The organism is Streptomyces sp. NPDC048560 (genome assembly GCF_040650955.1).
GTDB lineage: Bacteria > Actinomycetota > Actinomycetes > Streptomycetales > Streptomycetaceae > Streptomyces.
Genome location: NZ_JBEZIJ010000007.1, coordinates 396133 through 446213, shown reverse-complemented (window position 1 = coordinate 446213; position 50081 = coordinate 396133). Strand labels below are relative to the sequence as shown.

At 70.9% G+C, this 50081-nt stretch carries 45 protein-coding genes (1 of these 45 running past the window's edge); 17 read left to right on the top strand and 28 right to left on the bottom strand.

The genetic code is table 11. From position 1 onward, the window contains the following. Window positions 1-440: 440 nt before the first annotated feature. Window positions 441-1448 carry a stage II sporulation protein M gene (locus tag AB0C82_RS21225; protein ID WP_362844180.1) on the bottom strand — a complete coding sequence of 336 codons (1008 nt, stop codon included), beginning with the start codon at window positions 1446-1448 and terminating at the stop codon, window positions 441-443. 119 nt (window positions 1449-1567) lie between these two features. Between AB0C82_RS21225 and AB0C82_RS21220 the strand changes: the two genes are divergently transcribed. Next, window positions 1568-2509, top strand: a complete 942-nt coding sequence (locus AB0C82_RS21220) for an RDD family protein (protein ID WP_362844177.1) — start codon at window positions 1568-1570, stop codon at window positions 2507-2509. Here the strand turns inward: AB0C82_RS21220 and AB0C82_RS21215 are convergent. From AB0C82_RS21215 to AB0C82_RS21180, 8 genes are all read right to left on the bottom strand, one after another. Continuing rightward, window positions 2506-3123, bottom strand: coding sequence for a hypothetical protein (locus AB0C82_RS21215; RefSeq protein ID WP_362844174.1), 618 nt, complete (start codon window positions 3121-3123; stop codon window positions 2506-2508). The two genes, AB0C82_RS21220 and AB0C82_RS21215, sit on opposite strands and share 4 nt — an antisense overlap. 148 nt (window positions 3124-3271) lie before the next feature. Then, window positions 3272-4729 carry an adenosylhomocysteinase gene (ahcY, locus tag AB0C82_RS21210; RefSeq protein ID WP_362844172.1) on the bottom strand — a complete coding sequence of 486 codons (1458 nt, stop codon included), beginning with the start codon at window positions 4727-4729 and terminating at the stop codon, window positions 3272-3274. A gap of 270 nt (window positions 4730-4999) precedes the next feature. Next, window positions 5000-5980, bottom strand: a complete 981-nt coding sequence (locus tag AB0C82_RS21205; RefSeq protein ID WP_362844169.1) for a cation diffusion facilitator family transporter — start codon at window positions 5978-5980, stop codon at window positions 5000-5002. 87 nt (window positions 5981-6067) lie between these two features. Further along, window positions 6068-7231 carry a mannose-6-phosphate isomerase, class I gene (gene manA / locus AB0C82_RS21200; protein WP_362844167.1) on the bottom strand — a complete coding sequence of 388 codons (1164 nt, stop codon included), beginning with the start codon at window positions 7229-7231 and terminating at the stop codon, window positions 6068-6070. An 85-nt stretch (window positions 7232-7316) separates the two neighbouring features. Beyond that, window positions 7317-8450, bottom strand: a complete 1134-nt coding sequence (locus tag AB0C82_RS21195) for an SIS domain-containing protein (protein ID WP_362844164.1) — start codon at window positions 8448-8450, stop codon at window positions 7317-7319. A 161-nt stretch (window positions 8451-8611) separates the two neighbouring features. Further along, complete coding sequence (locus AB0C82_RS21190; protein ID WP_362844161.1) at window positions 8612-8794, bottom strand: Trm112 family protein; 183 nt, start codon at window positions 8792-8794, stop codon at window positions 8612-8614. Between the two features lie 424 nt (window positions 8795-9218). After that, window positions 9219-10586 (bottom strand): phosphomannomutase/phosphoglucomutase, encoded by a 1368-nt coding sequence (locus tag AB0C82_RS21185; RefSeq protein WP_362844158.1) that lies wholly within the window; start codon window positions 10584-10586, stop codon window positions 9219-9221. Between the two features lie 181 nt (window positions 10587-10767). After that, on the bottom strand, window positions 10768-11145 hold the full coding sequence (locus tag AB0C82_RS21180; RefSeq protein WP_362844155.1) for a DUF3499 domain-containing protein: 378 nt from the start codon (window positions 11143-11145) through the stop codon (window positions 10768-10770). 320 nt (window positions 11146-11465) lie between these two features. On the opposite strand from AB0C82_RS21180, the gene AB0C82_RS21175 reads away from it, so the two are divergent. Next, window positions 11466-11894: a metallopeptidase family protein gene (locus AB0C82_RS21175; RefSeq protein WP_362844253.1), complete on the top strand. Its 429-nt coding sequence runs from the start codon at window positions 11466-11468 to the stop codon at window positions 11892-11894. Between the two features lie 43 nt (window positions 11895-11937). On the opposite strand, the gene AB0C82_RS21170 is transcribed toward AB0C82_RS21175, so the two are convergent. The 3 genes from AB0C82_RS21170 to AB0C82_RS21160 form a co-directional block, all read right to left on the bottom strand. Next, window positions 11938-13458 carry a DUF5719 family protein gene (locus tag AB0C82_RS21170; RefSeq protein ID WP_362844153.1) on the bottom strand — a complete coding sequence of 507 codons (1521 nt, stop codon included), beginning with the start codon at window positions 13456-13458 and terminating at the stop codon, window positions 11938-11940. Then, window positions 13455-17255 (bottom strand): glycosyltransferase, encoded by a 3801-nt coding sequence (locus AB0C82_RS21165; protein ID WP_362844151.1) that lies wholly within the window; start codon window positions 17253-17255, stop codon window positions 13455-13457. The genes AB0C82_RS21170 and AB0C82_RS21165 overlap by 4 nt, the downstream gene beginning before the upstream one ends. A 350-nt stretch (window positions 17256-17605) precedes the next feature. After that, a complete protein-coding gene (locus tag AB0C82_RS21160; protein WP_003968728.1) occupies window positions 17606-17869 on the bottom strand; it encodes a WhiB family transcriptional regulator in 264 nt (87 codons plus the stop codon). Window positions 17870-18570: 701 nt separating this feature from the next. Here AB0C82_RS21160 and AB0C82_RS21155 point away from each other — a divergent pair. Genes AB0C82_RS21155 through AB0C82_RS21145 form a run of 3 tightly spaced genes read left to right on the top strand, consistent with a single transcriptional unit; the run spans window position 18571 to window position 21360 of the window. Next, the gene (locus tag AB0C82_RS21155; RefSeq protein WP_362844148.1) at window positions 18571-19071 is read left to right on the top strand and encodes a cysteine dioxygenase family protein; all 501 of its coding nucleotides are present in this window, start codon (window positions 18571-18573) and stop codon (window positions 19069-19071) included. Between the two features lie 13 nt (window positions 19072-19084). Then, entirely contained in the window at window positions 19085-20041 is a 957-nt protein-coding gene (gene cofD / locus AB0C82_RS21150) for a 2-phospho-L-lactate transferase (RefSeq protein ID WP_362844146.1), read from the top strand. Beyond that, window positions 20038-21360: a coenzyme F420-0:L-glutamate ligase gene (locus AB0C82_RS21145; protein WP_362844143.1), complete on the top strand. Its 1323-nt coding sequence runs from the start codon at window positions 20038-20040 to the stop codon at window positions 21358-21360. Before cofD ends, AB0C82_RS21145 begins: the two co-directional genes overlap by 4 nt. Before the next feature lie 51 nt (window positions 21361-21411). On the opposite strand, the gene AB0C82_RS21140 is transcribed toward AB0C82_RS21145, so the two are convergent. The 3 genes from AB0C82_RS21140 to AB0C82_RS21130 all read right to left on the bottom strand — a co-directional run bounded on the left by AB0C82_RS21140 (window position 21412) and on the right by AB0C82_RS21130 (window position 25203). Further along, complete coding sequence (locus AB0C82_RS21140) at window positions 21412-22425, bottom strand: DNA-3-methyladenine glycosylase 2 family protein (RefSeq protein WP_362844140.1); 1014 nt, start codon at window positions 22423-22425, stop codon at window positions 21412-21414. A 102-nt stretch (window positions 22426-22527) separates the two neighbouring features. After that, window positions 22528-23619, bottom strand: coding sequence for an NDP-sugar synthase (locus AB0C82_RS21135; protein ID WP_362844138.1), 1092 nt, complete (start codon window positions 23617-23619; stop codon window positions 22528-22530). Between the two features lie 78 nt (window positions 23620-23697). After that, complete coding sequence (locus tag AB0C82_RS21130; protein ID WP_362844135.1) at window positions 23698-25203, bottom strand: N-acetylmuramoyl-L-alanine amidase; 1506 nt, start codon at window positions 25201-25203, stop codon at window positions 23698-23700. 138 nt (window positions 25204-25341) lie between these two features. Between AB0C82_RS21130 and AB0C82_RS21125 the strand changes: the two genes are divergently transcribed. The 4 genes from AB0C82_RS21125 (at window position 25342) to AB0C82_RS21110 (ending at window position 31754) form a co-directional block, all read left to right on the top strand. Beyond that, the gene (locus tag AB0C82_RS21125; RefSeq protein WP_362844132.1) at window positions 25342-26094 is read left to right on the top strand and encodes a TIGR03089 family protein; all 753 of its coding nucleotides are present in this window, start codon (window positions 25342-25344) and stop codon (window positions 26092-26094) included. Window positions 26095-26269: 175 nt separating this feature from the next. After that, window positions 26270-27976: an LCP family protein gene (locus tag AB0C82_RS21120; RefSeq protein ID WP_362844129.1), complete on the top strand. Its 1707-nt coding sequence runs from the start codon at window positions 26270-26272 to the stop codon at window positions 27974-27976. Between the two features lie 223 nt (window positions 27977-28199). Continuing rightward, window positions 28200-29957, top strand: coding sequence for an LCP family protein (locus AB0C82_RS21115; RefSeq protein ID WP_362844126.1), 1758 nt, complete (start codon window positions 28200-28202; stop codon window positions 29955-29957). Between the two features lie 45 nt (window positions 29958-30002). Continuing rightward, complete coding sequence (locus AB0C82_RS21110; RefSeq protein WP_362844124.1) at window positions 30003-31754, top strand: LCP family protein; 1752 nt, start codon at window positions 30003-30005, stop codon at window positions 31752-31754. Window positions 31755-31840: 86 nt separating this feature from the next. On the opposite strand, the gene AB0C82_RS21105 is transcribed toward AB0C82_RS21110, so the two are convergent. Beyond that, window positions 31841-32863 (bottom strand): glycosyltransferase family 2 protein, encoded by a 1023-nt coding sequence (locus AB0C82_RS21105; RefSeq protein WP_362844122.1) that lies wholly within the window; start codon window positions 32861-32863, stop codon window positions 31841-31843. Between the two features lie 316 nt (window positions 32864-33179). Here AB0C82_RS21105 and AB0C82_RS21100 point away from each other — a divergent pair, with 316 nt between their 5' ends. Next, the gene (locus tag AB0C82_RS21100) at window positions 33180-34544 is read left to right on the top strand and encodes an LCP family protein (protein WP_362844251.1); all 1365 of its coding nucleotides are present in this window, start codon (window positions 33180-33182) and stop codon (window positions 34542-34544) included. A gap of 49 nt (window positions 34545-34593) precedes the next feature. Here AB0C82_RS21100 and AB0C82_RS21095 read toward each other — a convergent pair whose 3' ends face one another. Next, window positions 34594-35142, bottom strand: a complete 549-nt coding sequence (locus AB0C82_RS21095) for an acyl-CoA thioesterase (RefSeq protein WP_362844119.1) — start codon at window positions 35140-35142, stop codon at window positions 34594-34596. 118 nt (window positions 35143-35260) lie between these two features. Here AB0C82_RS21095 and AB0C82_RS21090 point away from each other — a divergent pair, with 118 nt between their 5' ends. Continuing rightward, window positions 35261-36532, top strand: a complete 1272-nt coding sequence (locus AB0C82_RS21090; protein WP_362844116.1) for an LCP family protein — start codon at window positions 35261-35263, stop codon at window positions 36530-36532. 74 nt (window positions 36533-36606) lie between these two features. Here AB0C82_RS21090 and AB0C82_RS21085 read toward each other — a convergent pair whose 3' ends face one another. The 3 genes from AB0C82_RS21085 to AB0C82_RS21075 form a co-directional block, all read right to left on the bottom strand. Next, the gene (locus tag AB0C82_RS21085; RefSeq protein ID WP_362844113.1) at window positions 36607-36879 is read right to left on the bottom strand and encodes a hypothetical protein; all 273 of its coding nucleotides are present in this window, start codon (window positions 36877-36879) and stop codon (window positions 36607-36609) included. After that, window positions 36851-37429, bottom strand: a complete 579-nt coding sequence (locus tag AB0C82_RS21080; protein WP_362844111.1) for an RNA polymerase sigma factor — start codon at window positions 37427-37429, stop codon at window positions 36851-36853. The genes AB0C82_RS21085 and AB0C82_RS21080 overlap by 29 nt, the downstream gene beginning before the upstream one ends. Window positions 37430-37631: 202 nt before the next feature. Further along, the gene (locus AB0C82_RS21075; protein WP_362844109.1) at window positions 37632-38108 is read right to left on the bottom strand and encodes a hypothetical protein; all 477 of its coding nucleotides are present in this window, start codon (window positions 38106-38108) and stop codon (window positions 37632-37634) included. Window positions 38109-38213: 105 nt separating this feature from the next. Here AB0C82_RS21075 and AB0C82_RS21070 point away from each other — a divergent pair, with 105 nt between their 5' ends. Next, complete coding sequence (locus AB0C82_RS21070) at window positions 38214-38852, top strand: hypothetical protein (RefSeq protein WP_362844106.1); 639 nt, start codon at window positions 38214-38216, stop codon at window positions 38850-38852. A 65-nt stretch (window positions 38853-38917) separates the two neighbouring features. Here AB0C82_RS21070 and AB0C82_RS21065 read toward each other — a convergent pair whose 3' ends face one another. Then, window positions 38918-39127, bottom strand: coding sequence for a DUF397 domain-containing protein (locus AB0C82_RS21065; RefSeq protein WP_362844103.1), 210 nt, complete (start codon window positions 39125-39127; stop codon window positions 38918-38920). Further along, window positions 39124-40002: a helix-turn-helix transcriptional regulator gene (locus AB0C82_RS21060; protein ID WP_362844100.1), complete on the bottom strand. Its 879-nt coding sequence runs from the start codon at window positions 40000-40002 to the stop codon at window positions 39124-39126. The genes AB0C82_RS21065 and AB0C82_RS21060 overlap by 4 nt, the downstream gene beginning before the upstream one ends. Window positions 40003-40165: 163 nt before the next feature. Here AB0C82_RS21060 and AB0C82_RS21055 point away from each other — a divergent pair, with 163 nt between their 5' ends. The 3 genes from AB0C82_RS21055 (at window position 40166) to AB0C82_RS21045 (ending at window position 42816) form a co-directional block, all read left to right on the top strand. Beyond that, a complete protein-coding gene (locus tag AB0C82_RS21055; RefSeq protein WP_362844098.1) occupies window positions 40166-40603 on the top strand; it encodes an ATP-binding protein in 438 nt (145 codons plus the stop codon). Between the two features lie 295 nt (window positions 40604-40898). Beyond that, window positions 40899-41888 carry a hypothetical protein gene (locus tag AB0C82_RS21050; protein ID WP_362844095.1) on the top strand — a complete coding sequence of 330 codons (990 nt, stop codon included), beginning with the start codon at window positions 40899-40901 and terminating at the stop codon, window positions 41886-41888. Between the two features lie 169 nt (window positions 41889-42057). Beyond that, complete coding sequence (locus AB0C82_RS21045; protein WP_362844092.1) at window positions 42058-42816, top strand: MerR family transcriptional regulator; 759 nt, start codon at window positions 42058-42060, stop codon at window positions 42814-42816. An 80-nt stretch (window positions 42817-42896) separates the two neighbouring features. Here the strand turns inward: AB0C82_RS21045 and AB0C82_RS21040 are convergent, their stop codons facing one another. Both AB0C82_RS21040 and AB0C82_RS21035 read right to left on the bottom strand, forming a co-directional pair. Continuing rightward, window positions 42897-43379: a hypothetical protein gene (locus AB0C82_RS21040; RefSeq protein ID WP_362844090.1), complete on the bottom strand. Its 483-nt coding sequence runs from the start codon at window positions 43377-43379 to the stop codon at window positions 42897-42899. An 86-nt stretch (window positions 43380-43465) separates the two neighbouring features. Then, complete coding sequence (locus AB0C82_RS21035; RefSeq protein ID WP_362844088.1) at window positions 43466-44443, bottom strand: chlorophyllase; 978 nt, start codon at window positions 44441-44443, stop codon at window positions 43466-43468. Window positions 44444-44610: 167 nt separating this feature from the next. Here AB0C82_RS21035 and AB0C82_RS21030 point away from each other — a divergent pair, with 167 nt between their 5' ends. Beyond that, window positions 44611-45204, top strand: a complete 594-nt coding sequence (locus tag AB0C82_RS21030; protein ID WP_362844085.1) for a TetR/AcrR family transcriptional regulator — start codon at window positions 44611-44613, stop codon at window positions 45202-45204. Between the two features lie 167 nt (window positions 45205-45371). On the opposite strand, the gene AB0C82_RS21025 is transcribed toward AB0C82_RS21030, so the two are convergent. After that, a complete protein-coding gene (locus tag AB0C82_RS21025; RefSeq protein WP_362844248.1) occupies window positions 45372-46529 on the bottom strand; it encodes an acyl-CoA dehydrogenase family protein in 1158 nt (385 codons plus the stop codon). A gap of 230 nt (window positions 46530-46759) precedes the next feature. Between AB0C82_RS21025 and AB0C82_RS21020 the strand changes: the two genes are divergently transcribed. Continuing rightward, on the top strand, window positions 46760-48103 hold the full coding sequence (locus tag AB0C82_RS21020) for a UDP-glucose/GDP-mannose dehydrogenase family protein (protein ID WP_362844083.1): 1344 nt from the start codon (window positions 46760-46762) through the stop codon (window positions 48101-48103). Window positions 48104-48172: 69 nt separating this feature from the next. Here AB0C82_RS21020 and AB0C82_RS21015 read toward each other — a convergent pair whose 3' ends face one another. The 3 genes in view from AB0C82_RS21015 to AB0C82_RS21005 are tightly spaced (at most 6 nt apart) and all read right to left on the bottom strand, a layout consistent with a single transcriptional unit that may run on beyond the window. Beyond that, window positions 48173-49366 carry a dipeptidase gene (locus AB0C82_RS21015; protein ID WP_362844080.1) on the bottom strand — a complete coding sequence of 398 codons (1194 nt, stop codon included), beginning with the start codon at window positions 49364-49366 and terminating at the stop codon, window positions 48173-48175. A 6-nt stretch (window positions 49367-49372) separates the two neighbouring features. Further along, window positions 49373-49909: a 5-(carboxyamino)imidazole ribonucleotide mutase gene (gene purE, locus AB0C82_RS21010; protein ID WP_362844078.1), complete on the bottom strand. Its 537-nt coding sequence runs from the start codon at window positions 49907-49909 to the stop codon at window positions 49373-49375. Further along, a protein-coding gene (locus tag AB0C82_RS21005) for a 5-(carboxyamino)imidazole ribonucleotide synthase (RefSeq protein WP_362844075.1) crosses the window boundary here: on the bottom strand, window positions 49906-50081 show its 3' portion. It continues 964 nt past the right edge of the window; only the last 176 of its 1140 coding nucleotides appear in the window; its start codon lies beyond the right edge, outside the window; its stop codon occupies window positions 49906-49908. The genes purE and AB0C82_RS21005 overlap by 4 nt, the downstream gene beginning before the upstream one ends.

Genomic DNA, 50081 nt, shown 5'->3' with positions numbered 1-50081 from the left:
CTTCCCTTCGTTCTTGCGTTTCCGACTCTATCAGACTCTTTCGTGTCCGATTCCCGGTCGAAGCGGGTTTCGCTTTCCAGTTCTTCGCTTTCGCGCTTTCCCTTTCCGGCGGTTCCAACCTTACCAGACTCATTTCGTTCCGTTTCCGGTCCGAATTTGATTCCGACGGCCTGTTGGAGGGCCTTTGCCTTTCGGCTGATCCGACTTTATCAGAAATATTCCGACCGATTGAACGGCCTGATGATTTCAAATAAGAGAATCGATGGCTCTGCGGAAGCCTTGGGCTTCCGGTACGAGCTAGATGAACTTAACCGTCACACCCGTACATGTCCAGTCCGGGTGAACTGTTTAAATCTACCTCCCCACGCAGACTGTGTCAACAGTTTTTTGTGGGCGAGGAGGAGACTAGCAGGTCGCCGAGGGTCGTCGCACATCGGTCCTCAGGCGGCGGACGGAAGTTCGGCGCTGCGCTCGTCCGCCTCGAGGTCGCCGGTGTCGCCGGCGCGGGCCGCTCGGCCTCCGAGGATGTAGACGTACGCGAGAAAGGCCAGCTCAGCGGCTATGCCGATCGAGATGCGGGCCCAGGTCGGGAGGCCCGAGGGGGTTACGAAGCCCTCGATGAGACCCGAGATGAACAGGACCAGGGCCAGCCCGATAGCCATGCCGATCGCGGCGCGTCCCTGCTGGGCGAGGGCCGAGCGCCGGGTGAAGGGGCCGGGGTCGATGACGGTCCAGCCGAGCCGGAGGCCCGTGCCTGCGGCCACGAAGACCGCCGTCAGTTCCAGGAGACCGTGCGGAAGGACGAGCCCCAGGAAGACGTCCAGCCGGCCGGCCGAGGACATCAGGCCTATGCCGACGGCCAGGTTGAGGACGTTGACGAAGAGGATGTAGATCACCGGTATGCAGAGGAACGCACCGAGGACCAGGCACATGGCGGCGGCCTGCGCATTGTTCGTCCAGACCTGGGCCGCGAACGATGCCGCCGGGTGGCTGGAGTAATACGTCTCGTACTCCCCGCCCGGGCGGGTGAGCCGGCGGAGGTCGTCGGGAGCTGCGATGGCCGACTGGACCTCGGGGTGCGTGCCGATCCACCAGCCGATGAGGGCCGCCAGGAGCGTGGACAGTACGGCCGTGGGCACCCACCAGTGCCGGGAGCGGTAGACGGCGGCGGGGAACCCCGCGGACAGGAACCGGGCGGCGTCGCGCCAGGACGCCTTGCGGGTGCCGGTGACCACCGATCGCGCCCGGGCCACCAGTTGCGTGAGGCGGGCGGTCAGCAGGGGGTCCGGAGCGCTGGACTGGATCAGTGACAGATGGGTCGCCGTGCGCTGGTAGAGCGCGACGAGTTCATCTGCCTCCGCCCCGGTGAGCTGCCTTCCGCGGTGCAGGAGGTGGTCCAGGCGGTCCCACTCGGTGCGGTGGGCGGTGACGAAGACGTCGAGGTCCATGGTCGGCTGCTGCTCCAGGCATGGGTGCGTACGGGTCCGTACTACTGCGGCGCGCTGCGGGCCAGCTTGGCAGACTGAGGTTCCGAGGGGCAGGGAAGGTCGGCGAAGGGGTGGGCGCGATGAATGAGCTGGTGACCGGCGATGCGGTCGTACTGGGGTTGCGGCCGGCGAGACTGCCGAGCCGCGCGTTGGCGATAGCGATCGACCTCGCGGTGGTTCTGCTGATCTTCGTGGTGATTTCGATCGGCCTCGCCGTCGCGACGGTGTCGCTCGACGAGGCCGCGAAGGCGGCCATCGCGGTGGCGACCTTCCTCCTCATACTGGTGGGAGGTCCTATCGCGGTCGAGACGCTGAGCCACGGACGTTCGCTGGGGAAGCTGGCATGTGGGCTGCGCGTGGTGCGCGACGACGGAGGGCCGATCCGGTTCAGGCACGCGCTCGTCCGGGGCGCGATGGGGATCGTCGAGATCCTGCTGACGTTCGGCGTGGTGGCCTGTGTCGGGTCGCTGGTGTCGGCGCGGGGGCGGCGGCTCGGTGATGTCTTCGCGGGCACGCTCGTCGTACGTGAACGGCTGTCGGGCGGGCGTTCCGTCGCGGTTCCGCCGCCGCCTCCGTGGCTGGTCGGACGGTTCGCGCAACTGGATCTGTCGTCGGTTCCCGATGATCTGTGGCTGGCGATCCGGCAGTACCTGACGCGCATGCGCGAGCTCGACGCGGCTGTGGGGTGGTCCGTGGCGGAGCGGCTGGCCGGGGATGTCGCGGCGCGGACCGGGGTGCCGGTGCCTGCCGGGATTCCGGCGCCGGCGTTCTTGGCGGCTGTGGTGAACGAGCGGCAGGCAAGGGACGCGCGGCGGGCTTTCGCACCTTCGCCGGTCGGAGGCCGTGGCGCTTTCGGCACTGGTGGTGGCGGGGTTCCCGTGGTTCCGCCGGTGGGTCCGTCACGGGCGGCGACGGTGTCGGAGCCGGTGGCGCCCGCGCCGGTGCAGGCACCGGTTGTCGGGCCTGGCGGCGGCGCCGAGCCTGCGGGGGGCACTGCGACGGGGTTCGCTCCGCCTGCCTAGTGCGGGGTCGGCGAAGGCGGTGATTCCAGGTGCTCCAGCTCGATGCCGGGGGCCGAGAGGACCACGTCGCCGGCCAGGTGCACCGTGTGCCTGTCGCCAGTGGCCAGGTCGCTGACCTGGTACTCGTCCACGATCAGGGGGCCGCTGTCAGTGGCGTGGGCTTCACTGTTCACCAGGGCCCAGGACTGATCGACGGTTCGAGGGGCCAGCACCGGGTCGGTGAAGGTGACCAGCCGGATCCGGGTCTCGGCGGAATCGGGGGTGAGGCGCAGGAGTCGGGCGGTGGCGACGAGGAACGCGGGGGACGTGCCGAAGAAGGCGTGGGCGCGGACGTTGCCTTCGGTGGCATGAGTGCCGGTCGGGTCGTTCCGGACCCAGGTGACGCCTTCGAGGGCCGCACCGCGGACCTGCCAGCTCCTGGCATGGATTTCGAGGCGGATTGGTCGGCCGAGCTCGTCGAGGGTGAGGTCGAGGGAGCCGAGGTGGTCCCCGGACGGGGCCGTCGTCTGGGAGACGTAACGCCAGCCGGAGGGGCCGGGGGCGCAGTGGAAGTGCTCTTCGCCGAGGGGGGTGTGGTCGTGGAGATCGTGGAGCGAATATCGGCCGCGGGGCATGGGGTCCTTCACGTTCCTCGGGCTGTGCGGGTGCGATACGGGGCAGGCCCCCGGCACGGGGGTGCGGGGGCCTGCGCTCGTAGCCGCTGCTGAGGCTTTTACCTCCGTCGGCGCCGGGTGGTGACGACCGTGGCGCCGACGGGGCGGATCAGTAGCGGTAGAGGTCGGACTTGTACGGTCCGTCGACCTCGACGCCGATGTAGGCGGCCTGCTCGGGACGCAGGGTCGTGAGCTTCACGCCGAGTGCGTCGAGGTGGAGCCGGGCGACCTTCTCGTCGAGGTGCTTGGGCAGCACGTAGACGTCGGTCGGGTACTCCTGGGGCTTCGTGTACAGCTCGATCTGGGCCAGGGTCTGGTCCGCGAACGAGTTGGACATGACGAACGAGGGGTGGCCGGTGGCGTTGCCCAGGTTCAGCAGGCGGCCCTCGGACAGCACGATCAGGACCTTGCCGTCGGGGAACGTCCACGTGTGGACCTGCGGCTTGACCTCGTCCTTGACGATGCCGTCGATCTTCGCGAGGCCGGCCATGTCGATCTCGTTGTCGAAGTGGCCGATGTTCCCGACGATCGCCTGGTGCTTCATCTTGGCCATGTCCGTGGCCATGATGATGTCCTTGTTGCCCGTCGTGGTGATGAAGATGTCGGCCTGGCCGACCACGTCGTCGAGCGTGGCGACCTGGTAGCCGTCCATCGCCGCCTGCAGCGCGCAGATCGGGTCGATCTCGGTGATGATCACGCGGGCGCCCTGGCCGCGCAGGGACTCGGCGCAGCCCTTGCCCACGTCGCCGTAGCCGCAGACGACGGCGGTCTTGCCGCCGATCAGGACGTCGGTGGCACGGTTGATGCCGTCGATCAGCGAGTGGCGGCAGCCGTACTTGTTGTCGAACTTGGACTTGGTGACCGCGTCGTTGACGTTGATCGCCGGGAAGAGGAGGGTGCCGTCGCGGTGCATCTCGTACAGGCGGTGCACACCGGTCGTGGTCTCTTCGGTGACGCCGCGGATCTCGGACGCCAGCTGGGTCCACTTCTGCGGGGCCTCACCGAGGGTGCGGTTCAGCAGCGTGAGGATGTGCGCGTACTCCTCGCTGTCCGCCGTCGACGGGTCCGGGGCCGCGCCCGCCTTCTCGAACTCGACACCCTTGTGTACGAGGAGGGTGGCGTCGCCACCGTCGTCGAGAATCATGTTCGGGCCGCCGGTGGGGGTGTTCGGCCAGGTCAGGGCCTGCTCCGTGCACCACCAGTACTCCTCCAGCGTCTCGCCCTTCCAGGCGAAGACGGGGACGCCGGCGGGGGCGTCCGGGGTGCCGTTCGGGCCGACGGCGATGGCCGCTGCGGCGTGGTCCTGGGTGGAGAAGATGTTGCAGGACGCCCAGCGGACCTCGGCGCCGAGGGCGACCAGGGTCTCGATGAGCACGGCCGTCTGCACCGTCATGTGCAGCGAGCCGGTGATCCGGGCGCCGGCCAGCGGCTGCGTGGCGGCGTACTCCTTGCGGATCGACATCAGGCCGGGCATCTCGTGCTCGGCGAGGGTGATCTCCTTGCGCCCGAAGGTGGCAAGGGAAAGGTCGGCGACCTTGAAGTCCTGGCGATTGGCGGTCGTCGTCATGACGGGCTGCTCCTCGTGATGGGTCGAGGGTGGGCTGGGCTGGCTCTGCGGCGGCGGGCACACGAATGCCCGGGAGTTCGCAGTGCAGTCCGTCGGAGGCCCTCTCTCCCTCGGCCGGCCCGCGGTGCGGACCGATCGACCGCCATCAGCAGCGACGTCTGTTACTCCATAAGAATCTACACCGGTCGGCCCGGTGTGCCCCAGCCCGTCCAGGGGCTTGGGGCGGTCACCGGGCCGTCGGGGGTGGGCGTCAGTGCTCGTCGGCGCTGGTCAGTGGCCGGAATCCTTCGGGGCCGGAGCCCCGGAGGTCTTGGCCGGGTTGGTGCCCGCGGCGGCCGCTTCCTCGTTGTAGATGTCCGGCTCCAGGTAGATGACCCGGGCGATCGGCACGGCTTCGCGGATGCGGGTCTCGGCGGCGTTGATGGCGTGCGCGATCTCGGTGGCGGTGTCGTCGTGCTCGACCGCGATCTTGGCGGCCACCAGCAGCTCTTCCGGGCCGAGGTGGAGGGTGCGCATGTGGATGATCCGGGTGACGGTCTCGCCGTCGACGACCGCGGCCTTGATCTTCTCGACGTCATCGATGCCTGCGGACTCACCGAGGAGGAGGGACTTCGTCTCCGCGGCCAGCACGATCGCGATGACGATCAGCAGGATGCCGATGCAGAGGGTGCCGATGCCGTCCCAGACGCCGTCGCCGGTCACCAGGGCGAGGCTCACGCCGACGAGAGCCAGGATCAGGCCGACGAGTGCACCGAGGTCCTCCAGGAGGACGACGGGGAGCTCAGGGGCCTTCGCCCGGCGGACGAACTCGGTCCAGGAGCGGTCGCCACGGAGGGGGTTGGACTCCTTGATGGCCGTACGGAAGGAGAAGCTCTCGGCGATGATCGCGAAGACCAGCACGCCGACCGGCCAGTACCAGGCCTCGATCTCGTGCGGGTGCTTGATCTTCTCGTAGCCCTCGTAGACCGCGAACATGCCACCGACCGAGAACAGCACGATGGAGACGAGGAAGGCGTAGATGTAACGCTCGCGCCCGTAGCCGAAGGGGTGTTCGGGGGTGGCCTCACGCTTGGCCTTCTTGCCGCCGAGCAGGAGGAGACCCTGGTTGCCGGAGTCGGCGAGCGAGTGGACGCTCTCGGCGAGCATCGACGACGAGCCACTGAAGAGGAACGCCACGAATTTGGCGACTGCGATCGCGAGGTTGGCGGCTAGTGCCGCCACGATCGCCTTGGTTCCGCCTGACGCGCTCATGGGTGCCTGGTGTCCCTTCCTCGGTGCTGCGGCACGGGCGCCGCGGTACGGCCGGACATTGTTGCAGCCGCTGGTGCGGACGGTACGTCAAGCCACCACAGTCGCGCGGAAGAGCGTTCCCGTAAGGGATGCTTCGACCTTTTCGTCCGCCGGAACGAACACGGATTCGCCCGCGGCGAGTTGGAAATCGCCGACGCGAGGGGCACCGGAGGTGCAGAGGAGGATCTGCGGGGTGGCCGCCGTCAGGTCGACGGGGGCGGCACCGGGCGAGAGGTCGTAGCGCGAGAGGCGGAATTCGTCGACCGGGGTCTCGTACGGTTCCTCGCCGGACGGGGCGGCCTCGGGGCGCAGAACGCCGGGGTCGGTCGCCTCGAAGCGTACGACGCGCAGGAGTTCGGGTACGTCGATGTGCTTGGGGGTGAGGCCGCAGCGCAGCACGTTGTCCGAGTTGGCCATGATCTCGACGCCGAGTCCGCCGAGGTAGGCGTGCGGGACGCCGGCGCCGAGGAAGAGTGCCTCGCCGGGCTGGAGCTCCACGTAGTTGAGGAGCATCGCCGCGAGGACGCCCGGGTCGCCGGGGTAGTGGTGGGCGATCTGGGCGTACGGGGCGTGGGCGCCGCCGAGGCGTTCGGCGGCGGCAGCGGCCTCGGTGACGGCGACCGCCATCTCCGCCGGTTCCGCGGTCAGGATCGCTGTCAGGACCTCGCGAAGGGCCGCCTCTTCGGGCTTGGCGCGGAGGAGGTCCACGTACGGCTTGAGGGAATCGACGCCGAGCGCCTCTATCGCGTCGGCCGATTCGGTGGGCCTGCGGAATCCGCAGAGTCCCTCGAACGGCGTGAGCGCGCAGATCAGTTCGGGCTTGTGGTTGGAGTCCTTGTACGTCCGGTGGGGGGCGGCGATCGGAATGCCCCGGTTCTCCTCGTCCGCGAATCCCCGCTCGGCCTGGTCGAGGTCGGGGTGCACCTGCAGGGAGAGCGGCGCGCCGGCGGCGAGGAGCTTCAGGAGGAACGGGAGGCGGGGGCCGAACTTGGCTACGGCCGCCTCGCCCAGCTCGCGGACGGGGTCAGCGGCGATGACCTCGGTGAGGGGCTGCGCCCCGCCCGAGCGGATGACCATGGACGGCGCTCCTGGGTGGGCGCCCATCCACATCTCGGCCTGCGGCTCGCCGGTGGGGGCGATGCCGAGCAGCTCGGGAATGGCCGTGGTGGAGCCCCAGGCATAGGGGCGCACGGTGTTGGAGAGCCGGTCCATGGAGTTCGTCCTCGGGGAAGCGGGGTGAATTGGTTGTGTGTGGGGGGAGGGAGATGGGCGCCGGCCGTGGGTGGGCGGGGGCGCGTCAGTGGTTCCGGGAGGCCAGGGCCACGTAGACGGCGGCGAAGTCGGTGACCGCGAGGAGTTCGGCGAGGGTTTCCAGTTCGGTGCCCTCCTCCGGTTCGAGTTCGCTGATCGCCGTGTCGTGGCTGAGAGCCAGTTCTCGCGCCGCGGGTGCGGCGCTGAGGCCGCCGGTGGGGCGGCCCCTGAGCAGGACGACGCGGGCTCGCATCGCCTCCGGCTCGTCGACACGGTCCCTGAAGAAGTCGTCCGGGTCGGCTCCGGCGGCGAAGGCCCCGGTCAGCAGCCGGCCGTGCAGGGGCATGGCCTCGGGCAGTTCGGCGGCGAGTGCGGGGCGGCCCGCGAGATCGGTCAGCACCGCGGCGAACCGTCGTCCGACCGGGCCTGCGGCGCCGGCCTCCGTCCAGATGAGCGGCAGGCTGTCGGCGAGTTCGGCGGCGAGGGTCTTCGCCGGGTTGCTGTAGGTCGCGATGGCGGGGCCGCAGCGTTCGGCGGTGTGGTCGAGGCGGTCGGCGACGCTTTGCAGCACTTCGGCGGACGCCTCCACGAGGCCCAGCCGGTCGAGCAGGGAGAGCAACGGGGTGAGCAGCGCCCAGAGGGTGCCGGGGCCTGTCGCCTCGGTCTCGGCGTCGTACTCACCGTGCGGGGCGGTGGCCATCGGCACGACGAGGCCGTGGATGCCGTCGACGGCCTCGCGGAGCGGGGAGCGCGTGGGGGCGACGGCGACGACCGTGCAGCCTCGGCGGTACGCCTGTTCGGCGAGCTGGGCGAGGCCCGGTTCGGAACCGTCGGGCGTGGCGATGAGCAGCAGGTCCACGGAGCCGGCCCAGCCGGGGAGCGCCCAGCGCAGGGCGCCTGCGGCGGGGGCGACGCCGGTGGAGTGGATACGGACGACGGGGGCGGCGGCGCCCACGAGCGCGCCGATCAGGTCGGCCACTCCGGATGCGGCGGCGCCGGGGCCCGCGAGGAGGACGGCTCGCGGCCGGCCTTCGGGGGCCAGGTTGCCGATACCGGCCTCGGCGGCGTGCCGGGCGGCGGTACGGACGCGGGCGCCGGCCTCCGCGGCGCCGCGCAGCAGAGCGCGGCGGTCGGCGCGGGCGAGGGCTTCCGGGGCGTCGAGCAAAGACTCGTCGAGCATGGCGGTGGGCCTCCGATCACCGTACGGGGTGCGGGGTGCGGGTACGGGAGTGCGGGCGGTGGTCGTCGCCGACCTGGTCGCGCCGTGCCCCCGGGCTCGCGGTCGCGGGTCGCGCGTCGCGGGTGACGTGTCGCCTGTCGTGCGAGGCGCGGGTCGCGCTGTTACGCGGGGCGGCGGGCTTCGTCGACGAGGAGAACCGGGATGCCGTCGCGCACCGGGTAGGCAAGACCGCAGTCCTTGCCGGTGCAGACGAGCTCGGGGGTCTCGGCTGCCGAACGGTCGTCGAGCGGAGAGTGGCAGGCCGGGCAGGCGAGGATCTCCAGGAGGCCGGCTTCGAGCGGCATGGGGTGGGTCCCTTCGGGCGTTCGGACAAGCGGTTCGCTGGCGCGGTCGCGGGTGCGGTGCGGGTCGCGTGGATCAGGCGACGTCAGCCTACCGCCGGGGTGGCGGGGACGCGGCCGGGGCGGGGTGGGGCTCGTGGGGCGGAGTGGGGGAGCTCGGGGGGCGGGGCTGCGGTGATGTGGGGCGGGGGGGCGTCGGAGGGCTTGGGGTGGGGTCGCCGCCTGCGGCGGGCCTTGTCCCCTTACCAGCCCCTTCCCGGCAGGGGGGCTCCCCTTACCCGCCCCTTCCCGGAACGGGGGCTCCGCCCCGGACCTCGCTCCTCGAACGCCGGAGAGCCCGGAGGGAGTGGGTGAGGCGCCCACCGGACCGAGTGGCTCCCGGTCGAGCCACGGGGCCTCAGCCCTCACCCCCCCTAGGTCAGCCGGGTCAGCCCCGGATCAAGGTGAGGACCTCGTCGCGTACCGCCGCCAGTGTCGGCTCGTCGCGGGCCTCCACGTTCAGGCGCAGCAGCGGTTCCGTGTTGGAGGCACGTACGTTGAACCACCAGTCCTTCGACGTCGCCGTGAGGCCGTCGAGTTCGTCGAAGGTGATGTCGTCGCGGTTGCCGTATGCCGCCCTGATCGCGGTCAGCCGGTCGGCCTGGTCGGCCACCGTGGAGTTGATCTCGCCGGAGCCCGTGTACCGGTCGTACTGGGCGAGGAGAGCCGACAGCGGGGTCTCCTGGCCTCCCAGGGCTGCCAGGACGTGGAGGGCGGCCAGCATTCCCGTGTCCGCGTTCCAGAAATCCCGGAAGTAGTAGTGCGCCGAGTGTTCGCCGCCGAAGATCGCGCCGTGTTCGGCCATCTCCGCCTTGATGAAGGAGTGGCCGACGCGCGTACGGACCGGGGTTCCGCCGTTCTCGCGGATCACCTCGGGGACCGACCAGGAGGTGATCAGGTTGTGGATGACTGTGCCGCTGCCGCCGTTGCGGGCGAGTTCGCGGGCTGCGACCAGGGCCGTGATCGCGGACGGGGAGACGCCCGCGCCGCGCTCGTCGACGACGAAGCAGCGGTCCGCGTCGCCGTCGAAGGCGAGGCCCAGGTCGGCGCCCTCGGCCAGGACGCGGGCCTGGAGGTCGACGATGTTCTTCGGGTCGAGGGGGTTGGCCTCGTGGTTCGGGAAGGTGCCGTCGAGCTCGAAGTACATCGGGACGACATCCAGCGGGAGGTCGGCGAGGACGGTGGGGACCGTGTGGCCGCCCATGCCGTTGCCCGCGTCCACGACGACCTTCAGGGGACGGATCGTGGACAGGTCGACCAGGCCGAGGAGGTGGGCCGCGTAGTCGGTGAGGGTGTCGCGTTCGGTGACCGTGCCCGGGGTGGTGGGGGGCTGGGCGGGGGCGCCGTTCGTGGACCAGTCCTCCACCAGCGTGCGGATCTCCGTGAGTCCGGTGTCCTGGCCGACCGGGGCCGCGCCCGCCCGGCACATCTTGATCCCGTTGTACCGGGCCGGGTTGTGCGAAGCCGTGAACATCGCGCCCGGCAGGTCCATCGCCCCCGACGCGTAGTACAGCTGGTCCGTGGAACAGAGGCCGATCAGGGTGACGTCGGCGCCGCGCGCCGCCGCGCCCCGGGCGAAGGCGGCGGCCAGGCCGGGTGACGAGGGCCGCATGTCGTGGCCGATCACGATCGCGGTCGCGTCGGTGACCTGGACGAAGGCGGCGCCGAAGAGTTCGGACAGCGACTCGTCCCACTGGTCGGGCACGACTCCGCGCACGTCGTACGCCTTCACGAGCTGCGACAGATCAGCAACCACGGCCGGTCCTCCTGGGGTCTCTGCGGAGCGCCCAAACTACCCGGGGCGCCGGTCAGGACCGCATCCAGGCCGGTACGGGGTGCTTGTCGGGCGGCGCCGCGGCGGAGAGCAGGGGGAGGGAGTCGCGTCGGGTGGTCGTCCGTACGGGAGCGGGCGCGCGGTGGAGCGGGTCCTGCCCGGGTCAGGAATCGGGCGAGCGGAGCACCCGCAGGTGGCCGCGGCGCGCGACCTCCACGGGGTCGGCCGTGCGCGGTCCGCGGTTGCCGGTGCCCGGCCCGCGGTCATGTGGTCTCGCCGCTTCCCGGACCGCGTTGGCCAGCGCTTCGAGATCGTCACCGCTGGGGCGCGTGGGGGCCGAGGGGTCGGAGAGCCGGACCACTTCCCAGCCGCGTGGCGCGGTCAGCCGCTCGCTGTGCTCGGCGCACAGGTCGTAGCAGTGGGGCTCGGCATAGGTGGCGAGCGGGCCGAGGACCGCAGTCGAGTCGGCATAGACGTACGTCAGTGTCGCGACGGCAGGGCGGCCGCACGCAGTTCGCGAACAGCGACGTACAGGGCTCACGATGTTGGACGGTACCGCACTCTTGAGCGGGCTGCGACGACTCCTTGGCACCTCACCCCCACGTGTCGTCCTGTGACGGCCGGCACAGCGGTCTTCCGGGCAACCGCCCTGACCTGCGCGGCAACAGAAGGGTCCCGGCCACCGCCCTGGCGATTCCGGTCATTGTCGTGAACGCGAGCGGTCACGAACGTGGGACGGCCGGTCGGAGTCGGGGCCTGATCCGGACTCACCTTGGCCTGAATGTTCAGAATTGGGCACCTGGGAGGCCCGTGCGGGAGCCGCGATCACCTCGACGCCCGGAGCGTTACGCTGCGTCGGTGATGGACAGTTCCGTACCTCCCCACCCGTCCGAGCCCCGTCCCCGCCGCCGCGACCGTCATGGACGCGGGATGCGCGGCCCCGTCGCGCCGCCCCAGGTGCCGATGTCGGCCAGCAGGAGTGAGACGTTCCGCGATCTCGTGCAGGACTCGGTGGAGCGGCTGGAGCGGCGCTGGCCGCAGCTGGCGGATGTCGACTTCCAGGTCATGGACGTACCGGGAACGCTCGGAGACACCGTGCCACTGGGGCGTGCCGTCTCCGCCGAGAAGGGGCGGCCGGCTCAGATCGTGGTCTACCGGCGGCCTGTCGAGATCCGTACCAAGAGCCGTGACGAACGCGCCCTGCTGGTGCACGAGATCGTCGTCGAACAGGTCGCCGAGCTGCTCGGGCTCGCCCCGGAGTCGGTCGATCCGCGGTACGGGCAGGACTGAGGGCGGGTACGGGAGGCCCTGTTCCTGCCCGTACCCGCGCGTCTCAGTCGTCCAGGAGTGAGAGGTCCTGGCGCGCCGTGGGGACCGCGACCGTGCCCCCGTCGTCTGCGAGCGTCTGCACCGTGAACATCTGGACGCCGCCCTCCGGGAGGGAGAGTGTGCGGGCCGCGTGGACCGGTCCGCCCGACTCCGTCTCCACCGTCAGCGCGTAGGTGCCCTTGAGGCCCGACGGGACCGGCGGGGTGACAGCGAGTGTCGTGCCGCCCTTGACCGTGTACGTCTTCACGGCCGGTTCGCCTCCCCCGCTGCCCGCCGACGCGGTGACCTTGACCTTGGCCGTCGCACCCGGGGCGGTGAGGGAGAGGACCGATCCCCTGGCCCGGTTGTCGGCCACGCTCGCCCGCTCGCCGACCGGTCCGGTCGCCGGGATGAAGGCGACCTCCCGCCCGCTCTTCGTACCGCGGACCACGCGCAGCGCGGCGACGATCGGGGTGGCGCGCCGGGCGTCCACCGGCGTCAGCCTCAGCGAACCCGGCTCACCCCTGGTGACGTCCCGCAGGTCGATGGCCGCGGTCATCTTCGACTTGATGTGCAGGGTGTCGTTCCCCGCGGGGGCGAACGCCGCGTTCTTCCCCAGCAGCTGCACCTTCACATCGGCGTCGTCCTCCCCGGGCGCGAAGGCCACCAGCTGTACGGAGGTGGCGTCGGCCGGGATGCCGGGGAGTACGAGGGTGCCCGTGGGATCGACGGACGGGGCGATCCAGTCGCTGCCCGCCGTGTCGTCCGCGGCGCGGACCAGGGCCCCGACCCGGCCGGAACGGGTGGTGACGTGGACGGCCACGTCCTCGACGGCCTCGGTCGTCAGGGTGGAGATCAGCATGGGGACGCTGGAGTGGGCGGGGACGGTGATGCCGTCACCGACCTCCGACTTGAGCGGGCCCTCGGGGCCGTACAGCTCGATGTCCGCGACGGCCGCGCTGTCGTCCGGGTTGGTGAGGTGGACGTAGTCCTGGCGCGCCTTCGACGTGCTCGCGCCGGGGAACCAGAAGTCGGTGCCGGGCCCTGTGCAGGTGGCCCCGAGCACGCCACGGGCGGCTCCCACGGTGACCGCGGTGGTCTGCTGCGCCGTCCAGCCGGGTGCCAGGCGGCCCGTGGCGGTGCCGACCAGGGCGGGGGCGTCGGACTTCGAGGTCTCGGCACCGGCCGGCTTGCCGGGCTCCTTGAGGGCGATGACCGCCTTGTCGGCCTCGGCCACCGCCTTCTTGTCCTTCCCGGGGTCCGGATCCGCCGCTTCCTCGGCGGTGAGGGCGGCGGCGGGCTTCAGCTCGGCGACGCCGGCCTCACCGTCGCTCTTGCCCGCCGGGGTGAAGGACGTGTACGTCGTGGCGGCCAGGTCGGAGCTGCTCGGCGCCGGGCAGAGCAGGCTGGAGCGCTCGACGGGCAGCCGGGCGGCGGCCTTGGCCTGCGCGGGGGCAGCGTCGCCCGGCGCGTTCAGCGCGGCGAACCCGGTGACGGCTGCCAGGGCGACGACGCCCGCGATGAGGGAAAGGGGTGTGGACTTCACTCGGACTCGCCTCGCGATGCGTTACCGGGATGCCACGGGCCCTCGCCCGGGGCGGTGCTTTCGTCGTGCTCGTCGTGCTGGTCGTTCCGGGTGCCGGAAGGCGGCCCGTAGTCGCCCTGGCCCTGGGGGTCGTACGGGGCTTCGCCCGTTCCGTAGGGCTGCTGCTGTGCGTAGCCGTACGGGTCGTAGGCGGTGTTCTGCTGGTACGGGTCGGCCTGGTACTGACCGGCCGCCGGGTACTGCTCGCCGCCGTACCCGCTCTGCGGCTCGTACCCCTCACTCCGGTACTGCTGCTGGTAGTCGGCGCCCTGGTACTGCTGCGCGTCCCACTCGCCGTACTGCTGCTGGGGCACCGCCGCGTACGCGGCGGTGTCGCTCTGCTGGGCGAAGGCGTCCTGGCTGTCCGGGACCGCCGCGTACGGGTCGGCGGACTGCTGCGCCGGGATGTACTCCCCGGGCGCCGTCGGTTCCGGTGCGGGCGCCTCGCCCTCCTGGCCGTCCTCGGCCTCCGCCTGCGCGGCGGCCCGGAGCCTCCGGGCCCGGCGGCCCTCCCCCTCGACCGGTTCGAGCGCCACGGCCTCGGTGTCCTCGGGCAGGTCGTCGTCGATCACCCGGCGCCTGCCCGGCAGGGCGAGCACCAGCAGGACGACGGCGAGCAGGGCCTGCACCCAGATCCACGCGGTGTGCGTGACCGGGGCGTCGTACGTGAGGTCGAGCGTGCCGCCCTCGGCGGGCAGCTCGAAGCCCTGGGCCCAGCCGTCGACGGTCTTGCCGGTGAGGGCCTTCCCGTCGAGCGTGGCCTGCCAGCCGGGGTCCGCCGCGTCGGCGATCCGCAGCACGCGGCCGGCGGCGCCCGGGGGGATCTTGGTGTGCGAGTCGACGGGGCTGGACGCGACGGACAGCCACTCGGTCTCCGTGCCGCCCTCGGTGGCCGGGGGCACGATCATGACCCTGGCGACCTGGCGGTCGACCCACCACAGGGCGCTGCCGTCCAGCTGGCTGAGGCGGCTCAGACCCGGGGTGGAGTCGAGTACGCGGCTCATCCGGCGCGGCGCCCCGTCCCGCACGAGGACGTAACGGATGGCGAAGCCACTCAGCTGAAGGCCCTGGTCGGCGCCAGAGCCGGCGACGAGGTTGGCGACGACCTTGTCGAGGTGCGTGTTGCCGCCGCCGGACTCGGTCAGTTCGGCGTCCCCGAGGCGGGCGCCCGAGCCACGGACCAGGGTGTACGAGACGGACTCCGGCGACGTACCGCCGAGGACCAGGGTGCGGGGCTGGTCGCGGGTGACGCTCTCGGCCGCGACGAACGCGGGCACCTGCACCGGGTCCCGGCGCTCCAGCGGCCCGGTCGCGCCGCCTGCCATCCACGCGAACGCGGCCAGCGCGGGCGCTGCCAGCGCCGCCAGGGCGATGAGGGCGGCGACCGGCTGGCGCCAGCCGAAGCTGAGCTCGGCGACCCGGACCCGGGCGCCGTCCGCTCCGAGCAGCGCGGCGGCGATCAGCGCGATGCCGTAGACGAGGGTGGCGGGTCCGGCCCACGTCGAGCCGTTGGCGAGGCCCGCGAAGAGCAGGGCGACGAGCGCGACGGCCCAGGCGCTGCGGATCGCGAACTGCCGCTCGCCGCGCAGCAGGGCGGCGAGGGCGGCCAGCACGATGCCCAGGAGGAGGACACCGCCTGCCGCCTTCGGGCCGCCGGGGCTGATCCCGAGGAGGTCGAGGGCGGACGCGCTGCCCGCGCCCAGATCGAGGCCCGCCTCCTTGAGGAGGCTCGCCGGGCTGGTCAGGAGGGTCAGCGACCAGGGCGCCAGGACGAGCAGCGGGGTGCCGACGGTGGCGAGGAAGCGGAGTCCGTACGCGGTGATGTCGTCCCTGCGCAGGACCAGCACACCGATGCCGAGTGCCACCGCGAGCGGCCAGACGATGGGGGTGAAGGCCATCGCGAAGGTGAGCAGGAGCGTGTACGCCCAGGTCGCGCGCCAGCTGCCGCGGGCGCCGCCCGAGCCGGGAGCGCCGCGCAGCCCGTGGGCCGACACGGCGGCGCGGGCGATCAGCGGGAGCAGGATGGCGAGGACGGCGGTGCCGAGGCGGCCGGTGGCCAGTGCGCCGGTCGCGGCGGGCAGGAAGGCGTACGCGACGCTCGCCCAGGCCCGCAGGAGCCGCGACTGGATGAGCGGCCGGGAGACGAAGTACGCGGTCAGTCCGGCCAGCGGGACCGAGCAGACCAGCAGCAGGGTGAGCGCGAACCCCGTGGAGCCGAGGAACAGGGCCGACAGGGCTGCGATCACGGCGAGGTAGGGCGGCGCCGTCTGGGTGCCGCCCGTACCGACCGGATGCCAGCCGTCCGCGTACCTCCCCCAGAGTTCGGAGACGTCCCCGGGCGCGGGCAGCAGCGCCCCGCCCGCGAGGGCGCCGCTGCCGAGGAGGCCCCGGCACGCGATGAGGGAGACGAGCAGGAGAAGTGCGAAGAGGACGGGACCGGGCCTGCGCGCGATGCGCTTCAGCCGGGCGAACTGCTCGACCTCCATGAAGTCGGCGTCGTCGCCCCCGGGGCCGGACTCGACGGCGCCGTGCCGTGAACCGCCGGACTCGGACTCGGACCGGGCGCCGAAGTTGTCGGCGACCTGTTCGACGGTGGCGCGGACGGTGGCGCCGGGCGGCGGGAACAGGGAGCGCAGTTCGCCGGCCTCGACCACGGCTCTGCCGCGGCTGCGCCGGGCGGCGAAGATCCTGCCGGGCCGCAGCAGGGTCCCGAGGAGCCCCGTGACCTCGTCGACGGCCTGTCCGGGGACCTTGCCGACCAGGTAGGCGAGCGTACGGAGCAGGGTGCCGACCACCAGGCGGAGCAGGACCCAGGGCAGTGCCCTGGTGCCGGCGTTGACGAGCATCGTGTAGACGGCGCCCGCCTTGTCGACGCGGTGCGGGCTGGAGACGGAGCGTCCCGCGCAGTCGATGGGGCGGCGTTCGCGCGCGGACGCCTCGGCATGGCGCAGGACGGCGTCGGGGGCGATGAGCACCCGGTGTCCCGCCGTGTGCGCGCGCCAGCAGAGGTCCACGTCGTCACGCATGAGGGGGAGCCTGCGGTCGAAGCCGCCGAGCTCCTCCCAGACGTCACGCCGGATCAACATGCCGGCGGAGGAGACGGAGAGCACCGTGCGGACCTGGTCGTGCTGGCCCTGGTCCTGCTCACGGCGGTCGAGTCCGGTCCAGCGGCGCCCGCTGTTGGCGATGGAGACGCCGACTTCGAGCAGCTGTTTGCGGTCGTACCAGCCGCGCAGCTTGGGTCCGACGATCGCGGCATGACGGTCGCCGTCGACGACGCGGAGCATCTCGGCGAGCGCGTCGGGCTCGGGCGCCGAGTCGTCGTGCAGCAGCCAGAGCCACTGGACCGGTTCGCCGTGCGGGAGGTCGGGCATGTCGTACGCGTCGTCGCGCCAGGACCGGGTGACGGGGTCCCAGCCGCTGGGGCGCTTCAGGTACGGCAGCTCTTCGGGCGTGAGGACACCGGCCGTACGGACCGCCTCGTCGACGGCGGTACCGAAGCCGGTACGGCGTGCGAGATGGAGGACCCGCTCGTCGCCGAGGGCCTCGGTGGCCAGCCGGGCGGAGTCGTCGGCGCTGCCGGTGTCGGCCGCGACGACGTTCTGTACGGGGCGTTCCTGCCCGAGCAGCCCGGCGAGCACGTCGGGCAGCCATCGGGCGCCGTCGTGGGAGACGAGCACGGCGGTGACGACGTGCCGGGGGAACTCTGGGGCGGCGGCGGCCGCATTCGGCGCCGCCGAGTGGCTGTGCACGGACATCGAGGTACGGGCCCTCCGGCCGGGTCCGGGGGGCGTCCCCCCGGGGGCTGCATCGGTGTACACGCGCGCCCCGGCGGGGCGTTGGCGCATCTCGGACGGGGCCCCACACTAACGGTACGGATAACCGGGGCGGCGCCGAGCGGTGGAACGGGGCCCTGGGCACCGGTTCCAGGGCGCGGACAGGCGGGTCCGGACATGGCGATGGCCCGTGGTCCGGACCCTGTGGGGCAGGGTCCGGACCACGGGCCATCGGCCTGGTCACGCTCCGGCGGTCGCGGCCGGTGGGTCCCGGGCGACGAGTGGTCGACTCCCGGCGGGACCGTCGTACGGCTGTCAGATGCGCACGGCCGTCAGATGGCGGCCTTCTTGAGGCGCCGCCGCTCACGCTCGGAAAGCCCGCCCCAGATACCGAACCGCTCGTCGTTGGAGAGCGCGTACTCAAGGCATTCGGACCGGACCTCACAAGCGAGACAGACCTTCTTGGCCTCGCGGGTGGACCCGCCCTTCTCGGGAAAGAAGGACTCGGGATCGGTCTGTGCGCACAGTGCGCGCTCCTGCCAGCCGAGTTCCTCGTCCGCGTCCTCGACCAGCAGTTGCTGGAACAGCTCGGTCATGTGCGCCCCTCGTCTGTCTCTTGCGTCCCCGTGTTTGCGGCCGTTGCTGATTACGGCCGAACGACACGAGTGAAATTACAAGTGTGTATCTCCGTGCCAGTCAAGCGAAGATCTGGTATTGGCCCCGGGATTCACTCTGCGGGACCAAGCGTATGCGGAAAGTGTTCAAATCGTCAAAAACCTGACATATGCCATGCGGCTGGCGCGCCATGCGTTCTCACCGTGTGAGACGACCGGGACCCCCGCATTGTTGCGATTCGATCACCGAAGCGATCAAGATCACAGTCGGGTCACGGGACCTCAACGGCGTTTAACGGTGCGGTTGATGCGCCACATCTCCGCTGAGACGGCTGCACAAACCTTTCTCCGGACGACGCAACCGGATGAGGTGAAACATTGCCCCCAAAGCGGGCATTGGGTTGACAGAGGTGCAGAGAGCCGGTCTCCTTGACTTCATGCCAGCGACCGCAGCGATGTCCGTGACCCACGTCCGTGGGTTCCGCAGCGCTGTCCAGGCCCGCTGTTGCTGTTCCAGCTGTCACAGCTGTTGATGCCCCAGTGCTCCAGCTCTGATCCAGCTCTTCGTTTCAGCTCGACGACCGCCGCGCGACACCTTGCTCCCGCGACCCGTCGGCCCCGCGCCTCTTCCCCACGCGACACCCCCCGCACGTGCCACCCCACGCCGAGGAACCACCGCACCGATGAACAGCGACAGCGACCTTCAGATCGCCGGCGACATCCTTGAGGTCCAGCACCTCCTGCAGCCCGCCCGCGAGCACCCCTCCACCGTGGCCGAGTTCGTCGGCCTGGCCCGTTCCATCGCGGCCGACCGCGCCCAGTGGGCGCCCCTCGTCCGATACGACACCGCGAGCCGCTGGTACCACCGGCTCCGCACCGGACCGGGTTACGAGGTCTGGCTGCTCAGCTGGGTCCCGGGCCAGGGCAGCGGACGCCACGACCACGGCCTCTCGTCCGGCGTACTGACCGTCCTGGAAGGCCGGTTGACCGAGCACACCCGCCGCGAGGCGCGGGCCCTGGACGCCGGTGCGCAGCGCGTGTTCGCGCCCGGTTACGTCCACGAGGTCGTCAACGACTCGCTGGAACCGGCCGTCAGCCTGCACGTCTACTTCCCCGGCCTGACCGACATGCCCATGCACGCGGCGCAGTGCGCCCCGGCGGCCGTGGATGTCGTACCCGCCTGACAAACTGCTGTCCATGCGCATTGTGGTTCTGGCCGGCGGTATCGGTGGTGCTCGTTTCCTGCGTGGCCTCAAACAGGCCGCGCCAGACGCGGACATCACGGTGATCGGCAACACCGGCGACGACATCCATCTGTTCGGGCTGAAGGTCTGCCCCGACCTGGACACCGTGATGTACACCCTCGGCGGTGGCATCAACGAGGAACAGGGCTGGGGGCGTACCGACGAGAGCTTCCACGTCAAGGAGGAACTCGCGGCGTACGGCGTGGGACCGGAGTGGTTCGGGCTCGGCGACCGTGACTTCGCGACCCATATCGTCCGTACGCAGATGCTCGGCGCGGGTTATCCGCTGAGCGCGGTGACGGAGGCGCTCTGTGCGCGCTGGAAGCCGGGGGTCCGGCTGCTGCCGATGACCGACGACCGGGTCGAGACGCATGTGGCTGTCGACGTAGACGGCGAGAGCCGGGCCATTCACTTCCAGGAGTACTGGGTGAAGCTGCGCGCCTCGGTGGACGCGCAGGCGATCGTGCCGGTCGGCGCGGAGCAGGCCAAGCCTGCACCCGGCGTGCTCGACGCGATCGCGGAGGCCGACGTCATCCTCTTCCCGCCGTCGAACCCGGTGGTGTCGGTGGGCACGATCCTGGCCGTGCCCGGGATCCGGGAGGCGATCGCCGAGGCCGGGGTTCCGGTCGTCGGCCTCTCCCCCATCGTCGGCAACGCGCCGGTGCGCGGCATGGCCGACAAGGTGCTGACCGCGGTGGGCGTCGAGACGACGGCCGCCGCGGTGGCGCAGCACTACGGATCCGGGCTGCTCGACGGGTGGCTCGTCGACACGGTGGACGCGGGTGCGGTCGGTGAGGTGGAGGCCGCGGGCATCCGGTGCCTGGCCGTGCCGCTGATGATGACGGACGTGGACGCGACGGCCGAGATGGCACGTCAGGCGCTGGCGCTCGCCGAGGAGGTGCGCGCATGAGTGACGCTCCCGCCGACGCGCCCTCGTTCCGGGTGTGGGCGCTTTCGGGGATCCCCGAGGTGCGCGCGGGTGACGATCTCGCGAAGCTGATCGCCGGCACCGAGCCGGGACTGGTGGACGGGGACGTCCTGCTCGTCACCTCCAAGATCGTCTCCAAGGCGGAGGGCCGGATCGTGCGGGCCGCCGACCGGGAGGCCGCGATCGACGCCGAGACGGTCCGCGTGGTCGCGCGGCGCGGGACCCTGCGGATCGTGGAGAACCGGCAGGGCCTGATCATGGCCGCGGCCGGTGTGGACGCGTCGAACACCCCGGCCGGGACGGTCCTGCTGCTGCCCGAGGACCCCGACGCCTCGGCCAGGCTGATCCGGGACGGGCTGCGGGACACGCTCGGGGTGTCGGTCGGGGTGATCGTCACGGACACCTTCGGGCGCCCCTGGCGCAACGGCCTGACGGATGTCGCGATCGGGGCGGCTGGGGTCCGGGTGCTGGACGACCTGCGCGGCGGCACGGACGCGTTCGGCAATCCCCTGAGCGCGACGGTCGTCGCCACGGCGGACGAGCTCGCTTCGGCCGGTGACCTGGTCAAGGGCAAGGCGGCGGGGCTGCCGGTAGCGGTGGTGCGGGGGCTTTCGCACCTGGTGGCGGGGTCCGCCGACGGCGATGCGGGTGCCCGCGCGATGGTGCGGGGAGCGGCCGACGACATGTTCCGGCTCGGGACGTCGGAGGCGGTACGGGAAGCGGTGACCCTGCGGCGCACGGTGCGGGAGTTCACCGACGAGCCGGTGGACCCGGGGGCGGTCCGGCGTGCGGTGGCCGCCGCGGTGACGGCTCCGGCGCCGCACCACACGACGCCGTGGCGCTTCGTCCTGCTGGAGTCGGCGGAGTCGCGGACCCGGCTGCTGGACGCGATGCGGGATGCCTGGATCGCGGATCTGCGGCGTGACGGCAAGAGCGAGGAGTCGATCGAACGGCGGGTGCGGCGGGGCGACGTGCTGCGCCGGGCGCCGTACCTGGCGGTGCCGTGCCTGGTGATGGACGGCTCGCACACGTACGGGGACGCGCGGAGGGACGCGGCGGAGCGCGAGATGTTCGTGGTCGCGGCGGGCGCCGGGGTGCAGAACTTCCTCGTGGCGCTGGCGGGCGAGCGGCTCGGCTCCGCGTGGGTGTCCTCGACGATGTTCTGCCGGGACGTGGTGCGTGAGGTGCTGGACCTGCCGGACTCCTGGGACCCGCTGGGTGCGGTGGCCGTGGGCCATGCGGGGGCCGCGCCCGCTGAGCGGGGAGTCCGGGCGGTGGAGGGCTTCGTAGCCGTGCGCTGAGGCCGGCCGGGGGTGGTGCCGAGTTCCTCGGGCCGCCCCCGGGACGCGCCCTCAGAGGGGCGCGATGTCGCGGGGGGTCATCCGGGGGGCTCTGCGGGGCGGGGTGTGGCCCGAGAGCAGGATCAGGCGGGCCGCCCGGTGGCGCTGGCCCTCGTACGGGGTGAGCAGGGCCAGCATCTCCTCGTCGTCGGCGTCCCTGTTTCCCGCCAGGGCGAAGCCGACGATGCCCGGCAGGTGGTAGTCACCGACGGAGACCGCGTCGGCGGCTCCGTTCGAGCGCTGGAGGGTTTCCGCCGACGTCCAGGGGCCGATGCCCGGGATCAGTTCCAGCCGTGCGGCGGCCTCGGGCAGAGGCATCGCCGCCGCTTCCTCCAGCCGGCGCGCCACCCGTACCGCGCGCAGGATCGTCGCCGAGCGTTTGGCGTCGACCCCCGCGCGGTGCCACTCCCAGGACGGTATCAGGGCCCAAGTCCGCGCGTCCGGCATCACGTGCAGCTGGAGTTGGGCGAAGCGGGGACCCGCCGGGCCCGGGGCCGGGGTGCCGTGGGCGCGGAGCAGGAGGCGCCAGGCGCGGTACGCCTCGTCGGTGGTGACCTTCTGTTCCAGGATCGACGGGATCAGGGATTCGAGGACCAGACCGGTGCGCAGCAGCCGCAGGCCGGGGCGGCGGTGCAGGGACAGGGCGAGGAGCCGGTGGCGCGGGCGGAAGGCCTCCGGGTCGTCCGTCCCGCCGAGCAGCTCCGGGAGCTGGTCGAGGAGCCACTGCGCGCCGGGGCCCCACGCGGACGCCTCGACGCGGCCGTCCCGGGCGGTGACGTGGAGCGTGCCGGGGCCCGCGGGCGTACGGGTGGACCGCCAGAACGACCCGTCGGGAAGCGCCCGGAACGTGGGGTCCGCCGGGCCGCGGCGCAGCGGACCGAGCACCAGCCGCAGGTCCAGCGCCCCCGGCGGCGTCCAGTGCCGGGTGACGGCCTCCGACACCACGGGCCGGGCGTCACCGACCGGCGTCTTCGCCTGGTGCGGAAGCGCCGCTCGGTGGGTGCGGGGTACGAAACGTCCTGCCACGGGTGAGGTCCTCGAAAGTCGGGGTTGCCTATCGAGGGTAAGGCCGGCCGGCCCGGAGCAGGGGGTGGAGGAGGGTGCCAGGGCCGGCCGGGCCGTGGCCTCTCACTCGTCGGACGAGAAGCGGACCGAGGCGTCCGGGAGGGTGGCGCCGCACCAGACCCGGACTCCGTCACGCAGTTCGTTGTCGGCGCCCACGCGGGCTCCGTCGCCGATGACCGCGCCCGCCAGCACCGTGCGGCTGCCGATGCGGGCGCCCTCACCGACGAGGGAGTCCGTGATCACGGCGTGGGGTTCCACGACCGCGTCGGCGAGCACCGTGGACCCGTGGATCCTGGCGCCTTCACCGATCACCGCGCGGTCGCCGATGACCGTACCGCCGGTGAGCTTGGCGTCCGGGGCCACGGACGCGGTGGGCAGGACCAGGCGGTCGCCGCAGCGGCCCGGGACCGCCGGGGACGGGGCGCGGCCGAGGACGAGGTCGGCGGAGCCGCGTACGAACGCCTGGGGGGTTCCGAGGTCCAGCCAGTAGGTGGAGTCGACCATCCCCTGGAGGTGGGCACCCGAGGCGAGGAGCCCGGGGAAGGTCTCGCGTTCCACGGAGACGGGGCGGTCGGCCGGGATGGTGTCGATGACCGACCGGCGGAATATGTAGGCCCCCGCGTTGATCTGGTCGGTGACTATCTCCTCGGCCGTCTGCGGCTTCTCCAGGAAGGCGGTGACCCTCCCCGTGGCGTCCGTCGGCACCAGGCCGAAGGCGCGCGGGTCCTCGACCCGGGTGAGGTGCAGGGAGACGTCCGCGCCTGACGTGGCGTGCGAGGTGACCAGGGCGCGGATGTCGAGGCCGGTGAGGATGTCGCCGTTGAAGATGAGCACCGGCTCGTCCGGCCCCGAAGTCAGCCGGGACGCCACGTTGCGGATGGCGCCCCCGGTGCCGAGCGGTTCCCGCTCGGTGACGTACTCGATGGAGAGGCCGAGCGAGGAACCGTCGCCGAAGTGCGGTTCGAAGACCTCCGCCAGGTACGACGTCGCGAGCACGATGTGTTCCACGCCCGCAGCCCTGGCACGGGCCAGCTGATGGGTGAGGAACGGGACGCCCGCGGCGGGCACCATCGGCTTCGGGGTGTGCACCGTGAGCGGACGCAGCCGGGTGCCCTTGCCGCCGACCAGGAGGATCGCTTCTTTTGCCTCTGTCACAGCACTGTCTCTGCTTCCTGCTGGGGCCGGGCCTCGTTTCGGCTGGCCAGTGTATGCAGACGGGGGTATCGGCCTCCGTCAGCGGCCCTGCAGGCGGGCCGAGCCGGCCCGGGCCGTCCCGAGCTTCTTGTAAAGACGCCCTCCGGGGCATTCGGTTGCGAAACCGTCCCGATGTCCTGAGATGACGTTGAGGCGGACCTTCGCTCCCTTCCTGAAGCGGTTGCCCCCGCCCGACACGAGAGTGGTCTTGCCCTTGGGGTTGGCTCCGAACAGGCCGAGCTTCCAGGCGGTGAGCTTGGAGACGGCCTTCACCGAGGCGGCGGACGGCTTGGTCGAGGTGAACGTGCCGAGGACCGCGATGCCCATGCTGTTGGTGTTGAAGCCGAGCGTGTGCGCTCCCAGCACGGCCTTGGACACGCCTCCCGCACGACCCTCGTAGATGTTTCCGCATTTGTCGATGGCGAAGTTGTAGCCGAAGTCGCGCCAGCCGCTGCTCTTGACGTGGTAGCGGTAGATGCCGCGCAGGACGGAGGGCGCCTGCGAGCAGCGGTAGTTGTTGCCGGTGGCGGAGTGGTGCACGAAGGCGGCCTTGACCCGTGTGGTGTACGCGAACTGGCGCTCGCGGAGTCCCTCGTCGGCGCCCCAGCCCTTGCGCGTGATGATGCGTGGCCGGGGGCCGATGAACGGCTTGGCGCCTGCGGCGACGCCGGCCTGCGCCTGTGACTCGGCCTTGCTCAGGGCGGGGATCACCGTGGCACCCAGGGGGGCGAGGTCGGCGTTGACGGCGGCGGCTTCGGCGGACTGCACGGTGAGCGGCGCGACTGCCGTGGGTTCGGTGACGCGGCTGGTGCCGGGGGCGCCGCCGGTGGGGGGCCGTGGCGCGGCCTCGCCCGGGTCGACGAGCTCCAGGCGCAGTCCCCCGGGCAGTGCCTGCGGGGCGGCCGTCCGGTCGTGCGGGTCGGTGGCTCCCGGCTGTACGCGGACCTCGACCCCGTCGGACTCACCGACCCAGAGCGGGGCCGTGGCGCCCCGTACCGTGCGCGACTCGCTCTCGGCGGTGCCGGGATCCGCGGCGTGTTCGGCGTTGTGCGTCTCGACGTCCTGCCAGCCGGACCAGCGGGTCGTGCCGGTGGCGCGGGTGCGGACCTGGACGGTGCCGTGGAGTTCGGTGGCCGCGTCGTCCCAGACGACGCCGACGAGCGAGAACGGGCGGACGTCCCGCTGCCGGAGTCCCTGCACCGCGGAGGCGGACGGGCCGGTGGGTGCACCGGTGGCCCGGTCGGACGCGGGGGTGAGCGGCGACAGGGGCAGGGACTGGGTCGAGCCCGGCAGTTCGGCCGGTTCGGTTGCTTCGGCGGGAGTGGCTGCTTCGGCGGGAGCGGTGGCTTCGGCGGGGGTGGCTGCTTCGGCGGGAGCGGTGGCTTCGGCGGGGGTGGCTGCTTCGGCGGGAGCCCGGTCCGGTGCGGGTACGGCCCGGATCGCGGACGTACGGATGGCGGGGGCGGCGGCTGACGGCACGGCGAGCGGGATGGTGAGTGCCGCCGCGCAGGTTACGCCGATGGAGGTTGCAAGAAGAGCACGCATACACATGATCCTTGGCATACAGGGACAACTCCGGCCACCGGGACGTACGGAGGCTTCTGACACCTCGTCTGCCGAACCGGTGTACTCGGGCGCCCCGCTCACCCTTCGCGGCCACCTCGGCCGCGTACCCTTGCGCGGATGAACCCCAGCGACCGCACCCCCGCCGACCTGCTGCGATCCGCGCTCGCCGCGGACCCGGCCCGCCCCCTGATCACTTTCTACGACGACGCCACCGGAGAGCGCGTCGAACTGTCGGTGGCCACCTTCGCCAATTGGGTGGCGAAGACCGCCAACCTGATCCAGGGCGACCTGGCGGCGGAACCGGGCGACCGGGTCGCGCTGTTGCTCCCCGCGCACTGGCAGTCCGCGGTCTGGCTGCTCGCCTGTTCGTCCGTCGGTGTCGTGGCCGACGTGCAGGGCGACCCGGCCTCGGCCGACCTCGTCGTCACCGGTCCCGACACCCTGGACCGGGCACGCGCCTGCCGCGGTGAACGGGTCGCGCTGGCCCTGCGGCCGCTGGGCGGCCGTTTCCCGCAGGCCCCCGAGGGGTTCGCGGACTACGCGGTGGAAGTGCCGAGCCAGGGAGACCGCTTCGCGCCGTACGCTCCCGTGGACCCGGACGCGCTCGCGCTGGTCGTGGACGGTGTCGAGCTGACGGGCGCCCAACTGGTCGCCCGCGCCCGTGAGGACGCCGCCGGTCTGGGGCTCGCCGCCGGATCGCGGTTGCTGTCGGGACATACCTACGGCACATGGGACGGGCTCGCCGCCGGGCTCTTCGCGCCGCTGGCCGCCGGAGCCTCCGTGGTGCTGTGCCGTCACCTCGGGCAGCTGGACGAGGAAGGGCTCGCGAAGCGCGTCGAGAGCGAGCGCGTCACCAACACCGCGGTATGACAAGCGCCCTGAGGGTCACCTGTACGGCCCATGACGGGCCGAGCCCCCGGGGCTGAGCGTCGGCCGCGGTACATGATCGGCGGTACAGACCAGTCTCCCGAGACGCACAACCAAGCGTGAGGTTCAGCCGTCTACTCCTGCGACCGGCGGCCCATCGCGCCGCCGACCGTGAAGGATGGACGCAGACGTGACGGACAGTGCTGGCACGCCGGCCGACCCGGATCAGCCGGGCCGCCAGGCCGAGGACGAGCCGCAGGCGGGGGCGCACGACGAGTCCGGGGCGCCGGCCCCGCAGGACGGACCGCGTGCGCCCGGGTCCGGAAGCGGTACCGAGCCGGAGACGGGCGAAGGCACCGGGCCCGAAGCTCACGCGGAAGCAGAGCCCGGGGCGGGTGCGGAAGAACCCGAAGCCGGGGCCGGTGCCGGTGCCGGTGCCGGTGCCGGTGCGGAAGCAGAGCCCGAAACCGTGACCGCGGCCGGTGTGGAAGCACCCGAAGCCGCCGCCGACGCGGAAGCGGAGCCCGGAACCGGGGCCGGTGCGGAGGCGGAAGCCGGGACCGGCACTGGTAAGCCCGGGGCCGGTGAGCCTGACGCCGGTGAGCCCGGGGCCGGTGACACGGCCTCATCGGCGGCGGATCCGGACAGCGAGCCCGCCGCACCGGACGAGCCCGGCTCCCCGAGCGGCGACGGGCAGACCTGGGCGGAGCGGCCCAAGGGCGCTCCGATCCCGGGGTACAGGCGCCACTGGCTCCGGTGGACGGCCCTCGCCGCCTCCTTCGTGGTCCTGGTCGCGGCCGGGGCCGGCTGGTGGCTCTACAAGAAGCTCGACGGGAACATCAAGACCGACACGAGCGCCGCCGCCGAGCTCAAGGCGTACGAGAAGGAGCGGCCCACACCGATCGCGGTGGACGCCCAGAACATCCTGCTCATCGGCTCCGACAGCAGGGCCGGCGACAACAGCAAGTACGGACGCGACGACGGCGGCAGTCAGCGCTCGGACACCACGATCCTGCTGCACCTCGCCGCCGACCGGCGCAGCGCCACCGCCGTATCGATTCCGCGCGACCTGATGGTGGACATCCCCACGTGCCACACGGCCGACAAGAAGACCACCGAGAAGCAGTTCGCGCAGTTCAACTGGGCCTTCGAGGTCGGCGGCACGGCCTGCACGATCCGCACGGTGGAACGGATGACGGGCATCCGGATCGACCACCACATGGTCGTCGACTTCAACGGCTTCAAGGACATGGTCGACGCCGTGGACGGCGTCGAGGTCTGCCTCAAGGAGCCCGTCAAGGACGACGACGCCCATCTGGAACTTCCGGCGGGGCGGCAGAAACTCGACGGCGAGGCCGCGCTCGGATACGTACGCGCCCGTAAATCCATCGGGAACGGCAGCGATACCGAACGAATGGACCGCCAGCAGAAGTTCTTGGGCGCTCTGGTGAACAAGATGCAGAGCAATGGCGTCCTGCTCAACCCCACGCGCCTCTATCCGGTCCTCGACGCGGCGACGAAGTCGCTGACCACCGACCCCGGGCTCGACTCGCTCAGGGATCTGTACGACCTGGTTCGCGGAATGCGGAACGTACCGACCGACAAGGTGCAGTTCCTGACCGTGCCCCGGCAGCCTTACCAGGCGAATCGCAACCGGGACGAACTCGTCGAGCCGGACGCCGGCCGCCTGTTCAAGCAGCTGCGCGAGGACGCGCCGGTCGCGGTGCTGCCGGCCGACGAGATCAAAGCGTCCGAATCGCCGGACATCGACCCCACCCAAAGCGAACCATCCGATGGAAAGCCGGATGATTCGGGCTCTGCCAGCCCGAGTCCCGCGCCGACCTTTTCGGGATCGAATGCTGCGGACGACCTGTGTAAGCAGTAAAGCAATTCCCAAGCCACCGGCCGCAATCGGCGAGGAATGGGAAGTATGCCCGGTTGTAAGGGGCGTGCAATGTGTCACGACCGTCGCTCAAGGGCTAAGTGGCCGGATAGTGTGACGCGATCCGGTGCACCCGACCCACAGGTCGCGCACTGCTTCAGCGAAAGACCGAGCGCCTTTTCGGGGGAGGCGCCTCGCGTGGCACCGACGGAGGACCCAAGCAACCGTGGATGCGCAAAGCCGTGGGCGGACGGACGGAACCGACCCCGCAGACCAGTGGGTACTCAACCCGCACACCGGTGATTACGAACTGCGACTGGACCACTCCGGACCGCGTCCGGCAGCCGGCGCCGACGTCGCACCGGGTCGCAGAAGCGGATCCCCCACCGGTGATCCACGCGACGGGTCCGGCAGGACCTCCGCATCACGCACGGAGTCGCGCGTACCGCGTCAGCGCGGGCGCAACGGACGCGCGCAGCGGGCCCCCGAGACCGCAGGCGCGCCCGTGGGCCGCCGTAAGCGCAAGCCTTCGAAGTCACGCAGGAAGAAGGCGCTGCTGTGGACGGGCGGGGTGATGGCCTTCGTGGTCGTCGCGGGCTCCACCGGTGCGTACGCGCTTTACCAGAAGTTCAACGGCAACCTCGACACCATCGACGTGGGTGACGCGGGCAGCAAGAGCGTCGCGTCGAGCGGTCCGCTCAACATCCTGATCATCGGCACGGACAAGCGGACGGGTAAGGGCAACGAGGGTTACGGCGACAAGGGCAGTACCGGCCACGCCGACACCAACATCCTCTTCCACGTTTCCGCGGACCGCACCAACGCGACGGCGATGAGCATCCCCCGCGACCTGATGACGGACATCCCGGACTGCGAGACGAAGAAGCCGGACGGTTCGGCGGAAGTCATCCCGGGCACGGAGAACGCCCGCTTCAACGTGAGCCTCGGCCAGGAGGGCCGTGATCCCGGCTGCACCATGCGTACGGTCAAGGAGATCACCGGGATATCGGTGGACCACTTCATGATGGTGGACTTCAACGCCGTCAAGGAGCTCTCGACCGCGGTCGGAGGCGTCAAGGTCTGCCTGGCCAAGCCGGTCAAGGACCCCGACTCCCACCTCGACCTGCCGGCCGGAGTCTCCACGGTCAAGGGCGAGCAGGCTCTTGCCTTCGTCCGCACCCGCAAGAGCTTCGGCAATCAGAGCGACCTCGACCGGATCAAGATCCAGCAGCAGTTCCTCGGCTCGATGATCCGGCAGATGAAGTCGGACGACACGCTCACCAGCGCCTCGAAGCTCTACAAGCTCGCGGACACGGCGACCAAGGCACTCACGGTCGACTCGGGCATCGGGTCGGTCAAGAAGCTGACGGACCTCGCCAAGGTGCTCGGCGAGGTCGACACCAAGAACATCACCTTCGTCACCATGCCCGTCATCGACAACCCGGCCGAGCCGGAGCCGATCACCGTGGTCGTGGCCCCGACGAAGGGCGAGCAGCTCTTCTCGATGATGCGCGACGACATATCGCTGACCGAGGTGAAGAAGAAGGAGAAGCAGCAGGAGAAGGCCGCCAAGGACAAGCAGGCGGCGCTGCTCGAAGGGCCGCGGGCCGAGGCGGCCGACGTACGCGTCGACGTCCTCAACGGCGGCGGCATCGCGGGCGCGGCGGGCGCCACCGTCACCTGGCTCCAGAACGAGCAGGGTGTACTCAAATCCACGAACAAGGCGAACGCCCCGGCGAAGATCAGCAGGACGACGCTGGAGTACGCGCCGAACCAGGCGGACCAGGCCCGCAAGCTCGCCGAGCTGATGGGGCTGCCCGCCACCGCGATGAAGCAGGGCACCACCGACGCCGAAGGGCTTCAGGCGATGGTGCTCACGCTGGGGGCAGACTTCAAGGGTGCGGGCGTGCCCGTCACCGGTCCGGCAAAGGCGCCGGACGACATACAGAGGGCGAGCGCCGACAAGGCGGAGTGCGCCAAGTGAGCTCGCGTCAGCGCGCCACACGGACAGTCTGAGCAGGGGGGCCTGGTGGGACGGAGCAGTACGCCTGGGGAGGGGACGCGACCGCGCGTCCGGCACGATCGTCAACCCGACAGGGACGACGACTCCCACCGGAGCGGGAGTGGTGAAGGCCGGGGCTCCGCGCCCGGCGGAGGCCGCAGGGGCAGAGGCGGCGATGGCGGCAGGCCCCCGGGCCCGCCGGAGAGCGGGCATCGGCGCGGCGGGCCCGCCCGTCGCTCCAGACGCTCGGCGAAGCGTGGAAAACGCAGGATATTCCGCTGGATCTCGTCCGTTCTCGCCCTGCTCATACTCGCCACCGGCGCCGCCGGTTACGTCTACTACGAGCACCTCAACAGCCAGCTCCGCAAGGGCAAGCGGAGCGCGGGCAACAGCGGGGCCCAGAAGACCGAGCCGAACGCGGCCGGCCAGACCCCGCTGAACATCCTGATGATCGGTTCGGACAGCCGTAACTCGGCGGCGAACCTCAAGCTGGGCGGCTCGAAGAAGTCCGTGGGCGCCAAGCCGCTCGCCGACGTCCAGATGCTTCTGCACGTGTCCGCGGACCGCAAGAACGCCTCGGTGGTCAGCATCCCGCGCGACACCCGGGTTGACATCCCCGCCTGCGTGGACCCGAAGAGCGGCGAGGAGTTCGCGGCCACCAACACCCTCATCAACGAGTCGCTGGGCCGCGGCGGCGCCGGCTGCACGCTCGACACCTGGGAGAAGATCACCGGCATCTACATCGACCACTGGATGATGGTCGACTTCGCCGGGGTGGTCTCCATGGCCGACGCGATCGGCGGCGCGTGGGTCTGTGTGAACGACGACGTCTACGACCTCCCCAAGCCCAGGGTGCCGGGCGGTTCCGGTCTGCGGCTGAAGGCGGGCAAGACCAAGATCCAGGGCAAGCAGGCCCTCCAGTGGCTCCGCACCCGCCACGCCTTCGAGAGCGACTTCGGGCGGGCCAAGGCCCAGCACATGTACATGAACGCGGTGATCCGCGAGCTGAAGAGCCAGAACGCCTTCACCGACACCGGCCGGCTGATGAACCTCGCGGAGACGGCCACCGAGTCGCTCCAGGTGTCCGAGGAGATCGGCACGGTCAAGAAGCTGTTCGATCTGGCCATGCAGCTCAAGAACGTGCCGCTGGACCGGCTGAACATGCTGACGATGCCGCGCATCCCGGACCCGCTGGACCCCGATGCCCGGGTGCTGCCGAAGCCCGGTGCCGCGGACAAGCTGTGGTCGCTGCTGCGCGACGACCGGCCGCTCGACAAGAAGGGCCGCGACGCGGAGGCCGAGAAGCTCAAGAAGGAGCAGGCCAAGCAGGAGGCGGCCGACGCTCCCGATCCGGCCGCCGCCGACGCCCTCGACGTGACCGTGGTCAACGGCACCGGCGCGGACGGCGTCGCGGCGACCCAGGGCCGGGCCGGCGCGATCAAGGAGCTGCTCCGGACGAAGGGCTTCACCAAGGCGGAGTCGGCGCAGGAACCCGGCTCGGCGCTGACCACCCAGGTGACGTACCCGAAGTCCGCGGGCGCGCAGGGCAAGGTGGACGCTCTCTCCCTCACCAAGGCGCTGGGGCTGCCCGCCTCCGCGGTGAAGGTGTCCTCGGAGACCGACTCCCTGACCCTGACCGTCGGTTCGGACTGGCGGACGGGCGACGCCTATCCGAAGGCGCTGGACGACGACACCGACCCGCTGGAGGGCACCGAGGCGGAGAACGCGGCGAACGAAGAGGCGTGCATGGACGTCTACTGGCCGTACCGCACGCCGTGAGGCGCTGAGACCGCGCTACGCCGCTACGCCGCTACGAGAGGAGGCCACCCGGATCACCGGGTGGCCTCCTCTTCGTACCGCTCGTGTCAGACGGTCATCTGTTCGGCCGCCGGGCGGCGCGAGGCGATGACCTTCTTCGCCAGCGCGCGCGGGCTCGTCAGGAAGCCGTAGCCCCAGGACATGTGCATGGTGGCCAGCGCCACGGGGATCTGGGCGCGCGCCTTGAGCGGCAGTCCCTTGCCCGCGGGCAGCGATCCGGCGACGATCGCCGCGAGGTATCCGGCGGGGACGACGAAGGCCCACGGCGTGACGGCCGCGCCGAGCACGAGACCCGCCGCGATGGCGCAGACGGCGGTCGGCGGGGCCAGGTAGCGCAGGTTGATCGAGCCGGGGTGGTAGCGGGCGACGACGTGACGCCAGCGGCCGTAGTCCTTGTACTGCTTCGCGAGCGCCCGCACCGAGGGGCGGGGGCGGTACTGGACCTTCAGCTCGGGCGAGAACCAGATCAGGCCGCCCGCCTCGCGGATGCGGAAGTTCAGCTCCCAGTCCTGGGCGCGGATGAACTCCACGTTGTAGCCGTCGGCCTTCTCCAGGGCCTCGCGGCGGAACACCCCGAGGAAGACGGTCTCGGCCGGTCCGGCCTCGCCGCCTGTGTGGAAGGCCGCGTTGCCCACGCCGATCTTCGAGGTCATCGCGGCGGCGACGGCGTCCTCCCAGGCGTTCTCGCCCTCGGCGTGCATGATGCCGCCGACGTTCTGCGCGCCCGTCTCCTCCAGGAGGCGGACGGCGGTCGAGATGTAGTTCGGCGAGAGCATCCCGTGGCCGTCGACCCGCACCACGACCGGGTGCCGGGACGCCTTGATCGCCGCGTTGAGCGCGGCGGGGGTGCGGCCAGTGGGGTTGGGGACGGTCTGGACCCGGGGGTCCTCCCGTACGAGCTCGGCGGCGATCTCGTCGGTGCGGTCCGTCGAGGGGCCGAGTGCGATCACGACCTCCATCTCGCCGGCGTACTCCTGCTCCAGGATGTGGCGGACCGAGTTCCGGAGGTGACGTTCCTCATTGAGCACCGGCATGATCACGGAAACGGAGGGGTACTGCGCGGCAGACATGTGGTCCTCAGGGGGTCCTCGGGGGCGCCGGGGTCAGCACCCCGGAGGGCGGCGCTATGCGGCGCAACGTTACCGCGAACGAGGGACACGGTCGCGCGCCGCCGGGTCGCAGCCCGGAATGCAGATCGTATGGGCCTACCGTGCGAAAGTCCCCCTTGCACCGCGGAGGTGTCCCCCCGTGCCCACGCCTCACCGCCCGCCCCGTCCACCGCACCCCCGCACCGCTCCCCCGCAGCACAGACGCAGAAAGCCGCAGGCGGCGGCGCCCCGGCCGGTGCCACGCTCCCGCAAGCAGGACGAGCGGCCCCGCTGGGGTATCCGGGTGGCCACGGGCGTCTCCGTGCTGGTGCTCGGCGCCGGTGGCATCGGTCACGCGGTGGTGAGCAGCCTGGAGACCGGGATCGACCGCGTCGACGCCTTCAAGGACATGAAGAACCGGCCCCAGGGCGGCCACGGACTGAATCTCCTGCTCGTCGGCACGGACGGCCGGGACAAGATCACCGCAGCGGAGAGGAAGAAGTACAGGCTCGGCGGTGCTCCCTGCCACTGCACCGACACGATCATGCTGGTGCACCTCTCGGCCGACAAAGGGCGGGCCAGCGTCGTGAGCCTGCCCCGCGACAGTTACGCGGAGATGCCCGCGCATACGGACGCGACGACCGGAAAGCACCACGAAGGCCACCCGGTGAAGCTGAACGCCGCGTACGCGGAGGGTGGGGCGAACCTCACCGTCCGGACCGTGGAGCGCATGACCGGTGTGAAGATCGACCACTATCTGGAGGCCGACTTCACCAGCTTCATGAAGACGGTCGACACCGTGGGCAAGGTGAAGATCTGCACGGCCCGGCCGATGAAGGACAAGTACACGGGTCTCGACCTCCCGGCCGGTACGCACGAGCTGAACGGCGGCCAGGCTCTTCAGTACGTCCGCTCCCGGCACATCGACGGCGCGGCCGACCTGGGGCGGATGCAGCGCCAGCAGATGTTCATGGCGGCGCTGATCAAGGAGGCCACCAGCAGCGGCGTGCTCATGAACCCCGTGAAGTTCCAGCAGGTCGTCTCGTCGATGCTGAGCTCCGTCCGCGCCGACAAGGGCTTCGGTACGAAGCAGATGCTGGCCCTCGGCAAGGCGATGCGCGGCTTCGGCCCTTCCTCGTCCGAGTTCACCTCCGTGCCGGTCGAGAACCCCTCGTTCCCGGTCAAGGGCATCGGTTCGACGGTGAAGTGGGACGCGAAGAAGTCGAAGAAGCTGTTCCAGGCCCTGCGCGATGACAAGCCGCTCGCGCCGGCCGGGCCGAAGCAGCCCAAGGCGACGCTCGTCGACATCTCGCCGCAGCAGATCCGGGTGCAGGTCTACAACGGCACCCCGAAGGACGGGCTCGGCAAGGACGTCGACGCGGCGCTGCGCGGTACGGGCTTCAACACCACGCGCGCTCCCCTCAACGGTGACCTGCGCGATCTGAAGCGGACCCTGGTGACCTACGACCCCCGCTGGGACCGGTCAGCCAAGTCCCTGGCCACCGCGTTGCCGGGTTCCGAGCTGAAGGCGGTGAAGGGCCAGGGCGCGACGCTGAGGGTGACCGCCGGGGCCGACTACCGCTCGGTGAAGCGCGTGAAGGCGGAGAGCCCGCAGCAGGGCGAGTTCGGGGCCCGGACGGGCGACGAGGTGGTCTGCCCCTGAGCCGGCGGGACGGCGCTCCGCCGTCGACGCCAGCCGGCGACGACGCAGCTCAGTCCTCGATGCCTTCGGCCGCTCGCCTCTCGCGCAGCTCCTTGATCGCGCGACGCCTGGCCAGCCGGTGTGTACGGCGGATCTGGGCCTCCTGGTAGCGCCGCTTGTCCTGCTCGGTCTCGGGGATCACCGGCGGGACGGTCCGCGGCTTGCCGTCGGCGTCGACGGCAGCGAAGACGAGATAGGCGCTGCCGACCTGCTGGGCGGGGGTCGACTCGTTCCACCGCTCGGCCATGACCCGGACGCCGACCTCCATCGAGGAGCGGCCGGTCCAGTTGACCTGGGCGCGGACGTGAACAAGGTCACCGACCCTGACCGGCTCCAGGAAGACCATCTCGTCCATCGAGGCGGTCACGGCGGGCCCGCCGGAGTGCCGGCCTGCCACGGCACCCGCCGCGTCATCGACCAGTTTCATGATCACGCCGCCGTGCACGGTACCGAGGAGATTCGTGTCGTTGCCGGTCATGATGTGGCTGAGAGTCGTCCGTGCAGCCGCGGTCGGCTTGCCCGGAATCTCGTCCGCCGGGCGCTGGGCCTGATCTGTCATGCCCTCCACCTTATGCGCGGGCTTGGGTACCGCAGAATGCATCAGCTTCGCAACAGCCCTGGACCGATTTCGCTCACCCCCTGTAAGAGCCGTGGGCCCGACCTGCACACTGGTGCGCATGAATGATTGGCCCGAAGGACGGACCGGCGACCGCTACGGCCGGGGAAGCTCAAGCCCCCAGCCGGAGGGCGCGCGCGCCATGCCGCACATCCAGCGGCGTCCCGCGCCGCCGCAGGTGCCCCCGGTCCCCCCGCAGGGCCAGGGCTACGACGACCGCTACCCGAACAGCCCCGGCTACGACAGCGGCTACAACACGGGTCAGGTCTACGGCGGCGGAAGCGGCGGCGGACAGGGCGGCGGGGGTGACGGCCGGAACTACGGCGACAGCGGTTACGTCCAGGGCCGTCCGGCTCCCGACTGGCGCCGCCGGATCAAGATCGGCTCGCTGACCCTGGTGGTCGTGGTGCTCGCGGTCTCGGTCTCCACGTACTTCTGGGCGGACTCGAAGCTCAAGCGCGAGGTGGACCTCTCGAAGGTCATCGAGCGGCCGTCCGAGGGCGACGGCACGAACTACCTGATCGTCGGTTCCGACAGCCGTGAGGGCATGACGGCCGAGGACAAGAAGAAGCTCCACACCGGTTCCGCGGAGGGCAAGCGGACCGACTCGATGATGATCCTGCACGACGGCTCCAACGGCCCGACGCTGGTCTCGCTGCCGCGTGACTCGAACGTCGAAATACCGTCGTTCGTCGGATCCGAGTCCGGCAAGTCGTACAAGGGCACCGGCCGTACGGTGAAGCTGAACGCCGCGTACGCGGAGGACGGCCCCGAACTGCTCGTGCGAACCGTCGAGTTCAACACCGGCCTGCACATCGACCACTACGTCGAGATCGGCTTCGGCGGCTTCGCTCAGATCGTGGACGCGATCGGCGGCGTGGAGCTCGACATCCCGAAGGCGTTCAAGGACAAGAAGTCGGGCGCCGACTTCCAGGCCGGGAAGCAGACGCTGAACGGCGAGCAGTCCCTCGCCTTCGTCCGGACCCGGTACGCCTTCGCGGGCAGTGACCTGGACCGTACGAAGAACCAGCAGAAGTTCCTCGCGGCGCTGGCGAGCCAGACGGCGACGCCGTCCACGATCCTCAACCCGTTCAAGCTGTACCCGACGATGGGCGCCGGCCTGGACACGCTGATCGTGGACAAGGACATGTCGCTCTGGTCCCTGAGCCAGATGTTCTTCGCCATGAAGGGCGTCACGGGCGGCGACGGCACGTCGATGAACATCCCGATCTCGGGCAGCGTCAACGGCAACCTCGTCTGGGACAAGGAGAAGGTCAAGCAGCTGGTGCAGCAGCTCAACGACGACGAGAAGGTCACCGTCAAGGGCGACTGACCACCCGCGACAGCGAAGGGCCCGGACGGTCTTCCGTCCGGGCCCTTCACGCTTCCCCGCTCCTCAGTACGCGTTCAGTCGGCGACGGTCAGCTTGCAGCTGCCGCCCTCGCAGGTGCGCCGCAGGCGGCCCCGCGAGACGGTCTGCACCAGGCCGATCGCCCAGCACATCGGGCAGCCGCGCAAGGCCAGCGCGCCGACCGGCAGGAGCAGCAGGCTGACGGGGCCGGCGGCCGGCAGGAGCGCGACCGAGCCGATCAGGCCGCCGAAGCCGATCAGCCCCCGGACCAGATGGCGGGGCAGGGACGCACTCGCGAAGTCAGGCCCGTCGGCTTCGGCTCTCGTCATGGACACCTCCCGGCGCAGATTCGGATGGTGCACCGAGGGACCGCTGCACCGAGGCGCGGGCCCGGTGCAGGCGCGATTTCATCGCGGCGGTACTGAGGCCGAGCGCATCGGCGGCCATGCGTCCGCTGTAGCCCTGGATGTCCCGCATGATCAGCACGCGGCGCTGGTCGTCCGGCAGAGCGGCGACGGCCGCCGCCACCCTGCCCGCCTCGATGCGCTGGAGCACCACGTCCTCGGCCGAGCTCACGGCGGTGTCCGGCAGGGGTGCGTGGGCCCGCGTCGTCCGGGCGCGCCGCAGGCACTCGTTGCGGACGATGCGGAACATCCACGAAGCCAGCGCACCGGACGCCCGCAGCATCCCGATCTTGCGGTACAGGATGATCAGGGCCTCCTGCGCCGCGTCCTCGGCGTCCTCGGGAGTCGCGCAGAGCGAGCGCGCGAACCGCCGCACGTTCGGATGCGACCCCGACACCAGCGCGGTGATCGAGTCGAGGTCACCGCCCTGGGCGGCGACGATCAGCTGTTCACCGGGCCAGGACGGGTCAGCCACGGGCTTGCTTCCGCTTGCGCATGACGACGTAGCCGCACGTGCAGAGGAGCACGGCCGCGGCGGCGATGGCGATTCCTACGAGCATGAAGACCTCCTGATCCCGTCCCGACGTCTGTCGGCACATGTATAGGAGGCACGGGCCCGCGGAAAGGATTCGGTCCGCGCCCGGCCGGTCTCCCGGAAGCCGTAACGCTTCGCGCGCTCAGACGGCGCCTCCGGCCGGGCCCGGCGGCTCCGCTTCGCCCAGGTCCTCGTGGAGCGCCCCCAGGATCCGTCCCGTGGGCTCGCCCTGCGGCGACAGTTCGGCCAGGCGCCACCGGGGCAGTTGTACCTCGACCTCGGGCGGGAGGTCGCCGTCGGCGGGATCGGCCAGTCCGTAGAGCAGGCCGAACGCGGTCTCCCTGGCCACCTCTCGTGCGATCTCCCCCAGCTCACCGGGCGTCAGCCCGAGTCCCAGCGCCCGCTCGACCACCGCACCCGCCGGGCCTTGCGAGCGGTAGGCCTCCACCCAGTGGGGCGCCGCCGTGCTCCATGCGTCGATGTCCTGCCAGACCATGCGCAGGAACCGGTAGCGGGCCAGCTGAGGGATGTTCTCCTCCGCCTCGGATTCGGCCCAGCCCTGAGCGTCTTCGGCACCCAGCGCCTCGAACAGGCCGGTGAGCTTGTCGATGTCGGTCATGGACAGGGAAGGTACGCCAAGCGGGCGCCGACCGGCCGGTCCGAACCTGCCTGTCCCGTTGGTAACTTGGGCAGCTTCTGTCCGTCTTCGCTCTTCGGGGGAACCATGAGCCAGCCACAGCCGCCGCCGTACAACCCGTACAACCAGCCGCCCGCCATGCCCCAGGCGCCGCCCGGATACGGCGCACCGCAGCAGCCGTACGCCGGGCAGCCGCCCATGCAGTCCTGGCAGCAGCCGCCGACGGGCCCGGGCCTGCCGTACCCTCCGCAGCCGATGCCGTTCGCGCCGCAGGAGAACCGCGGCCATCCGGTCGGCGCGTTCTTCCTCGCGTTCGTCGCCTCGGTCGTCGTCTCGCTGGTCTACAGCGTCATCGTCCTGGCCACGTACGAGGACCAGACGAAGGACACGGCGCTGACCGTGTACATGGCCCACGCCCTCCTCAACGGAGCGATCGTGGGAAGCCTGATCGGGCTGGTGGCGCGCCGCAGCGGTGGTGCGTGGATCAGCGGCGCGATCATCGCCCCGCTCGGCGTCTTCTTCGGTCACACCAACGCGGTACCGATGATCATCGCGGACGTCAACGGGATGGCGGCCATCGGCGACATGATGGAGGCCGACCCGTTCATCCCGGCCAAGGCCTGGTGGGGCAGCCAGGGGGACACCGAATGGATCTCCCTGCTCGGCCTCGTGATCGCGGCGGCGATGGCCTGGCTGCTGGCCTTCGCCACGGGCCGGCGCCGCTGACCCGACGCAAGGGTCCGGACGGCGTACGTCCGGACCCCGGCGGGCCGGCGGGCGTCCGCCCGGGATCAGTTACCGGAGGCGTACGGGACGAAGCCCGCCCACGCGCCTGGGCCGAAGGCGAGCCGGGGGCCTTGTGCGTTCTTGGAGTCGCGGACGTGGACCGTGCCGGGGGCTGACGCCACCTCGACGCATTCGCTGCCGTTACTGCTGTCGCTGTAGCTGCTCTTGAACCACTCAAGAGCGAAGGCTTCCCCGGCAGAGGTATTGCGGATCATGTCTCTCCCAGCACTTGCTCGATAAAGGCCAGCGACTCCCGTGGGCTGAGAGCCTGGGCCCGGATGATGCCATACCGCAGTTCCAGGATCCGGATCTGCTTCGGGTCGGAGACCGGGCGTGCGGCGAACGCACCGTCGGAGCGCCCCACAGCCGAACCGTCGCCGAACTTCAGCAGCTGAATGTCCCCGTCCACCCCTGCATGGTCCTCACGGTCAGTCGGCATCACCTGGATCTCGACGTTCCGCAACTTCCCTACCTCCAGGAGACGTTCCAGCTGTCCACGCAGCACCATTCTCCCTCCGATGGGGCGCCGTAGCATTACTTCTTCCTGGACGAAGCTCAATGCCGGAGCGTGCGAGCGTTCCAAAATGGACTGACGGGCCATGCGAGCGGCCAACGCCAACTCGACCTCATCCTGCGTGTAAGCGGGCCGCCGCATTTCGAACAGCGCTTGCGCGTACTCCTTCGTCTGCAACAACCCGTGCGGGGTCCGGCTGCCGTACGCCTCCAGCTCCACCGCCTTGGCCTCCAGCTTCGCCAGGTCGCGGACCTTCTTCGGGTAACGGACCTCCGCGATGTCCTTCTTCATCGCGGACAGCTTTCCCCCCGCGCCCAGGACCTCGTCCGCCCTGTCCAGGAACTCCGGGCGAGGGATGCGCCGGCCGCCCTCCACCTTGTAGACCAGGTCCTCGCCGTAGCCGATGGCCGCCCCGAACTCGCCCGCCCGCAGGCCCGCCGCCTCGCGCCAGGCCTTGATCTGACGGCCGACCGCCGCGACCACCGCCACCCCCGACTCGTCGTCGGGGTCGACGTCCCAACCGGGCTCTTCCGCCTCGCTGTTGCCGTGCTCCGCACCGTCGCCGTCCACGTTCATGCGTGCCCCACTTCCGACCCACGTGCCGTACGTTCTCAACCGCCTCTGTTCCCCGCACGTCACTCCGGACAGCCGGGACAGCGCTGGACAAGCCCGGGACAGTTACCGTACGCAACCACCCCGTCACTGTTCACGGTACGCAGGCGCGGCCACGCTGAGTGACGTGAATCCTGAAATCGCGCTTTCTCAACGACCCCTCGCCACACGGGCGTTCACCGTCCTGCTGTCCCCCACCCGCCGGGGCGCCCGCCTCGCCCGGCTGCTCACCGTGGCGCATCTCGACCTCTGGGGGCTGCCCACCGGGTCGGCCGCCCACATCGTCGCCGAGCTGGCCACGAACGCCACGGTGCACGGGCGCGTGCCGGGGCGGGACTTCCGTCTGGAACTCACCGTCCGGAACGACTCGTTGCTGCGGATCGAGGTCTCCGACACGCGGGGTGAGTGCGTGCCGCCCGGCCCCGGCGCCGTCAAGCCGCCCGCCGATGACGCGGAGACCGGGCGCGGGCTGCTCATCGTCGACGCCCTCGCCGACCACTGGGGCGTCACTCCGGGACCCGTGCCCCGCAAGACGGTCTGGGCGGAGATCTCCTTCGTACGGTGACCGCTCCACCGGGTCGCGGGAATCCACGACCCGGTGAGCCGCGACCCGGCGATCCGCGACCCGGCGATCCGCGACATAGAAGACTTAAAGAACCAGGGAAATGACCCAACCAAACCCACCCCTCGTCCCCCGGTGGGCCAGTCACCCACACGGGTGAGGTTTGCCAACTCAGCTGGATTTGGGACGGGTTGGTGGGCATATGCTCACGCTCGCAACCGCAAACATGCGTCGGCCCCCGACCGGGACTCACAATCCCGATCGAGGGCCTGACCAACGAGGAAGAAGCACCTTCCTGATGGCTACCCAGCAGATTAACGCGCTCCCGCCCGCCCTGGCGGAGGTTCCCGGGCCCTCCGGCCCGTCCGGCGTGATCCACGTCGTGATCCCGCACACCCGGCTGTTCACGATCGTCGGCAACCACCTGGCCCAGCACGGCGACCTGTCGCTCGTCGCCATCGGGCTGTCCGTGCACATCCAGTCGCTCCCGAGCGGGGCCCGGATCGGCATCAAGATCCTCGCCGCCCGCTTCCCGGAGAGCGAGACCCGGATCGCGTCCGCCCTGCGGGAGCTGGAGAAGCACGGCTACCTGCAACGCACCCGTAGCCGCCTGGCGAGCGGCCGCATCGTCACCCGTACGGTGTCCTACAACCAGCCCGGTGCCCGGGAACAGGCACCGGTGCAGCGGGCGACTGCGGCGGTACGGGCGGCCGTGGCCGCCTTGGCACCTGCGGTGGCACCTCCGCCACCCGCACCCGCTCCCGCTCCCCCACCGCCGCCACCGCCGACGTCCGCAGCCGTACACACACCGACTCCCGTACACGCCCCGGCCTCCGTACACACCCCGGCTCCCGTCCTCGTACCGGCTCCCACCGCGCCGAAGCCCCCGCCGCCCCCGCTCCCCCGGCCGAGCGCGCTCACCCCGCAGCTGCGGAGCGCCGCCGCCGCGCTGCTCGCCGACCTCCGGCGCGAGGCTCCCCAACTGGTCCTGTCGGCAGGCGACATCGAGCTGCTGGCCGTGGCGACGTGGCTGGAGCGCGATGCCCACCCGGACGCGGTCCGACGCACCCTCACCGCCGATCTGCCGGTCCCGCTGAAGCACCCGGCGAAGCTCCTGAAGCACCGCCTCACGGCCCTGCTGCCGCCCCCGCTCCCCGGCGCGTCCGTCCTCACCCCGGTGCGCCGCACCGTCCCCCTCCAGAACTGCGAGGGCTGCGACCGCGCCTTCCGCTCCACGGAAGCCGGACACTGCCGCGACTGCCGGGGCGACCTTCGGGAAGCCGCCTGAGGCCGTGTTTTGGAAGTTACTGGTGTGCTGGGTGGGCTGTCGGGAACAGTCGCGGGCGGCCATCCAGATCGTGAGGGTGCGGGCTTGCGGTTGCCGCTGCGGCAGCTTCTACCGTCCTTAACAGGGCCGGAGAAACCGGCCCGGTGACGCGATCGTGAGGGAGAGGGCGATGGACTGGCCTATCGCGGAAGTCGCTCGGATGTCGGGTGTGACCGCCCGGACCCTGCGGCACTACGACGAGGTCGGCCTGCTGCCGCCCGCCCGGATCGGGGCGAACGGCCACCGCTACTACGAGGAGCACCAGCTGCTGCGGCTGCAGCAGATTCTCGTACTGCGGGCCTTGGGCGTGGGGCTTCCCGAGGTCGGCCGGATCCTGACCGAGCAGGTCGACGAGGTGGACGCCCTGCGCGGCCACCACCGGCGGCTGCTCGCCGAGCGGGACCGCCTCGACGCCCTGGCCGGCACCGTCTCCCGCACGATCGCCGAACTGGAACAGTCCAGGAAGGACGGCAATCCCATGACCATCAACCGACCGGAGAACCTGTTCGAGGGCATCCAGCCCTTTCAGTACCAGGAGAGCCTGCGCGACTTCCCCGAGCACGCCGAGGAAGTCGCCCGCACGGTCGCCGCGATGACCCCGCAGGACATCGAGGCCGGACAGCGCGAGCGCACGACACAGATGATCCTGCTGGCCGACCTGATGGCCGCCGGCCACCCGGCCGACGCCGCGCCCGTGCAGGCCCAGATCGACGCCCAGTACCAGGCCATGACCGAACTGCGGCCCGTCTCCGCCGAGGAGTACCGCGCCATCGGGCGCTCCTGCGTGGACAACAGCGCCTGGCGCGCCGCGTACGAGGCGATCGCACCGGGCCTGGCCGCCTACCAGCGCGACGCCATCGAGGCGTACGCCACCACCCGGCTCAGCTGACTGCTTTCCGGGCTGTCCCAGGAGACCAGCCCGGAAAGCAGCCGGTTCGTCGCACCAACGGGTTCACCTCGCCCGGCCTATCAGTTGCCGAGCGAGGTGCTGCCCGTCATCGTCACCATCGAGCCCCGGCCGAATGAGTGCCTCCCAACGAGCGGAACGATCGCTGGTGACGGAATCCTGGATCTGGTGCTCGCCGGCTTCGCGCTCACGGCCGTTGTGTACGCCGTGAAGGGCGTCCGCTTGCTCCGCGCCCGCCGCCGCCCGACGACTTGATCCGGAAGACAGGCCGGGGGGGAGTGGCTCAGAGGTCCGCGAACCCGGGCAGGGTCGTCCGCCGAGTCCGGATACAGGCAGTTGCCGTGCCACTCGCCGTTGGCGAGGGCGACGTAGACGTTCTCCGGCTCGTCCGCGTCGTCGGACGGAAGAGCCAACAGCCGCAGGGGTTCCCGCCCGGGAAGGGTCACCGCCAGGTCCCGGTTGAGGAGAGCGAGAGCCCGGTCCCACAGCGGGTACTCGCCCGGCAGGACTCGACGGGGCTCGGGGCCGTCGGAGAGAGCGCGCATGGGCACCATCCTCCGCCAGGCAGCGACGGTGCCCGCGGTCGGCTGCGGTTCGAACAGTGCGGGCGTCCGGGCAGCTGGCCCCAGGGCTACTTGGACTCGACTCGCCCTACCGGGTCGGGACCGGTCGTCAGTGCCTCGCGGGCGGTTTCCCACGTGGGAGCGCCCGGGTGGAGCTGGGTATGGAGGTAGGCCGCGGTGAGGCGGGCGAGGGCTGCGACTCGCTCGGGGCTCTCGTCGGTCGTCTCGGCGGCGTCGTATCCGGCGATCCCCCCGAGTCCGTGCTCCGCGTCGAACAGGGTGAGCAGGGTCTTGGGGCCGGGGGCGAGGGTGTAGGGGTCGGCGTGCCAGTCCGGCCCCCGGTCGGTGAAATGCCGGGGGTCGTCCTTGTCGCCGACGACGACCAGCGCGGGGGCGGTCATGCTGGAGAAATCGACGGCCCCGATGACCGGCCACTGCTTGGCCATGGGCCCGTTGAAGGCTTCGCCTCCGTTGCCGGGCGGGGCCAGCAGCACACCTGCCCTGATCCGCGGCTCGACGAGGTGCACCAGGTTCCCGGTGTCGGGGTCGGTGAGTCCGGCACCCAGCAGGAGGCCGGCGGTGAAGCCGCCGAGCGAGTGTCCGGCGAGGGCGACCTTGGTGTGGTCGATCCGTCCGGCGAGCCGCGGCACGGCGTGCTCGATCACGTCGAGCCGGTCGAGGATGTGCGTCATGTCCTCGGCGCGGGAGCGCCAGAAGTCGGGTGCGCCCGGCGCGTCCGCGACCAGGTGGCTCAGTGTCCTGGAGGTGAGGTGGGTGGGCTGGACGACGACGAATCCGTGTGCGGCCCAGAAGTCGGCGAGCGGCGCATAGCCGTTGAGCGAGGAGAGGTTGTTCGAGGGGCCGTGGCCGTGGGAGAGGAGGATGACGGGAAGGCCGGTTCCGGTCGCGGGCGCGGACACGCGCACCTGGAGGTCCACGGGACGGCCGGACACCGGCAGGACCACGGGGCCGAAGGAGAGGACCGGGACGGGCGAGCCCAAGGCGTCGCCGCCGGTGGAGGTGGAAGTGGAGGTGGAGGTGCTCACGATGTGGGTTCCCTTTCGTGGTGCCCGCCGCCCCCGGCCTCCCTGTGACCGGGGACGGGCAAGCCGATCAGGAGCGCCCCGCTTCGGATATCCTGAAACGGAACACTGCTCCGTCTAACATCCGGATCAGCGCTCCGTTTTGTCAAGCGGTGCCGAAGGAGAACGTGATGACCGAAATCCCCGCAGGGGAGGTGCCGTCCCGAAGCAAGCGGGCCGACGCCCAGCGCAACCGGCAGACGGTGCTCACCGCGGCAGCCGAGGTCTTCGTCACCTCCGGCGTCGACGCGCCCATCCGCCAGATCGCGGCCCGGGCAGGCGTCGGGATGGCCACGATCTACCGCCACTTCCCGACGCGGGCGGATCTCGTCACCGCCGTCTACCGCCACCAGATCGAGGCATGCGCCGAGGCGGGGCCGAAGCTGCTGGCCGGAGCCGACTCGCCGTTCGACGCGCTGCGCCGGTGGATCGACCTCTTCGTCGACTTCCTGGTCACCAAGCACGGACTCGCCGACGCCCTGCAGTCCGACAGCGACCGCTTCGCCGCGCTGCACTCCTACTTCCTGGACCGCCTGCTGCCCGTCTGCGCCCACCTGCTCGACGCTGCGCTCGACGCGGGTGAGATCAGGCCCGGCACGGAGCCCTACGAGCTGATGCGCGGCATCGGCAACCTCTGTGTCGGGCGCGACGACGACGCCCGCTACGACCCGCGACGCCTGATCGCCCTCCTCCTCCGGGGACTTCAGCAACCGCAGACGCCCTGAGGGCGACGGGGCGACGGCTCGACCGGCCCTCGCCGTGACCTTCGCGCGGCCTGGCGGCCACCCTTCGCCGCCGTTGCGGATTCTTCGTTGCGTCCGACGGCACGCAGGGCACACAGAACGGCCCCCGGCTCGGAAGCCGGGGGCCGTCGCTGGTCCGTGAAGCCGGGTTACGGCAGGTTGCGCGCCATGACGATGCGCTGGACCTGGTTCGTGCCCTCGTAGATCTGCGTGATCTTCGCGTCGCGCATCATGCGCTCCACCGGGTAGTCACGCGTGTAGCCGTAGCCGCCGAGCAGCTGGACCGCGTCCGTCGTGACCTCCATCGCGACGTCGGAGGCGAAGCACTTGGCGGCGGCACCGGCGAACGTGAGGTCGCTGTCGCCGCGCTCCGACTTGGCAGCGGCCGCGTACGTCAGCTGGCGGGCGGCCTCGATCTTCATGGCCATGTCCGCGAGCATGAACTGCACGCCCTGGAACTCCGCGATCGGCTTGCCGAACTGCTTGCGCTCCTGGACGTAGCCCTTGGCGTAGTCGAGGGCGCCCTGCGCGACGCCGAGCGCCTGGGCCGCGATCGTGATGCGCGTGTGGTCCAGGGTCTTCATCGCCGTGGCGAAGCCCGTACCCTCCTCGCCGATCATGCGGTCGGCGGGGATGCGGACGTTGTCGAGGTAGACCTCGCGGGTCGGGGAACCCTTGATGCCGAGCTTGCGCTCCGGGGCACCGAAGGAGACACCCTCGTCCGACTTCTCGACGACGAACGCCGAGATGCCCTTCGAGCGCTTCGTCGGGTCGGTGACGGCCATGACCGTGTAGTACTCGGAGACGCCCGCGTTGGTGATCCAGCGCTTCACGCCGTTGAGGACCCAGAAGTCACCGTCACGGACGGCCTTGGTCTTCATGCCCGCCGCGTCCGAACCGGCGTCCGGCTCGGAGAGGGCGTACGAGAACATCGCGTCGCCCTTGGCGAGCGGGCCCAGGTACTTCTTCTTCAGGTCCTCGGAGCCGGAGAGGATCACGGGGAGCGAGCCCAGCTTGTTCACGGCCGGGATGAGGGAGGAGGAGCAGCAGGCGCGCGCCACTTCCTCGATGACGATGACCGTGGCGAGCGCGTCGGCGCCGGCGCCGCCGTACTCCTCGGGCACGTGGACGGCGTGCAGGTCGGATGCGACGAGCGCGTCGAGGGCCTCCTGCGGGAAGCGGGCCTCCTCATCGACCGCTGCCGCGAACGGGGCGATCTTCGCTTCGGCGAGCGAGCGGAGCGTCTCGCGGAGCATGTCGTGCTCCTCCGCCGGACGGTACAGGTCGAAATCGGTCGAACCCGCCAAGACTCTCACTCCCCAAATGTGCTAACTACCGTTAAGTAACCCAATTTTAGTGGGCCGGGCGCGTAATGGCATACGCGGACGGCGCGTGAGCTTGATGACAGGGGTGGGGCAAACAGGGCATGTAGGGGAAGGGGACGGCGCGGGCAGCGGGCGGGTGGGGGAAAAGACGGGTTCCAGGGCCCGACTATGCTCGGCTCCGCACGCCCGTCCGTATCTCCCTGGAGCACTCGATGGCCCTCAAGATCACTGTGATCGGCACCGGCTACCTCGGCGCCACCCACGCCGCGGCCATGGCGGAGCTGGGCTTCGACGTCCTGGGGCTCGACGTCGTGCCGGAGAAGATCGAGATGCTCTCGGCCGGCAAGGTGCCGATGTACGAGCCGGGGCTCGAGGAGATGCTGCGGAAGCACGTCGCGGGGATCGAGGGTTCGACCGGGCGGCTGCGGTTCACCACCTCCTGGGAGGAGGTGGGGGCCTTCGGCGACGTCCACTTCGTCTGCGTGAACACCCCGCAGAAGCACGGCGAGTACGCCTGCGACATGAGCTACGTGGACAGCGCCTTCGAGTCGCTCGCACCGCAGCTGACCCGCTCGGCCCTCGTCGTCGGGAAGTCCACCGTCCCGGTGGGCTCCGCCGCACGGCTCGCGGAGCGGCTCGCGGAACTGGCGCCGGTCGGGGCCGACGCCGAACTGGCCTGGAACCCGGAGTTCCTGCGGGAGGGCTTCGCCGTGCAGGACACCCTGCACCCGGACCGGATCGTCGTCGGGGTGCGGAGCGAGCGGGCCGAGAAGCTGCTGCGCGAGGTGTACGCGGGGCCGGTCGGTGAAGGGTCGCCGTTCGTGGTGACGGACTACCCGACCGCCGAGCTGGTCAAAACGTCCGCGAACTCGTTCCTCGCGACCAAGATCTCCTTCATCAACGCCATGGCCGAGGTCTGCGAGGCGGCCGACGGTGACGTGGTGAAGCTGGCCGAGGCGATCGGTCACGACGACCGCATCGGGAAGAAGTTCCTGCGCGCGGGCATCGGGTTCGGCGGTGGCTGCCTGCCCAAGGACATCCGGGCGTTCATGGCGCGCGCGGGCGAACTGGGAGCGGACCAGGCGCTGACGTTCCTGCGCGAGGTCGACTCGATCAACATGCGGCGCCGCGGGCACATGGTCGAGCTGGCGCTGGAGGCCGTGGGCGGCGGTTCGTTCCTCGGGCAGCGGGTGGCCGTGCTCGGTGCGACGTTCAAGCCGGACTCGGACGACGTACGGGATTCGCCGGCGCTGAACGTGGCCGGGCAGATCCACCTCCAGGGTGGTCAGGTCACGGTGTACGACCCGAAGGGCATGGACAACGCGCGGCGGCTCTTCCCCACGCTCGCGTACGCGGACTCGGCGCTCGAAGCGGTGCGCGGCGCGGACGTGGTGCTGCACCTGACGGAGTGGCGCGAGTTCCGTGAGCTCGACCCGGCGGAGCTGGGCGGGGTGGCGACGCGGAAGATCATTCTGGATGGGCGCAACGCCCTTGACCCCACGGTGTGGCGTGAGGCGGGCTGGACGTACCGGGCCATGGGACGCCCGAAGGCGTAGAGCCGCGGCACGAGGACAGTCGCGTCCGCTTCACGGGCCCGGACACGCCGGGCCCGTGAAGCGGACGTCTCAGATCGCGTGCCCGTCCACTTCGCCGATCGTGGCGTGGGAGGGGCCGTAACGGGCGCTGAGGTCGCGGGCGACGGCTTCCGCATCGCGCAGCACCCGCACGGCGTTGCGCCAGGTCAGCTTGGCGAGGTCGGCGTCGGACCAGCCGCGGCTGAGGAGCTCCGCGATCAGGTTCGGGTAGCCGGCGACGTCCCGCAGGCCCTCCGGGAGGAAGGCCGTGCCGTCGAAGTCACCGCCGATGCCGATGTGGTTGATCCCGGCCACCTCGCGCATGTGGTCGAGGTGGTCGGCGATCGTGGCCACGGTGGCCTCGGGGCGCGGGTAGGCCGCCTCGAAGTCGGCGTGGACGCGCATGGCCGCCGACGTGGTGTCCAGGTGGTGCAGACCGTGCTCGCGCATGTTGCGGTCGGCGGCCAGTGTCCAGGCGACCGCCGCCGGGAGGACGAACTTCGGCACGAAGGTCGCCATGGCCACACCACCGTTGGCGGGCAGCTGCGCGAGCACGTCGTCGGGGATGTTGCGCGGGTGGTCGCAGATCGCACGGGAGGAGGAGTGCGAGAAGATCACCGGCGCGGTCGAGGTGGCGAGCGCCTGACGCATGGTCGTGGCCGCCACGTGCGAGAGGTCGACCAGCATCCCGATGCGGTTCATCTCGCGTACGACCTCACGGCCGAACGCCGACAGGCCACCGATGCGCGGGACGTCGGTCGCCGAGTCCGCCCAGTCGATGTTGTCGTTGTGCGTCAGCGTCATGTAGCGCACGCCGAGCGCGTGCAGGGCGCGCAGCGTGCCCAGCGAGTTGTTGATGGAGTGGCCGCCCTCGGCGCCCATCAACGAGGCGATACGGCCCTCGGCGCGGGCGATCTCCATGTCGTCCGCGGTCAGCGCCCGCCGCAGGTCCGCGGGGTAGCGGGCCAGCAGCTCGGCGACGACGTCGATCTGTTCGAGGGTGGCGCTGACGGCGGCGTCACCGGCGAGGTCGCTGCGGACGTACACCGACCAGAACTGCGCGCCGACGCCGCCGGCCCGCAGCCGCGGGATGTCGGTGTGCAGGGCGCCGGTCTGGTCCCTGGCGATGTCACGGGCGTCCAGGTCGTAGCCGACCTGTTCGCGCAGGGCCCACGGCAGGTCGTTGTGGCCGTCGACGACGGGGTGGGCGGCGAGGAGCTCCCGGGCCCGGTCCAGGTAGTCCACGGTCCCCTACTTCCCGAAGCCGAAGGAGTCGGAACCCTCGACCTTGGCCCGGAGCCGTTTCCCCTTCTCCGTCGCCTGGTCGTTCAGTTCCTGCAGGAAGTCCTTCATCCGGGTCTGCAGCTCGCTGTCGTGGGCGGCGAGGATGCGGGCGGCGAGCAGGCCCGCGTTGCGCGCTCCGCCGACCGAGACGGTGGCGACCGGGATTCCGGCGGGCATCTGCACGATGGAGAGCAGGCTGTCCATGCCGTCGAGGTACTTCAGCGGGACGGGGACACCGATGACGGGCAGCGGGGTCACGGAAGCGAGCATCCCGGGCAGGTGGGCCGCGCCTCCCGCGCCCGCGATGATCGCCTTGAGGCCGCGGTCGGCGGCCCTCTCGCCGTACGCGATCATCTCGCGCGGCATCCGGTGGGCGGAGACGACATCGACCTCGTAGGGGATCTCGAACTCGTCGAGGACCTTCGCGGCGGCCTCCATGACGGGCCAGTCGGAGTCCGAGCCCATGACGATGCCGATGACGGGGGCGGTACCGGGGGAAGTCATTCGGTGATTGTTCCTCGCAGGTAGTCGGCCGCGTGCCGGGCGCGCTCCCGCACGTCCGCCAGGTCGTCGCCGTAGGTGTTGACGTGTCCGACCTTGCGGCCGGGCTTCACGTCCTTGCCGTACATGTGGATCTTGAGCTGCGGGTCGCGGGCCATGCAGTGCAGGTACGCCT

Coding starts and splice junctions, on each gene's coding strand:
- AB0C82_RS21225 (WP_362844180.1), bottom strand. CDS start 1,448: ATGGACCTCGACGTCTTCGTCACCGCCCACCGCACCGAGTGGGACCGC.
- AB0C82_RS21220 (WP_362844177.1), top strand. CDS start 1,568: ATGAATGAGCTGGTGACCGGCGATGCGGTCGTACTGGGGTTGCGGCCG.
- AB0C82_RS21215 (WP_362844174.1), bottom strand. CDS start 3,123: ATGCCCCGCGGCCGATATTCGCTCCACGATCTCCACGACCACACCCCC.
- ahcY (WP_362844172.1), bottom strand. CDS start 4,729: ATGACGACGACCGCCAATCGCCAGGACTTCAAGGTCGCCGACCTTTCC.
- AB0C82_RS21205 (WP_362844169.1), bottom strand. CDS start 5,980: ATGAGCGCGTCAGGCGGAACCAAGGCGATCGTGGCGGCACTAGCCGCC.
- manA (WP_362844167.1), bottom strand. CDS start 7,231: ATGGACCGGCTCTCCAACACCGTGCGCCCCTATGCCTGGGGCTCCACC.
- AB0C82_RS21195 (WP_362844164.1), bottom strand. CDS start 8,450: ATGCTCGACGAGTCTTTGCTCGACGCCCCGGAAGCCCTCGCCCGCGCC.
- AB0C82_RS21190 (WP_362844161.1), bottom strand. CDS start 8,794: ATGCCGCTCGAAGCCGGCCTCCTGGAGATCCTCGCCTGCCCGGCCTGC.
- AB0C82_RS21175 (WP_362844253.1), top strand. CDS start 11,466: ATGGACAGTTCCGTACCTCCCCACCCGTCCGAGCCCCGTCCCCGCCGC.
- AB0C82_RS21165 (WP_362844151.1), bottom strand. CDS start 17,255: ATGTCCGTGCACAGCCACTCGGCGGCGCCGAATGCGGCCGCCGCCGCC.
- AB0C82_RS21160 (WP_003968728.1), bottom strand. CDS start 17,869: ATGACCGAGCTGTTCCAGCAACTGCTGGTCGAGGACGCGGACGAGGAA.
- AB0C82_RS21155 (WP_362844148.1), top strand. CDS start 18,571: ATGAACAGCGACAGCGACCTTCAGATCGCCGGCGACATCCTTGAGGTC.
- cofD (WP_362844146.1), top strand. CDS start 19,085: ATGCGCATTGTGGTTCTGGCCGGCGGTATCGGTGGTGCTCGTTTCCTG.
- AB0C82_RS21145 (WP_362844143.1), top strand. CDS start 20,038: ATGAGTGACGCTCCCGCCGACGCGCCCTCGTTCCGGGTGTGGGCGCTT.
- AB0C82_RS21130 (WP_362844135.1), bottom strand. CDS start 25,203: ATGCGTGCTCTTCTTGCAACCTCCATCGGCGTAACCTGCGCGGCGGCA.
- AB0C82_RS21125 (WP_362844132.1), top strand. CDS start 25,342: ATGAACCCCAGCGACCGCACCCCCGCCGACCTGCTGCGATCCGCGCTC.
- AB0C82_RS21120 (WP_362844129.1), top strand. CDS start 26,270: ATGGACGCAGACGTGACGGACAGTGCTGGCACGCCGGCCGACCCGGAT.
- AB0C82_RS21105 (WP_362844122.1), bottom strand. CDS start 32,863: ATGTCTGCCGCGCAGTACCCCTCCGTTTCCGTGATCATGCCGGTGCTC.
- AB0C82_RS21095 (WP_362844119.1), bottom strand. CDS start 35,142: ATGACAGATCAGGCCCAGCGCCCGGCGGACGAGATTCCGGGCAAGCCG.
- AB0C82_RS21090 (WP_362844116.1), top strand. CDS start 35,261: ATGAATGATTGGCCCGAAGGACGGACCGGCGACCGCTACGGCCGGGGA.
- AB0C82_RS21085 (WP_362844113.1), bottom strand. CDS start 36,879: ATGACGAGAGCCGAAGCCGACGGGCCTGACTTCGCGAGTGCGTCCCTG.
- AB0C82_RS21075 (WP_362844109.1), bottom strand. CDS start 38,108: ATGACCGACATCGACAAGCTCACCGGCCTGTTCGAGGCGCTGGGTGCC.
- AB0C82_RS21070 (WP_362844106.1), top strand. CDS start 38,214: ATGAGCCAGCCACAGCCGCCGCCGTACAACCCGTACAACCAGCCGCCC.
- AB0C82_RS21065 (WP_362844103.1), bottom strand. CDS start 39,127: ATGATCCGCAATACCTCTGCCGGGGAAGCCTTCGCTCTTGAGTGGTTC.
- AB0C82_RS21060 (WP_362844100.1), bottom strand. CDS start 40,002: ATGAACGTGGACGGCGACGGTGCGGAGCACGGCAACAGCGAGGCGGAA.
- AB0C82_RS21050 (WP_362844095.1), top strand. CDS start 40,899: ATGGCTACCCAGCAGATTAACGCGCTCCCGCCCGCCCTGGCGGAGGTT.
- AB0C82_RS21045 (WP_362844092.1), top strand. CDS start 42,058: ATGGACTGGCCTATCGCGGAAGTCGCTCGGATGTCGGGTGTGACCGCC.
- AB0C82_RS21040 (WP_362844090.1), bottom strand. CDS start 43,379: ATGCGCGCTCTCTCCGACGGCCCCGAGCCCCGTCGAGTCCTGCCGGGC.
- AB0C82_RS21030 (WP_362844085.1), top strand. CDS start 44,611: ATGACCGAAATCCCCGCAGGGGAGGTGCCGTCCCGAAGCAAGCGGGCC.
- AB0C82_RS21020 (WP_362844083.1), top strand. CDS start 46,760: ATGGCCCTCAAGATCACTGTGATCGGCACCGGCTACCTCGGCGCCACC.
- purE (WP_362844078.1), bottom strand. CDS start 49,909: ATGACTTCCCCCGGTACCGCCCCCGTCATCGGCATCGTCATGGGCTCG.